Annotated in this window: 59 protein-coding genes, 2 tRNA genes, 1 pseudogene and 1 riboswitch (2 of these 63 only partly in view); of the genes and pseudogenes, 21 read left to right on the forward strand and 41 right to left on the reverse strand. The window is 56.2% G+C overall.

The features are described from left to right. Window positions 1-96, reverse strand: the 5' end (the start) of a protein-coding gene (locus tag ACR0L4_RS17725) for a sugar O-acetyltransferase (protein WP_480514416.1). 468 nt of this gene lie to the left of the window's left edge; the window shows 96 of its 564 coding nt (coding positions 1-96); it begins with the start codon at window positions 94-96; the stop codon falls past the left edge of the window. 100 nt (window positions 97-196) lie between these two features. Next, window positions 197-808 (reverse strand): class I SAM-dependent methyltransferase, encoded by a 612-nt coding sequence (locus tag ACR0L4_RS17730; protein ID WP_480514417.1) that lies wholly within the window; start codon window positions 806-808, stop codon window positions 197-199. Window positions 809-1044: 236 nt separating this feature from the next. Between ACR0L4_RS17730 and ACR0L4_RS17735 the strand changes: the two genes are divergently transcribed. Both ACR0L4_RS17735 and pth2 read left to right on the forward strand, forming a co-directional pair. Beyond that, window positions 1045-1440, forward strand: a complete 396-nt coding sequence (locus tag ACR0L4_RS17735; protein WP_480514418.1) for a GFA family protein — start codon at window positions 1045-1047, stop codon at window positions 1438-1440. A gap of 271 nt (window positions 1441-1711) precedes the next feature. Continuing rightward, window positions 1712-2137, forward strand: coding sequence for a peptidyl-tRNA hydrolase Pth2 (pth2, locus tag ACR0L4_RS17740; protein WP_480514419.1), 426 nt, complete (start codon window positions 1712-1714; stop codon window positions 2135-2137). A gap of 102 nt (window positions 2138-2239) precedes the next feature. Here the strand turns inward: pth2 and ACR0L4_RS17745 are convergent, their stop codons facing one another. The 10 genes from ACR0L4_RS17745 to ACR0L4_RS17790 form a co-directional block, all read right to left on the reverse strand. Further along, the gene (locus tag ACR0L4_RS17745) at window positions 2240-2878 is read right to left on the reverse strand and encodes a class I SAM-dependent methyltransferase (protein ID WP_480514420.1); all 639 of its coding nucleotides are present in this window, start codon (window positions 2876-2878) and stop codon (window positions 2240-2242) included. A 100-nt stretch (window positions 2879-2978) separates the two neighbouring features. Next, window positions 2979-3446, reverse strand: a complete 468-nt coding sequence (locus ACR0L4_RS17750) for a YybH family protein (RefSeq protein ID WP_480514421.1) — start codon at window positions 3444-3446, stop codon at window positions 2979-2981. Beyond that, window positions 3418-3915, reverse strand: coding sequence for a GFA family protein (locus ACR0L4_RS17755; protein ID WP_480514422.1), 498 nt, complete (start codon window positions 3913-3915; stop codon window positions 3418-3420). Before ACR0L4_RS17755 ends, ACR0L4_RS17750 begins: the two co-directional genes overlap by 29 nt. Further along, entirely contained in the window at window positions 3812-4282 is a 471-nt protein-coding gene (locus tag ACR0L4_RS17760) for an SRPBCC family protein (RefSeq protein ID WP_480514423.1), read from the reverse strand. The genes ACR0L4_RS17755 and ACR0L4_RS17760 overlap by 104 nt, the downstream gene beginning before the upstream one ends. Further along, window positions 4272-4595: an ArsR/SmtB family transcription factor gene (locus ACR0L4_RS17765; RefSeq protein ID WP_480514424.1), complete on the reverse strand. Its 324-nt coding sequence runs from the start codon at window positions 4593-4595 to the stop codon at window positions 4272-4274. The genes ACR0L4_RS17760 and ACR0L4_RS17765 overlap by 11 nt, the downstream gene beginning before the upstream one ends. A gap of 191 nt (window positions 4596-4786) precedes the next feature. Then, window positions 4787-5386 carry a cob(I)yrinic acid a,c-diamide adenosyltransferase gene (gene cobO / locus ACR0L4_RS17770; protein ID WP_480514425.1) on the reverse strand — a complete coding sequence of 200 codons (600 nt, stop codon included), beginning with the start codon at window positions 5384-5386 and terminating at the stop codon, window positions 4787-4789. Between the two features lie 55 nt (window positions 5387-5441). Then, a complete protein-coding gene (locus ACR0L4_RS17775; RefSeq protein ID WP_480514426.1) occupies window positions 5442-6377 on the reverse strand; it encodes a DMT family transporter in 936 nt (311 codons plus the stop codon). A 54-nt stretch (window positions 6378-6431) separates the two neighbouring features. Beyond that, complete coding sequence (locus ACR0L4_RS17780) at window positions 6432-7094, reverse strand: HD domain-containing protein (protein WP_480514427.1); 663 nt, start codon at window positions 7092-7094, stop codon at window positions 6432-6434. Further along, entirely contained in the window at window positions 7078-8178 is a 1101-nt protein-coding gene (gene aroC / locus ACR0L4_RS17785) for a chorismate synthase (RefSeq protein ID WP_480514428.1), read from the reverse strand. Before aroC ends, ACR0L4_RS17780 begins: the two co-directional genes overlap by 17 nt. A 96-nt stretch (window positions 8179-8274) precedes the next feature. Next, the gene (locus ACR0L4_RS17790; protein WP_480514429.1) at window positions 8275-8715 is read right to left on the reverse strand and encodes a 6,7-dimethyl-8-ribityllumazine synthase; all 441 of its coding nucleotides are present in this window, start codon (window positions 8713-8715) and stop codon (window positions 8275-8277) included. Window positions 8716-8787: 72 nt separating this feature from the next. After that, window positions 8788-8986, reverse strand: a riboswitch (FMN riboswitch). Between the two features lie 110 nt (window positions 8987-9096). On the opposite strand from ACR0L4_RS17790, the gene ACR0L4_RS17795 reads away from it, so the two are divergent. After that, window positions 9097-9705, forward strand: a complete 609-nt coding sequence (locus ACR0L4_RS17795; protein WP_480514430.1) for a glutathione S-transferase — start codon at window positions 9097-9099, stop codon at window positions 9703-9705. 56 nt (window positions 9706-9761) lie between these two features. Here ACR0L4_RS17795 and ACR0L4_RS17800 read toward each other — a convergent pair whose 3' ends face one another. Next, the gene (locus ACR0L4_RS17800) at window positions 9762-10205 is read right to left on the reverse strand and encodes a cytochrome c family protein (protein WP_170753853.1); all 444 of its coding nucleotides are present in this window, start codon (window positions 10203-10205) and stop codon (window positions 9762-9764) included. Window positions 10206-10652: 447 nt separating this feature from the next. Here ACR0L4_RS17800 and petA point away from each other — a divergent pair, with 447 nt between their 5' ends. The 3 genes from petA to ACR0L4_RS17815 are packed head-to-tail and all read left to right on the forward strand — an operon-like array spanning window position 10653 to window position 13399. Continuing rightward, the gene (gene petA / locus ACR0L4_RS17805) at window positions 10653-11237 is read left to right on the forward strand and encodes a ubiquinol-cytochrome c reductase iron-sulfur subunit (protein ID WP_170753852.1); all 585 of its coding nucleotides are present in this window, start codon (window positions 10653-10655) and stop codon (window positions 11235-11237) included. 14 nt (window positions 11238-11251) lie between these two features. Continuing rightward, the gene (gene petB, locus ACR0L4_RS17810; protein WP_480514431.1) at window positions 11252-12595 is read left to right on the forward strand and encodes a cytochrome b; all 1344 of its coding nucleotides are present in this window, start codon (window positions 11252-11254) and stop codon (window positions 12593-12595) included. Between the two features lie 18 nt (window positions 12596-12613). Next, window positions 12614-13399 carry a cytochrome c1 gene (locus ACR0L4_RS17815; protein WP_170753848.1) on the forward strand — a complete coding sequence of 262 codons (786 nt, stop codon included), beginning with the start codon at window positions 12614-12616 and terminating at the stop codon, window positions 13397-13399. 144 nt (window positions 13400-13543) lie between these two features. Here the strand turns inward: ACR0L4_RS17815 and mtaB are convergent, their stop codons facing one another. Next, complete coding sequence (gene mtaB, locus ACR0L4_RS17820) at window positions 13544-14800, reverse strand: tRNA (N(6)-L-threonylcarbamoyladenosine(37)-C(2))-methylthiotransferase MtaB (protein ID WP_480514432.1); 1257 nt, start codon at window positions 14798-14800, stop codon at window positions 13544-13546. Then, complete coding sequence (gene dapF, locus ACR0L4_RS17825) at window positions 14797-15639, reverse strand: diaminopimelate epimerase (protein ID WP_480514433.1); 843 nt, start codon at window positions 15637-15639, stop codon at window positions 14797-14799. Before dapF ends, mtaB begins: the two co-directional genes overlap by 4 nt. 211 nt (window positions 15640-15850) lie before the next feature. Between dapF and ACR0L4_RS17830 the strand changes: the two genes are divergently transcribed. Together ACR0L4_RS17830 and ACR0L4_RS17835 are read left to right on the forward strand one after the other, a co-directional pair. Beyond that, a tRNA-Lys gene (locus tag ACR0L4_RS17830) sits at window positions 15851-15926 on the forward strand. 344 nt (window positions 15927-16270) lie between these two features. After that, window positions 16271-16639 (forward strand): DUF3768 domain-containing protein, encoded by a 369-nt coding sequence (locus ACR0L4_RS17835; protein WP_480514434.1) that lies wholly within the window; start codon window positions 16271-16273, stop codon window positions 16637-16639. Window positions 16640-16709: 70 nt separating this feature from the next. Here the strand turns inward: ACR0L4_RS17835 and ACR0L4_RS17840 are convergent, their stop codons facing one another. The 4 genes from ACR0L4_RS17840 to ACR0L4_RS17855 form a co-directional block, all read right to left on the reverse strand. Next, window positions 16710-17225 carry a hypothetical protein gene (locus tag ACR0L4_RS17840; protein WP_170753839.1) on the reverse strand — a complete coding sequence of 172 codons (516 nt, stop codon included), beginning with the start codon at window positions 17223-17225 and terminating at the stop codon, window positions 16710-16712. Between the two features lie 791 nt (window positions 17226-18016). Next, window positions 18017-18937, reverse strand: coding sequence for a hypothetical protein (locus ACR0L4_RS17845; protein ID WP_170753825.1), 921 nt, complete (start codon window positions 18935-18937; stop codon window positions 18017-18019). A 234-nt stretch (window positions 18938-19171) separates the two neighbouring features. Continuing rightward, on the reverse strand, window positions 19172-20824 hold the full coding sequence (locus ACR0L4_RS17850) for a DUF262 domain-containing protein (protein ID WP_170753823.1): 1653 nt from the start codon (window positions 20822-20824) through the stop codon (window positions 19172-19174). A gap of 210 nt (window positions 20825-21034) precedes the next feature. Further along, on the reverse strand, window positions 21035-21274 hold the full coding sequence (locus ACR0L4_RS17855) for a helix-turn-helix domain-containing protein (RefSeq protein WP_170753820.1): 240 nt from the start codon (window positions 21272-21274) through the stop codon (window positions 21035-21037). Between the two features lie 149 nt (window positions 21275-21423). Here ACR0L4_RS17855 and ACR0L4_RS17860 point away from each other — a divergent pair, with 149 nt between their 5' ends. Beyond that, a complete protein-coding gene (locus ACR0L4_RS17860) occupies window positions 21424-22008 on the forward strand; it encodes a hypothetical protein (protein WP_480514435.1) in 585 nt (194 codons plus the stop codon). Window positions 22009-22851: 843 nt separating this feature from the next. On the opposite strand, the gene ACR0L4_RS17865 is transcribed toward ACR0L4_RS17860, so the two are convergent. Next, the gene (locus ACR0L4_RS17865) at window positions 22852-23073 is read right to left on the reverse strand and encodes a hypothetical protein (RefSeq protein ID WP_170753818.1); all 222 of its coding nucleotides are present in this window, start codon (window positions 23071-23073) and stop codon (window positions 22852-22854) included. A gap of 104 nt (window positions 23074-23177) precedes the next feature. Here ACR0L4_RS17865 and ACR0L4_RS17870 point away from each other — a divergent pair, with 104 nt between their 5' ends. Then, window positions 23178-23969, forward strand: a complete 792-nt coding sequence (locus ACR0L4_RS17870) for a family 16 glycosylhydrolase (RefSeq protein ID WP_480514436.1) — start codon at window positions 23178-23180, stop codon at window positions 23967-23969. Window positions 23970-24281: 312 nt separating this feature from the next. On the opposite strand, the gene ACR0L4_RS17875 is transcribed toward ACR0L4_RS17870, so the two are convergent. Both ACR0L4_RS17875 and ACR0L4_RS17880 read right to left on the reverse strand, forming a co-directional pair. Next, the gene (locus tag ACR0L4_RS17875) at window positions 24282-24596 is read right to left on the reverse strand and encodes a hypothetical protein (protein ID WP_170753815.1); all 315 of its coding nucleotides are present in this window, start codon (window positions 24594-24596) and stop codon (window positions 24282-24284) included. A 98-nt stretch (window positions 24597-24694) separates the two neighbouring features. Continuing rightward, a tRNA-Arg gene (locus ACR0L4_RS17880) sits at window positions 24695-24771 on the reverse strand. 115 nt (window positions 24772-24886) lie between these two features. On the opposite strand from ACR0L4_RS17880, the gene ACR0L4_RS17885 reads away from it, so the two are divergent. Both ACR0L4_RS17885 and ACR0L4_RS17890 read left to right on the forward strand, forming a co-directional pair. Beyond that, on the forward strand, window positions 24887-25912 hold the full coding sequence (locus ACR0L4_RS17885) for a LacI family DNA-binding transcriptional regulator (RefSeq protein ID WP_480514437.1): 1026 nt from the start codon (window positions 24887-24889) through the stop codon (window positions 25910-25912). Between the two features lie 4 nt (window positions 25913-25916). Beyond that, window positions 25917-27131, forward strand: coding sequence for a winged helix-turn-helix domain-containing protein (locus ACR0L4_RS17890; protein ID WP_480514438.1), 1215 nt, complete (start codon window positions 25917-25919; stop codon window positions 27129-27131). Window positions 27132-27134: 3 nt separating this feature from the next. Here ACR0L4_RS17890 and ACR0L4_RS17895 read toward each other — a convergent pair. Together ACR0L4_RS17895 and hpaR are read right to left on the reverse strand one after the other, a co-directional pair. Then, window positions 27135-27832 (reverse strand): annotated as a pseudogene (locus tag ACR0L4_RS17895) (fumarylacetoacetate hydrolase family protein). A gap of 633 nt (window positions 27833-28465) precedes the next feature. Then, window positions 28466-28900, reverse strand: coding sequence for a homoprotocatechuate degradation operon regulator HpaR (gene hpaR, locus ACR0L4_RS17900; RefSeq protein ID WP_170753810.1), 435 nt, complete (start codon window positions 28898-28900; stop codon window positions 28466-28468). Between the two features lie 169 nt (window positions 28901-29069). Between hpaR and ACR0L4_RS17905 the strand changes: the two genes are divergently transcribed. Then, window positions 29070-29840: an HpcH/HpaI aldolase family protein gene (locus ACR0L4_RS17905; RefSeq protein ID WP_480514439.1), complete on the forward strand. Its 771-nt coding sequence runs from the start codon at window positions 29070-29072 to the stop codon at window positions 29838-29840. A 4-nt stretch (window positions 29841-29844) separates the two neighbouring features. Here ACR0L4_RS17905 and ACR0L4_RS17910 read toward each other — a convergent pair whose 3' ends face one another. Further along, complete coding sequence (locus tag ACR0L4_RS17910; RefSeq protein WP_480514440.1) at window positions 29845-30987, reverse strand: DUF3095 domain-containing protein; 1143 nt, start codon at window positions 30985-30987, stop codon at window positions 29845-29847. Between the two features lie 139 nt (window positions 30988-31126). Between ACR0L4_RS17910 and ACR0L4_RS17915 the strand changes: the two genes are divergently transcribed. The 4 genes from ACR0L4_RS17915 (at window position 31127) to ACR0L4_RS17930 (ending at window position 36470) form a co-directional block, all read left to right on the forward strand. Next, complete coding sequence (locus tag ACR0L4_RS17915; protein WP_480514441.1) at window positions 31127-32299, forward strand: MFS transporter; 1173 nt, start codon at window positions 31127-31129, stop codon at window positions 32297-32299. 21 nt (window positions 32300-32320) lie between these two features. Then, a complete protein-coding gene (locus ACR0L4_RS17920; protein WP_480514442.1) occupies window positions 32321-33352 on the forward strand; it encodes a glycosyltransferase family 4 protein in 1032 nt (343 codons plus the stop codon). 103 nt (window positions 33353-33455) lie between these two features. Further along, window positions 33456-34478 (forward strand): aspartate-semialdehyde dehydrogenase, encoded by a 1023-nt coding sequence (locus ACR0L4_RS17925; RefSeq protein ID WP_480514443.1) that lies wholly within the window; start codon window positions 33456-33458, stop codon window positions 34476-34478. Between the two features lie 159 nt (window positions 34479-34637). Next, window positions 34638-36470, forward strand: coding sequence for an amidohydrolase (locus ACR0L4_RS17930; RefSeq protein ID WP_480514444.1), 1833 nt, complete (start codon window positions 34638-34640; stop codon window positions 36468-36470). Window positions 36471-36491: 21 nt separating this feature from the next. On the opposite strand, the gene ACR0L4_RS17935 is transcribed toward ACR0L4_RS17930, so the two are convergent. Both ACR0L4_RS17935 and ACR0L4_RS17940 read right to left on the reverse strand, forming a co-directional pair. Next, the gene (locus tag ACR0L4_RS17935; protein WP_480514445.1) at window positions 36492-37028 is read right to left on the reverse strand and encodes an SRPBCC family protein; all 537 of its coding nucleotides are present in this window, start codon (window positions 37026-37028) and stop codon (window positions 36492-36494) included. 103 nt (window positions 37029-37131) lie between these two features. Beyond that, a complete protein-coding gene (locus tag ACR0L4_RS17940) occupies window positions 37132-37782 on the reverse strand; it encodes a carbonic anhydrase (protein ID WP_170753794.1) in 651 nt (216 codons plus the stop codon). A 143-nt stretch (window positions 37783-37925) separates the two neighbouring features. Between ACR0L4_RS17940 and ACR0L4_RS17945 the strand changes: the two genes are divergently transcribed. The 3 genes from ACR0L4_RS17945 (at window position 37926) to ACR0L4_RS17955 (ending at window position 40495) form a co-directional block, all read left to right on the forward strand. Continuing rightward, on the forward strand, window positions 37926-38315 hold the full coding sequence (locus ACR0L4_RS17945; RefSeq protein WP_170753952.1) for a hypothetical protein: 390 nt from the start codon (window positions 37926-37928) through the stop codon (window positions 38313-38315). A 63-nt stretch (window positions 38316-38378) separates the two neighbouring features. Continuing rightward, window positions 38379-39761, forward strand: coding sequence for a leucyl aminopeptidase family protein (locus ACR0L4_RS17950; protein WP_480514446.1), 1383 nt, complete (start codon window positions 38379-38381; stop codon window positions 39759-39761). Further along, window positions 39758-40495, forward strand: a complete 738-nt coding sequence (locus tag ACR0L4_RS17955; protein WP_480514447.1) for a C40 family peptidase — start codon at window positions 39758-39760, stop codon at window positions 40493-40495. Before ACR0L4_RS17950 ends, ACR0L4_RS17955 begins: the two co-directional genes overlap by 4 nt. Here the strand turns inward: ACR0L4_RS17955 and ACR0L4_RS17960 are convergent. The 11 genes from ACR0L4_RS17960 to ACR0L4_RS18010 form a co-directional block, all read right to left on the reverse strand. Continuing rightward, window positions 40492-40842, reverse strand: a complete 351-nt coding sequence (locus ACR0L4_RS17960; RefSeq protein WP_170753788.1) for a DUF2794 domain-containing protein — start codon at window positions 40840-40842, stop codon at window positions 40492-40494. The two genes, ACR0L4_RS17955 and ACR0L4_RS17960, sit on opposite strands and share 4 nt — an antisense overlap. Before the next feature lie 73 nt (window positions 40843-40915). Continuing rightward, window positions 40916-42580: an ABC transporter permease gene (locus ACR0L4_RS17965; RefSeq protein ID WP_480514448.1), complete on the reverse strand. Its 1665-nt coding sequence runs from the start codon at window positions 42578-42580 to the stop codon at window positions 40916-40918. Window positions 42581-42684: 104 nt separating this feature from the next. Continuing rightward, window positions 42685-43902, reverse strand: a complete 1218-nt coding sequence (locus ACR0L4_RS17970; RefSeq protein ID WP_480514449.1) for a phenylacetate--CoA ligase family protein — start codon at window positions 43900-43902, stop codon at window positions 42685-42687. A gap of 19 nt (window positions 43903-43921) precedes the next feature. Then, on the reverse strand, window positions 43922-44755 hold the full coding sequence (locus tag ACR0L4_RS17975) for an ABC transporter ATP-binding protein (protein WP_170753782.1): 834 nt from the start codon (window positions 44753-44755) through the stop codon (window positions 43922-43924). Between the two features lie 66 nt (window positions 44756-44821). Next, a complete protein-coding gene (locus ACR0L4_RS17980; RefSeq protein WP_480514450.1) occupies window positions 44822-46105 on the reverse strand; it encodes an ABC transporter substrate-binding protein in 1284 nt (427 codons plus the stop codon). Between the two features lie 73 nt (window positions 46106-46178). Continuing rightward, complete coding sequence (locus ACR0L4_RS17985) at window positions 46179-47255, reverse strand: branched-chain amino acid ABC transporter permease (RefSeq protein WP_170753778.1); 1077 nt, start codon at window positions 47253-47255, stop codon at window positions 46179-46181. Window positions 47256-47258: 3 nt separating this feature from the next. Beyond that, on the reverse strand, window positions 47259-47516 hold the full coding sequence (locus ACR0L4_RS17990) for a hypothetical protein (protein WP_480514451.1): 258 nt from the start codon (window positions 47514-47516) through the stop codon (window positions 47259-47261). Beyond that, window positions 47513-47767, reverse strand: a complete 255-nt coding sequence (locus ACR0L4_RS17995) for a hypothetical protein (RefSeq protein WP_480514452.1) — start codon at window positions 47765-47767, stop codon at window positions 47513-47515. Before ACR0L4_RS17995 ends, ACR0L4_RS17990 begins: the two co-directional genes overlap by 4 nt. Next, on the reverse strand, window positions 47768-48754 hold the full coding sequence (locus ACR0L4_RS18000) for a branched-chain amino acid ABC transporter permease (protein ID WP_480514453.1): 987 nt from the start codon (window positions 48752-48754) through the stop codon (window positions 47768-47770). A 29-nt stretch (window positions 48755-48783) separates the two neighbouring features. Further along, window positions 48784-49602 carry an ABC transporter ATP-binding protein gene (locus ACR0L4_RS18005; protein ID WP_170753771.1) on the reverse strand — a complete coding sequence of 273 codons (819 nt, stop codon included), beginning with the start codon at window positions 49600-49602 and terminating at the stop codon, window positions 48784-48786. A 79-nt stretch (window positions 49603-49681) separates the two neighbouring features. Beyond that, window positions 49682-51646, reverse strand: a complete 1965-nt coding sequence (locus ACR0L4_RS18010; RefSeq protein WP_480514473.1) for an AMP-binding protein — start codon at window positions 51644-51646, stop codon at window positions 49682-49684. 905 nt (window positions 51647-52551) lie between these two features. On the opposite strand from ACR0L4_RS18010, the gene ACR0L4_RS18015 reads away from it, so the two are divergent. Continuing rightward, window positions 52552-53496, forward strand: a complete 945-nt coding sequence (locus ACR0L4_RS18015) for an FkbM family methyltransferase (protein ID WP_480514454.1) — start codon at window positions 52552-52554, stop codon at window positions 53494-53496. A 212-nt stretch (window positions 53497-53708) separates the two neighbouring features. On the opposite strand, the gene ACR0L4_RS18020 is transcribed toward ACR0L4_RS18015, so the two are convergent. The 3 genes in view from ACR0L4_RS18020 to ACR0L4_RS18030 are tightly spaced (at most 5 nt apart) and all read right to left on the reverse strand, a layout consistent with a single transcriptional unit that may run on beyond the window. Beyond that, entirely contained in the window at window positions 53709-54107 is a 399-nt protein-coding gene (locus ACR0L4_RS18020; protein ID WP_480514455.1) for a (deoxy)nucleoside triphosphate pyrophosphohydrolase, read from the reverse strand. Next, window positions 54104-55330 carry a bifunctional glutamate N-acetyltransferase/amino-acid acetyltransferase ArgJ gene (gene argJ / locus ACR0L4_RS18025; protein ID WP_480514456.1) on the reverse strand — a complete coding sequence of 409 codons (1227 nt, stop codon included), beginning with the start codon at window positions 55328-55330 and terminating at the stop codon, window positions 54104-54106. Before argJ ends, ACR0L4_RS18020 begins: the two co-directional genes overlap by 4 nt. Before the next feature lie 5 nt (window positions 55331-55335). Continuing rightward, window positions 55336-56143 carry the 3' portion of a peptidylprolyl isomerase gene (locus ACR0L4_RS18030; RefSeq protein WP_480514457.1) on the reverse strand. It continues 41 nt past the right edge of the window, so only the last 808 of its 849 coding nucleotides appear in the window; the start codon falls outside the window, past its right edge — the gene reads right to left on this strand; its stop codon occupies window positions 55336-55338.

Consider the following 56143-nt stretch of genomic DNA (forward strand, 5'->3'; position numbering starts at 1 on the left):
CGCCGAACGCGCAGTGACACGAAGCGCTTCAAGCTCATCGTCAAGGCACGTGTACCACTCGCCTGCTATCATCTTTTGCCGTTCTGTCTTTTGCATCGACTTTCCTAAGGTGTCGTCAGTAGCGACCAGTTTTCTGCACTCGGCCTGGGACGCCCGGCCAAAGGCTAGGTTAGCGAACAGCCGGAAGAAGGGATGCTCAATCTACGTCGCGGAGTTGGGCGAGCCAAACGGTTTGTTCGTTACAATTCTGATCCTCTATGACGTGATCCATCAACTCAAAACCATGCTGATCTAACAGCTCTTGGTATTCGCTCGGGTCCAGACTTGAATGGTAGAGAACCTCACCTTCAAATTCACCCATTGCTTCACCGCAGGCCGGTCCGCTCGTAAACATCAAAGCCGTACCGGGAGCTGCGTGCTGTCTGAAAATAGGAAACATCCGGCGCTGATCATCCGGAGTTAGATGAAAGGTGCTGTTCCAGGCCAGAAGGCCATGAAATTGAGTGCGCAGATCAAGACCACGCATGTCTGCGCTTATCCAAGTCGCTGATGGCAGACTATCGCGTGCGATTTCTAGCAGTTCGGGAGAAGCGTCCACTCCGGTTAAGGAGCACCGACACTCCAGCAGATATCGACCGATTGGTTCTCCGGACCCGCATCCGATGTCCAGAACGGATGGTGTGTCCGGCTGCAGCTCGATAAACTTGTCGAGCCATTCGCGCTCCACCAAGTGCTTCCCTCGCTGCCGGGTCCATGCAGGTGCATGACGGCGATACAAATCGATGGTTTTGTCGGCGTCTGAGGGCATGTTCAATTCTAACCGGTGGTTTGGCGGTGGCAAATAATTGGGAGCAGTTTCCGCCGATTGGACCTGACCTGCAACAGGTGTTCGTGCCTTGTCTTTCCGTCGGCGTGGCTTCGGGTTCAGAATACAACGTGCCTCTTGGATATTAGCAGTCTGGCTTGCCAATTATGAAAATTCTATCATCTTTCAAACGCCGACGCGGCTTGATCGCCGACTGTGCTAAGAGTGGAGGTTAACAAATGCTGGAAGGAACTTGCCATTGTGGCGAAGCTGGCTGGACCCTTGATACGATGCCAAAGTCAGTCACGGCCTGCAATTGCACAATTTGCCGGAGATACGGCGTCTTATGGGCTTACGGATACTTTGGCGATGACATTCAGACGACCGGAGAAACCAGTACCTATCGACGCCGCGATAGCGGGGATATCAATTTTCATTTCTGCGCAACTTGTGGGTGCGTGACGCATTTTGTCGTGTGTTCCGAGGAAGAAAGCGGGCGTAAGCGGACGGCCGTCAATCTTCGGATGTCTGACCCCTCTCCAATTGGCCAGATTCCAATCCGCCACTTTGAGGGGCTCGACAGCTTCAAAGAACTTCCAGGTGATAGCCGGACCGTGACGGACATGTGGTTTTGAAGCATTTCCCGAAGGCTAGCATTGACGCATTGAAGATCAAAAGCCGCAAGGTCCTGCACAGCAGACGGTAACCTACTGCGATCCCAATCCTGTTTCGCGGCCACGATAGGCAAGTACTCAATCTTACCGCCGGCGGTTCCGACCATTTCTGCCGATCAATCATATCTGAAGCGGTCATTGGCGCAGCTGTAGCGAAATTGTGCTTTTGTCCAGCGCAGCTGTCATCCTACACGCCTTGCGGCTTAGGTCTGGCGCGGGCCCAAAGCCAAGGATGCTGCGCGTCGCACGAGTGGACGCTCAAACTCGAACAGCGATCAATCAAGTTGCCGCCCCTCTGGAATGCGGGCACTGTGTTTCAATGAAACAGGTTATTGTCGTGAACGATGCGCTGAGATTGCCTAAAGGCAAGCTTTCGGCACAGGTTGCGCATGCATCAGTATCGGCATTTCTTGCAGCAGCAGAAAGTATGCGGGACGAGTGGCTTGAACGCGGAATGCCAAAAATTGTGCTTAAATGTACTTCGGAGCTGGAGTTGGAGGAATTGCACTCCGCAGCGCAAACCAAGTCATTGCCCGCCTACCTCGTTCGAGATGCTGGTAAGACGCTTCTCGCACAAGGAACAATCACTTGCTTGGGTATTGGCCCGGCTACGGGTGCTGAAATTGACAAGTTAACTGGTGACCTGGCCCTTCTTTGATCCTGTAAGGCCTTCACCAGAACGACAGGTTGTCCGGCACCTGCATTTGTCCGCCTTAGAGTTTACTTTCATCACGACCCTGAATCGTGGCAAGCGACATGATCAGTCCTTTTTTGCCACGACGAAGTAGCTAGATGCTCCCCTATAGATCTCTTCGGTGCGAACCATACGTAATCCCTCAACCGCCAACAAATTATCCAAATCAGCTGTTCTTAGTCGCCTGATCGGAACGGGTATTATCCCGATCACTAGCAACAATCGCACAAGCAAGATTTGGAGGCGGACAAAGAAGGCCATCTTGCCTCCCAGGCACGGCGTAGCCGACAAAAATGTCCCGCCCGGTTTTAGCAGCTCAAGCGTTCTTTGAACGACCTTCTGTGGATCAGGTACTGTGTGCAGCATGTTGAAGGCCAGAATGACATCGAAGGACCCTTCCTCGAACTGATCGTCAAAGATGTCGCCTTGGGCAAAGTCAACATTTGTGATTTTCGATTTGGCCGCTTTGCCTGTGGCGATTTCAATCATTCTCGCGGATATATCAATCCCCTGAATTTCCTTCACGTGACCTGCAATTTCGCAGGCGTTCGTGCCGGTGCCGCACCCATAGTCTAGAACGACATCGCCATCCTTAAGGTGTTCCTTGGCGAGGTCTCTGCTCCGGCTGTGGATGTACTCAAATCGCTCTTCAGTCTTATCGTAGTTATCGGCCGATTGGTCCCAGAACTTTTCAGACTTGCTCATCTTATGGTCTCTCTAAAGCACGAAGTCCGGCAATTTGTTCTTTTCAACGTAGTCAGCCTAGAACACCGCATGCTGCAACGCCGAAGAATGCGTTCCGCTGCTACGACTTTGGCCCCAACTGCTCTCCAGCCAGCAGCCAACGGTCATCATCGCGAACCAATACCGCAGTGCCACGTCCCGAACCTGAAGCTTCCCGTCCTTCAATTACGCCGGTCCAATGAAACTCGAAACTGTAAGCGGCGGCGTCCGCCGTCTCCGCCAGCCAGTGAACGTTCTCGATCCGGTACTCTTCACCCTTTATCGTATTGAAGTTGTGTTGGTATGCCGTCCTGATCGCCTCTTTCCCCGCATGCAAAGAGCCATTCGAAAAGATAACTGTCGCGTCGTCGCTGATGAGGGGTGCAACGGAGCTCCAATCTTGAGTGCCGAGAGCGTGTTCGTATTCTTTCACGAAAGATTTGGCGGACACTGTCGCTTCCAATGCTAGTTTTTCTAAGCTGTTGTCGATTGCCGTATTCTTCTGCTTCAAATTGCTCGGGTTACCGCGAGGCATTCGCCAGTTGATCACTTGGTAGGTCCCAAGGTTGCGCCGCATCGCCAAAAACTACGAAGGCTGGCGTAAAGTTGGAAGGTTCGTCCATTGTGGCGGCATGTATGTAAATGCGCTCGGGAAACCTCTCGGTGCGGCTGGTCATTGGCGAACCGCATTCTGGACAGAAACCAGCGTGGGTGATGGCACCGTTGTCACTTGAGGAAGCAAATTCCCTAATCGTCCCAGAGCACTTGAACTCAGCCTTCGGGACCGCGAATGCCGACGAATGACCAGTGCCAGTCGCTCTCTGGCATTTCCGACAATGACAATTGAACGAGAACTCGATTTCAGCGCGAACTTCATACCTCACGGCACCGCAGGCACAGCTTCCATGAATGATCTCAGTCATCCCGCGTCCCTTCCAAAAGTCGCCGCAGTTTCGGTATGCCACTCGACCATCCAAATTCGAGAGCTTGTTTTGCCTGGAGTGTGGGAAGGCGCTCATGGATCAATGTCACACGAGAGCCGCCCGCCTCGGCGCTAAATTGAACGCTTACACGCGTTTCGCGCCCTTCTGTCAGGTCACTCTCTTCTTCGCTTTCCCAAGTAAACGACAGCAATTTGTCGGCTTCGATTGCTAGGTACCGACCTCGATGATGGGAGACATCTCCCGACTGCGAAATCATTTTGAAGCGCCAGCGACCGCCGATCCTGAAATCCATTTCGAGGACTTCGGCGCGAAAGCCTTTGGGGCCAAACCATTTCTCTATTTTGCCTGGGTCAGCCCAAGCTGAGAATGCTTGGCGAACACCTACAGCATACCAGGCTGTTACTTTGACCTCATCGACTTCAGATGCAGCATCACTGTTCATCGGACTTCTCGCGCATTAGGAACTCTCCCAACGACTCCAGATTGGCGCCCCAGAATGCCCCATACTTTTCCGCCCAGGTTAGAACCGGTTGGAAGCCTCTTTCGTCCAGTTCGATGTGGTGTTGCCGACCATTCAACGTCCTGCGGATCATGGTAGCCTGTTCAAGCACCCGGAGGTGCTGGGAGATCGCTCCCGGTGTCATGTCGTGATCTGCACCGAGTTGGCTTACCGTCGTGGGTCCATCCAGAAGTCTATCCAGCATCTGACGCCTGACAGGGTGTGCGAGTGCTGAAAAAGTCGCGTCGGTGCTCACAATACTTCATTTTCCTCTAAACAGTTTAGTAAATACTAAAGTAATTTGAATGGAAGTCAAGACGCGTCTGAGAAGGAACTCAAACCAGACATTGGGACCGACACATCCAACGGCAGCAGAGTCCGCTCATCAGACCTTGCGCTAGCATTCCCTCAACCCGGACTACCCGCTCTGCGAAACAGACTCTAATCCTAGAAATCGACGCCGCGCTGGGCTTTGATCCCAGCCTGAAACGGGTGCTTTTCCTCGGTCATTTCGGTCACCAGATCGGCATAGTCGCGCAGTGCCTGTGGTGCGTCGCGCCCCGTAAGAAACACGCTGGTCTTGTCGGACCGCGCCTTCAGCCCGTCAATCACCTGATCAACACTCAGATATTCATAGCGCAGGGCAATATTGATCTCGTCCAAAACGACCAGATCGTATTCACCGCTCTCCATCAGCGCACGCGCCTTGTCGAAGGCCGCATTGGCGGCGGCGATGTCACGCTCGCGGTCCTGGGTGTCCCAGGTAAAGCCCTCGCCCATCGTGTGCCAGGTGACCAGATCACGCTCTTCAAAGAACCGGCGCTCGCCCGTCTTCCATTTGCCCTTGATGAACTGAACTACGGCAACCTTTTGCCCCCAGCCCAGCGCACGGATCACAACGCCAAAGGCTGCCGAGGACTTCCCCTTACCCTTGCCAGTATTGATCAAAACCAAGCCGCGCCCCGGATCGACCGCCTCGGAAACTTTCTTGCGGTGCTTGGCCTGCACCTGCTGCATCTTTTCCTTGTGATCCTGCGCGTCGCTCATGGGAAACCTCTTACGTTGCGGGGCACACCCTAGGGGAAGTTTGCCAAAGGTAAAGTCACGGTTTGTGATCGGACAACGACCGGGCTTTGCCACGCTCAAGGCCCAGCTGATGCTCGCGCCAAACGACCACGATGTTGCCGGCGATCACCAATACCGCGCCGATAAGGATCGCTGCTGTCGGCAATTCGTCGAACCACACGTAGCCGATGATGATGGCGAACAACATCGTGGCGTAGTCATAAGGGGCCAGCATCGATGCCTGCCCGAACCGATAGGAAGACGTGACCAGAATCTGCGCTACACCCCCGATCAGGCCCATTGCGACCAGTATCAGAGCCTGATTCAGAGTCGGCATCGTCCATCCCCAGAACACAGTCAGGGCAGACAACACGGTGGCGGTCATTGAAAAGTAAAACACGATGGCCGCCGGGTGATCGACTTTCACCAATTGCCGGATGTGGATCTGCACGAACGCACGGGCCATGGTCGCGCCCAGCACGCATAGCGCGCCTATGGTTGCCGTTACTTCCATCTGAGTGCTGCCCAGCCTTGGCCAGATCATGATCAAAACCCCGAGCAGCCCCAGCGCCACGGCGCCGATCCGGATCATGCGAATACGCTCTCCCAGCATCACCGCAGCCAGGATCAGGGTGAAAATGGGGGTTGCGTAACCGATGGCCGTAACCTCGGGCAGCGGCAGAAGGCTGAGGCCGGTAAAGGTCAGGCCCATGGCACTGGTGCCCAGAACACCACGCCAGAAATGGCCCATGGGCTTCTTGACGACAAAGCCTTGCGCCAGCTCTCCGCGCCAGATCAGCCAGACGATGATGACGGGAATGGCAAAGAGCGAACGGAAGAAGACAAGCTCACCCGGCGGAAAATCCTCGGACAGAGCCTTGACCAATGCCGACATCGAGGTGAACAGCATCAGCGCGGCCAATTTCAGACCCACGGCAAGCATGGGTCGATGCGAAGTTAACGATTTTGCCATTGGCCGCGACCCTGCGCCTTTGATATCAAAAGATCAACGACGGGATTGTACCAATCAGTTGAATTTCCAGGTGTCGGGGACGCGGTGTCCGATCTCATCCGCAAACGTGTCCAGAAACCGAAGCATGTGAGACACCCGTTTGCGTGCCAATTCACGCCCGCCTTCGGTCAACATGTCTGCCGGCAGGCCCAGCAGTTTAACCTTCCAATGATCGATTGAAAATCTCAGGTCATCCAGATCGCGGGCTTCGGCGAAGGGGTCATCCGGGTCATACAACGCTCGCCCCAAAGCTCCGGCAACGACGAAAGTACGCGCGATGCCGATGGCACCCAGCGCGTCCAGCCGATCCGCATCGCGCAGGATTCGGGCTTCCGGCGAACGCGGCGGGATATTGGCCGAGAAACTATGCGCCTCGATGGCATGTTTGACCGAGCGGATCGCGGCCTCATCAAAGCCCAAACCTTTCAGAATAGGCTCTGATATTGCGGCAGACTTGCGGGATGCAAGATGGCGATCCGGATCGTTTTTCGGCAGGTTGACCAGATCGTGCAGGTAGCAAGCGGCCACAAGAACCTTGCCGTCAGCCTGTTCGACGGCAATGGTACGCGCATTGTTCCAAACCCGGTCCAGATGCGCCATATCATGCGCCGGATCGGTCTCCATGCGCTGCGCAACAGCGGCGCGTAGGCGGGCGCGCAGATCAGCCGATATGGCCACGGTTCTCGCCGATCTGACCCCGGTGCAACAGCAGGTGGTCAAGGATCACGCAAGCCATCATCGCCTCACCCACCGGTACCGCACGGATACCGACGCAGGGGTCGTGGCGGCCCTTGGTGATGATCTCGGTCTCTTCGCCGGATTTGGTGATGGTCTTGCGGGTGGTCAGGATCGATGACGTGGGCTTGACCGCAAAGCGCACCACGACGTCCTGTCCAGTCGAGATGCCGCCCAGAATCCCTCCTGCATGGTTGCTGCTGTATTGCGGCCCGTTCTGACCCATGAAAATCTCATCCGCGTTGGCCTCACCCGTCAGTTCGGCGGCAGCCATACCTTCGCCGATCTCAACGCCTTTTACCGCGTTGATCGACATCATCGCAGCGGCCAGATCAGTGTCTAACTTGGCGTAAACGGGCGCTCCGATCCCGGCAGGGACACCGCGCGCGACGACTTCAACCACCGCACCGACCGAATTGCCGGACTTGCGCAGCCCATCCAGATATGCGGCCCAATCCTCGGCGGCTGTCGCGTCAGGCGTCCAGAACGGGTTCTGTTCGATCTGGGACCAGTCGAAATTGGCGCGGTCGATCTTATACGGACCGATCTGGGTCATGTAGCCGGTGATCTGCACATTCGGCGCGATCTGTTTGATGGCTTCGCGGGCCAGGCCCCCGGCGGCTACGCGCGAGGCGGTTTCCCGGGCCGAACTGCGCCCACCGCCACGATAATCGCGGATACCGTATTTCTGCCAATAGGTGATATCGGCATGACCGGGGCGGAACTTTTCCATGATGTCGCCGTAGTCTTTCGAGCGTTGATCGGTGTTCTCGATCATCAGCTGCACGGGCGTACCGGTGGTCTGCCCTTCGAACACGCCGGACAGGATTTTCACCTGATCGGGCTCGCGCCGCTGGGTGGTGAACTTGTTCTGTCCCGGTTTGCGCTTGTTCAACCAGTGCTGGATCATCGCCGCATCAATCGCCACACCCGGAGGGCAGCCATCCACAGTGGCACCCAAAGCGGGCCCGTGGCTTTCGCCCCAGGTGGTGACGCGAAAAAGATGTCCAAAGCTGTTCATCGACATAAGGCGTGCTCCTTCTGAGCGTCGTGATTAGCGGGCAAGGCCCGCAGCCTCAAGCGGATTTGCGGTTGGGGCGCCCTTTCCCCAACCGCGCTACATTCATGCGGCGGCTGTCAACCCGGCCCGCGTTGCGGCGATTTTCAGCGCTGCCTGTGCCGCCTCGCGCCCCTTATCCACGAAATGGGCGCGGTATATGGCGTTGTGATGATCGGTTTCCTGATACTGGTGCGGTGTCAGCGACACAGACAGAACCGGAATCCCGGTATCCATCCCGGCGCGCATCAGCCCGTCGACCACGGCTTGCGCGACGAAATCATGCCGGTAGATGCCGCCATCGACCACAAAGGCGGCGCAGGCCACAGCTGTATAGCGCCCGGTCTGGGCCAGATCGCGGGCCAGCAGGGGCATCTCGAACGCGCCGGGGACGTCGAAGACATCGACTTGATCAGCCGGGATCAGCTCAAGAAAGCCATCCAGCGCGCGGTCGACGATATCGGAATGCCAGTTGGCCTTCACAAAAGCATAGCGGGTGTGTGTCATCTGGACCTCCTGAGTTAACTGACACGTCACCCAAGGCGATCACGAACAGCCGCGCCGCATCACTGGCGCACTGCACGTTCTCTTTCATCCGGACTTTAACCGTCGGCTCTGGCTTCTCACCAGATCTGCTGACACCCTTTTGTGGTTCCACAATTTGTCCGAAAACCGGTTCCCACTTTTCGGATCGTGGACACGTTGGGCCGCTCGCGGGCTTACGGGTCAGCGCCCGCATACCGCCGGTGGGGAATTCCGCCCCGCCCTGAGAACAGCGTGACTTTGCCAAGGGACGGGCGGATCCGCAAGAGCATCATGCGCCCAGGAATTATCGGGTTTCGTTTCCGCCACCGTATTGTAAGCTCTGCCCAACCAAGGAGAGCGCGAATGAAACTCTACCACAGCCTGACCTCACCCTATGTGCGCAAGGTTATGGTTTTGCTGCACGAAACGGACCAGTTGCAGGACGTTGAGCTTGAAACGGTGGCCGGTACGCCAATATCCCCTGCGGCATCGTTGCTCAGCAAGGCCCCTTTGACAAAGGTTCCGGCGCTTGAGCGCCCAGATGGACCCACCTTGTTCGACAGCCGTGTGATCTGCGGGTTTCTGGATGCACGCGCCGGAGGGCGGCTTTACCCGGACGGGACGCGTCGCTGGGATGTATTGACTTTGGAAGCGCTGGCCGACGGCATTCTGGATGCGGCCCTTCTGATGACCTACGAAGACCGCTTGCGTCCGGCTGAAAAGAAATGGGACGACTGGGTTGAGGCGCAATGGGTCAAGATAGATCGGGCCTGCGCGGCACTGAACCAGCGCTGGATGGCGCATTTGTCCGGTTCCTTGGATATGGGTCAAGTGGCGGTGGCATGTGCGCTAGGGTATCTGGACCTGCGTCACGATGCGCGCGGCTGGCGCCGGGGCAATGACGCGCTGGCGACCTGGTACGCAGAGTTCAGCAAGCGGCCCAGCATGGAAGCGACCCGCCCGCCAAACTGATCTGCGCAACGGGCCGCGGGCAGAAGTCCCGCGCTCGGCCCGGTCTAGCGCCCGGCCTAATCGCTGAAGGTAGCCAGATAGGCGGCGATATCGTCTGCGCCTTTCTTCAGCTTGACGCTCATGTTCGGGCGCGCGGTTTCATCCTGCAAATAGTCGCGAATGAATCCGATCGGGTCCTGTGAGTAAGCGGCGATATTGTCTTCGTTCCAAACAAGGCCCTCCTCTCCTGCCCGGATCATGTCGTCGGTGAACATGCCGATGGGAAGACGTTCGCTGCCATAGCGATAGTCGTTCTCGGACCCGGCAACGCGGCCGATAACACCGTAGAGATTCGGTCCGGTAATGCCGCCTTTCACCAGTACCTCGCCATCCTTGATGATCGCGTGGCACGATGAGCAGCGGTTGTACATTTGCTCGCCTTTGGCAGGATCGCCAGCAGCGGTGACTTGGGTGGACAATGCAATCGTTAACAGAACGACGGCCAAGGGGGTCTTTGACATCTGAGGCTCCTGATCGACGTTCGCGCGAACCGGGATTTCCGGCATTCACGCAAAAAGTGCAACAGGAAATGCCAAGGGTGCCGGTCAAAAAAATGGTCTATTTCAGGGGTATAATTTAACCCGGAACAAACCGGCTTCTGAGTGTTGGATCTTGCAGAATTTCGCATCAATCCAGTGCTGGCGGACCCGCCTGAACAGTCAACCGGAACGCATGTGCCGCGACCGAATCAATCCGCATCGATTCGGAGAAACATGAAAAGATGTGTGTCCGAGACACCAAAAACACCCGTGCCAACAGACAAATTACACAGATGCGGCGTATTGCGCGTTTATGACCGCTGGACGAATTCTATTTGCGTCGATAGACAGCGCGGTTAAGACACCGCATTCGTGCGGTGCGCGAGCTATTTGCCCGTCCGCGGGCGCCAGACAATCGGAGAAAACCTCGTGTCCCACGCAGAAGACCACGAAGGCACCCGCAGAGACTTCCTGTACTACGTCGCTGGCGGCGCAGGTGTCGTTGCAACCGGTGCAGCCGTATGGCCCCTGATCAACCAGATGAACCCTTCGGCAGACGTTCAGGCCCTGTCCTCGATCCGCACTGACGTAGGTGGGGTAGAGCCGGGTACACAGCTGACAGTTAAATGGCTGGGCAAACCCGTGTTTATCCGTCACCGTACCGGTGCCGAGATTGCCGAAGCGCAGCAACAGGACGAGGAAGCGGTCGGCAACCTGCCCGATCCGCTGGCCCGCAACTTCAACATCAACGCGGACGCCCCCGCAACCGATGCCAACCGTGTGATGCCGTCGCCCGAGGGCGAAGCCGCAGGCGCCTGGATCGTTCAGATGGGTGTTTGCACCCACCTGGGCTGTGTGCCTCTGGGGGACGCTGGTGATTTCGGTGGCTGGTTCTGCCCCTGCCACGGCTCGCACTATGATCTGGCGGGCCGGATCCGCAAGGGTCCCGCGCCGGAAAACCTTCCGATCCCACCGGTTGAGTGGGTCGACGCAACAACCATCAAACTCGGCTAAGGGAGACCCAACTTATGTCCGGAATTCCCCACGATCACTACGAGCCGAAGTCCAGCGGCGAAAAGTGGCTGCACAGCCGCTTGCCCATTGTCGGCCTGCTGTATGACACCCTGATGATCCCAACTCCCAAGAACCTGAACTGGTGGTGGATCTGGGGCATCGTTCTGGCGTTCTGCCTGGCGCTGCAAATCGTCACCGGCATCATTCTGGTGATGCATTACACCCCGCATGTCGATCTGGCCTTTGCCAGTGTCGAGCACATCATGCGCAACGTGAATGGCGGCTATTTCATCCGCTACCTGCACATGAACGGCGCGTCGCTGTTCTTCGTCGCGGTCTATATCCACATGTTCCGTGGTCTGTACTACGGCTCATACAAAGCCCCGCGTGAGATCACGTGGATCATCGGTATGCTGATCTACCTGATGATGATGGGCACGGCGTTCATGGGCTATGTTCTGCCCTGGGGTCAGATGTCCTTCTGGGGCGCGACCGTGATCACCGGCCTGTTTGGCGCGATCCCGTTTGTGGGTGATGCGCTGCAGACTTGGCTGCTGGGCGGACCCGCAGTGGACAACGCCACGCTGAACCGCTTCTTCTCGTTGCACTATCTGCTGCCTTTCATCATCGCGGCACTGGTCGTGGTGCATATCTGGGCGTTCCACACCACCGGCAACAACAACCCCACGGGTGTCGAAGTGCGTCGCGCTTCCAAAGCCGAAGCGGACAAGGATACCCTGCCCTTCTGGCCGTATTTCGTGATCAAGGACCTGTTCGCGCTGGCCGTGATCCTGGTCGTGTTCTGGGCGATTGTTGGCTTCATGCCGAACTATCTGGGCCACCCGGACAACTACATCGAAGCCAACCCGCTGGTCACGCCAGCGCATATCGTGCCCGAATGGTACTTCCTGCCCTTCTACGCGATCCTGCGGGCCTTCACCGGCGAGGTCTGGGTTGTGCAGTTTGCCAGCTTCATCACCGGTGGCATCATCGACGCGAAGTTCTTTGGGGTTCTGGCGATGTTCGGTGCGATCCTGGCGATGGCTCTGGCCCCCTGGCTGGACACCTCGACCGTGCGATCGGGCAAGTATCGCCCGATGTTCAAATGGTGGTTCTATCTGCTGATCATCGACTTCTTTGCCCTGATGTGGCTGGGTGCGATGCCTGCGGAAGAACCCTATGCAACCTTCTCGCTGATCGCATCTGCATACTGGTTCGCCTATTTCTTCGTGATCCTGCCGATCCTTGGGGTGATTGAGAAACCTCTGACACCGCCTGAGACGATCGAAGAAGACTTCAACGCGCATTATGGCAAGGCTGACGCCGACGCCTCACCCGCAGCGGCTCCGGCCGAGTAAGAAGAGGGACCGGAAACCATGTTCAAGAAACTTGCAATCGGCGCTGCGTTTGCCCTGGCCCTTGCCCCTGCCGCATCTTACGCGGCCGGTGGAGCGGGACATGTCGAGGATTTCGACTTTTCGTTTGAAGGTCCGTTTGGCACCTGGGATCAGAACCAGCTGCAACGCGGTCTTCAGGTCTATACCGAGGTTTGCGCCGCATGCCACGGCCTGCAATACGTCCCTCTGCGCGACTTGAAAGCGCTGGGGTATTCGGAAGAGCAGGTCATCACCTACGCGGCTGACAACTTCGAGGTTTTTGATCCCGAACAGGACGATTTCCGCCCGGCGATCCCGACCGACCATTTCCCGGCCAATACCGCAGCCGGCGCACCTGACCTGAGCCTGATGGCCAAGGCCCGTGCGGGTTTCCACGGCCCCTATGGCCTGGGTATCAACCAGTTGGTCAAAGGCATGGGGGGTGCAGAATACATCGCCTCTCTGTTGGATGGCTACACCGGCAAAGAGAAGGAAGAGGCAGGCACGATCCTGTACGAAAACAAAGCCTTCCCCGGTGGCTGGATCTCGATGGCACCGCCGATTTCAGAAGATCAGGTTGAATTCGCGGATGGCCACCCGGCCACGGTCGAAGCCATGTCAGAAGACGTCGCGGCCTTCCTGATGTGGGCTGCTGAACCCAAAATGATGGATCGTAAAAACGCGGGCTTCGTCGGCGTGATCTTCCTGACAGTCCTGTCGGTGCTTCTGTATTTGGTGAACAAGCGCTTGTGGGCACCGCACAAAGGCAAGATACGCAAAGACTAACGGTCTTTGTATGTCCGAAAATGAAGACCCCCGCGCCGAAAGGCTGCGGGGGTTTTTCTTTGTAACCTAAAAAAAAGGGGCCAGCCCCTTCTTGGCCTGCGGCCAATTCATCCCCGGGATATTTTTGGCCAGATGAAGATCGGATCAGGCTGTGAGTTGGGTCTTGGTCTGTCCGGTGATCGAAGTGGTCACGATCTGGCCTTCAGGTTGCGGCGCGCTGAACGAGACCTCGGTGAACTGTTCGGTGCGGCCCATATGCCGGTTTTCCATCAGGATGCGATGGGTTCTGCCGATCTGGGCAGAGAGGTGTTTGGCAATTTGAGCCTCTCCCGCTGCGCGTAGGCGAGCCGCGCGGGATTTTATGACATTGCCATTGACTTGCTGCGGTATGCGAGCGGCTGGGGTGCCTTCGCGTTTCGAGTATGGGAAGACATGCAGCCAGGTCAGGCCGCAGTCGGCGACCAGTTTCAGCGAGTTTTCGAAATGGGCGTCGGATTCGGTTGGGAAGCCGGCAATGATATCTGCACCGAATGTCATGTCCGGGCGCAGCTTGCGGGCCTCTTCGGTGAAGCGGATGGCGTCATCGCGCAGGTGGCGGCGTTTCATCCGCTTCAGGATCAGGTCGTCGCCGTGTTGCAGTGACAGGTGCAGATGCGGCATCAGGCGCGGCTGGGTTGCGATGGCCTGCATCAGGTTCTCGTCCACTTCGATTGAGTCGATCGAGCTGATCCGCAGGCGCGGCAGATCGGGAACCAGTTTGAGAATGCGCATGACCAGATCGCCGAGTTTCGGCTGGGCGGGAAGGTCGGCACCCCACGAGGTCAGATCGACACCGGTCAGTACAACTTCGTTATAGCCTTTGTCCACCAGCCGCTTGATCTGATCCACAACAACGCCCGCAGGGACGCTGCGCGAATTGCCGCGGCCATAGGGGATGATGCAAAATGTACAGCGGTGATCACAGCCGTTCTGAACCTGCACGTAAGCGCGAGAGCGGGTACCAAACCCGTCAATCAGGTGACCCGCGGTTTCCGTCACGGACATGATGTCATCGACCTGAACCGCCTCGGTCTCACCGATGAAATCGGCAGCCATGCCTTTCCAGGTTTCAGGCCGCATCTTTTCGGTATTGCCGATGACGGCATCAACCTCTGTCATCGCCGAGAATGTTTGTGGTTCGGTCTGCGCCGCGCATCCGGTGACGATCAGACGAGCGTTTGGGTTTTCGCGGCGCAGCTTGCGAATCTCTTGCCGAGCCTTACGCACAGCCTCGGCGGTGACGGCGCAGGTATTCACGATCACCGCGTCGGTCAGACCGGCCTGCTGCGACAATTCCTTCATCGCTTCGGTCTCATAGGCGTTCAGGCGACAGCCCAAAGTGGTGAATTTTGGGGCACTCATAGCAGCGACCTCAGAAACTCGGGCGTCAGAGAGCCCGAGAAGACATGGGCCGTTGGCCCCGTCATCCAAACGCCATCGTCTCGCCAGTCAATCCAGATCGTGCCGCCATCCAGCTCGATCTGGACCTTTCGCCCGGTCAGGTCCCTGCGCGCGGCGGCAACTGCCGTGGCGCAAGAGGATGACCCTGAGGCCAGTGTGATCCCCACGCCGCGCTCCCAGACGCGCATGCGGATATGGTCAGGGCCAATCACCTGCGCGACCTGCACATTGGTGCGTTCAGGGTAGAGAGGATGGTATTCGTAGCGCGACCCGAATTCGGTTAGCGGAATTGCTTCGGCATCTTCGACAAAGAAGGTGCAATGCGGATTGCCCATTCCGGTGGCTGTGGGCGCGCCTTCGATGGGGAGCGCGAGCGTGTCCATCTCTTCGGCCAACGGCACGTCACGCCAATCCAGCTGAGGCGGGCCCATATTCACCGAAGTCAACCCATCCCCGACATCTTCCGCGCGCAAAGTGCCCCGCTCTGTGGATAGAGAGAGCTTGGTTTTACCACTCTCCTCCATCAGAAACCGGGCAATGCAGCGGGTGGCGTTCCCGCAGGCACCTGCGGTTGAGCCATCTGCATTGTAGAAAACCAGATGTGCGTCGTCCTGGCCGTTCTCGATGACGGCCAACTGGTCAAACCCCACGCCGAATTGACGGTGACCTATTGCCTTTGCCACAGCCGGGCTGATCTTTATCGCGTGCGCGCGTGCGTCAACAATGACAAAGTCATTGCCCAGCCCGTGCATCTTCATGAAGGGCAATTCGGTGTCGAGTATCTGTTGCATGGCGGGCATATAACCTTGCTCAGAACATGAATCCACCCTATCGCGAAGATTCCTGAAAAAAGGGGTTGACCCCCCCGCGCCACCTGCCTAATTAAGCCGCCTATCGGGTCGCTGGAAACACTGATTATGCTGGCGAAACGAGGTGCGAAATAGGGTCTTGAAGCCGATTGGCAAAATACCTTACAGAGCGCCACGGATCATCAAGATCCAACAAAAGAGTGGGCCGTTAGCTCAGTTGGTAGAGCAACTGACTTTTAATCAGTGGGTCGCAGGTTCGAATCCTGCACGGCTCACCACTTTTTTCAAAGGGTTAGCAAGAATAGGCGAGAATTTCTCCCGCCTACAGCAACCACCTAGCAACCACGCGGCATAGATTGACGTAGAAACGTGTAGAAAACCGTTTCGTCGAACGCGTGGATTTTCTCTTTTGGTGAGTCCGTAAGGCATTATTATTATGATGCTTTTTGACAAGTCGAAGAGTTTTTGGTACACTGACAAAGTACAGAGCGGCAAGTGACTGTCGCGTGTAGCTTCCAAAATAGCACAAATAATTTGTACTGCGACGCTTAGAAAAGCGAAGCTGTGACCGCCTGTACGACATCACAACAATCAAAATCCTCAAAAAGCACTGGAGCTTTCCATGACGGACAGCAAAATCTCTTCGCATGTCAAATTGACAGCAGACATGTCCCCCGCTCAGAAGAACCAAGTATTGAACGACCATTTTCGAAAGACAGGTGAAGGTGGGGTTGTCATGATCTCAATGGGAGTACATCTGCTTGGCAGAGCCACCGTTGACATGATCATGAAACAACTCGCCGGAGACGCGGGTGACAAAAGTGTGGAACCCGGCGGAGAGCATGACGTTGGTTCAATCAAGGTCAGCAATCGAACCATTGATTGGGAAATCAACTACTACAACAAAGACCTTGATGACGAGTCACCTGACCCGACTGATCCACAGCGGACAACAAGGTATTTGGCGATTTTGCTTTCTACAGAGTACTGACTCATATGGCTCGTTTCCAATAAAGGAGGCGAGCCTAACTCCTTTTGCGTAAACCAAAGTGCCGTCCGCGCTAGCTACTTACGAACGTAATCACTTCATCACCACCATATTGGTAAGTGAATCCAATGAGGTACTCTTGTGGTACTTCATAGTCATGAGCGTATGACAACTGTTTTGCGAGGCGGCTTGCTTCTCCGGACTTTACCCATTTTTGATTGGGGTCTAGGCCCCGTAAACACATATAGAAAACAGTTCTCAAGTCATCTTCTTCGGAATCCTTCCGAAAGCGACCACCGTTAGCTACGACCCGACGTTCCATTTCTTCTTTTAGGGCTGAAACCCAACCAGCGTTGTGACACTCGTCAACCAACTGATAAACTAGCCGCTTCAACACACTTTTGGCGTGATAGATGGGCGGTAAACCCATCTCTTCTTTCAGACCTTTGTAGAACTCTACAATCTGAGTAATTTCGACCAAGATGTCATCTATCACAATAGTGAACTCTTCGGTGCTTTCGGGAAAATCTACAAGATCTGCGTTCACGTCGAAATATGACCAATTGGGTTTCTTGTTGCGCGTACTCATGGAAATCTCAATCATCCTACATTTGAGTTGGCACCACTTTACTGCGACTTTTAAAAGTCTCAAGCAAATTTCTCCGATTCGAGAGAACCGGCTAACTCATTGTTTATGAATGATAAATTGTGACCACTTTCTGTGGAGTTCGTAGGATGCGTATGTCACCCTTACTGGGAGGGCTGAGTGTCACTTTCTGTTTCGGCAACTCAGCCTCTAACCACTGAAGGATACTCAAAATGACCCAACTTATGGGATTAGGAGAGGTTTGCCAGGTCAAACCTAAGGGAGCTCTCGCTCCGGCTTTTTTGTCAGAGAAGCAAGCTGCATCTTATCTGAACATGTCGGTGCAATGGCTTAGGAAGCCGCGGAAGTTCTCGCGGATCGCGCGTTCGGGCGCTTTCACGAACGAATTCGGGCCCGGCTCAAGCGGTTTGTCGATTCGGAACGCATCTTTCGGCAGAGTCCACTGGATGGAGCCGTCGTCGCAGTAGCCGAAACGGCTAGACTCGCCTTGGTGAATAATGGTGCAAACCACCGTTTCTTGGCACGTTTCCAATAGCTGTCATTGGAGCGGTCGCAGTTAAGGCTCACTTTGTTGCGCGGCCCGGACGTACAAGCACGGAATGGTTCAGCACTGCTTCAGTCGCGCTATGACTGCAACTACCCCAGGCAAAGTAATGCGTAGAATTGTTGCGAATGTGAAGATGACCTCGATTGTTTAGTCATACCTAAAGATAGTCCCCGTATTTCCTAGCAAAGCTTGGGTTACTGGGTGCTTCGGATTGAAAATCAATAATTTATTTCCAGCCCTCATTGATAAGGATGCCAATTCCGTCGCCATTCCAAATGCTCCTAGGCTCTTTCACTTGCCTAGCTGACCAATGAGTGAGTGAATCAAGTTCGTTAGAGAAGTCTCGACCATCCCTTATTGCTTCGACGAATTTTCGCGCAGCTGGGTTGAAAGTAATGTTGAACCCAAAATCCTCTTTGAAAACCCTGTGGTTCTTGGCTTGTTGTAAATACAGTTCGTAAATTGGTGAGTAATACTCAGACCAAGTTTCTCGTTCGGTCTCAAGTTCAATGGGATCTTCCTGATCTGATGAAGGGTCTTCCCAAGCGAATGCGAGTTGTCTGCCACTAGCTCGATACAGCAGCGAACCTACGTGTAAGCTGCAAAGCGCCCCATCCACTTTGATGACCCTGTCGGCTTGGTTTTTGGCTTTCGCCAAAACAGCAGCGCTATACCCTGCGTTGCGACCCTTTGCTTCAAAAACCGCCCATCGAGCGGTTGTAGGATCATAGCCCAAGAGATCCGGTGATGACTTTCCACTCAGAAGCGTCAAGCCATGATTGGCTTTCATCCAATGCAAATGGATCAGCCAAGGAATATTAAGTAATTTGTGGGCACAAAGTTTGAGGAAAACCATTCCAAGATAGAAATTTACTCCACCTTTTTCAGTCGGATCCAAAGCATCAAAAAGGTCGGAGTTCGTTGCTTTATTTGGTGCAGTCACGAAATCCAAAGCACTCAGTACCATGTTCCAACGGAAACGAGCTTCATAGCGCGAATATTGACCATATGCAGTTACCGCTGCCTTGTGCTGTTTTCCTATCGTCAATGCCGCCCAGCACAGCTCAGCTTTTGAAAAACGCAATATCTTGTCCCCAGCTGGACCACCTGCTGGAAAGTTTGAACTATAAACTGGCAACTCAATCACTTGCAAACCTCACACTAACATCTGCTTTAGCGGGCTTTTCTATAACGGGTTCATCTCGTCCAGTTGGCATCCAAATACTGTAAATTTCGCGCCAACCCTTTGGAGTGCATCCGCAATTATGCTCAGATCCACAGGGCGCAGAAGAAGCACCTTCCAAGCTGTTAGTGTAGATGCGGGTATAAAGCCGCTCAGGCAGATATTGGTTGAGGATGAACCTGGGGATAAGCCTAATTCTTACACACTTTCTTTTGAGGGTGAGAAATTGGGGTGGATTAGCCCATCAATTTTCGCCCAGATCTTTTCTGCGCGTGCCTTCAAGAATAGATCGTAATTGTCTTCGTCAATTCCCATACCCTGTCTATCGATCAAGTGTGTTGCAAGCGTGGATTGCATCGAATGGTTTGCAGCCTGGAACCTAGGAATATACTCTTGAGGCGGCTTAGCATTTATTTGACGCTTGTTCAGATCGGCTCCAATCAATGTGATATTCACAACAGAATTTTCATTTCCAACCCCATTCGCGCGCAAGTGAGCTTTGGGGAAGAAGTGATGGAAGTTTTTTGAAGAGGCAATCTTGAGATAGCTGTTGTCCAGCAGAACTGTCCCGTCGTTGTGGAAATTACGGGGTTGCTCAAATGCAAGTAGGCAAAGGATTGCCTTACATAGCGAGTTGCCTGTCGCAAAGTTTGTGCTAATTAAATCGTCTGCGCTGCCGATGCCAATTGGGATGACCCAGTTTCGCTTTCCGCCTGCGATTACCTCATCAATTGCACGCTTATCAGCCGAGAGTTTCGATTCCACAGCAGACGAAAAGCGATAGCTAAGTACCGCACGCCAAAAGTACTCCCTCATACGCATATGATCGTCGCCTGTGGGTTCGTGGCGGTTGATGAAAAACCAGTATGCGAATGGGACGATCAACGAGTCGTATGGGAGTAGAGCTGACACTGGAATTCGATATGCAGTCCGGAAATGATCTACTGCACTTTTGATGGCGTTCGCCGCCTTTGGCCATGTTTCGATTAGCTTGGACTTATCTAAGTTAAGGATCGTCGCACGCTTGGCTTCGCCGGCTAAAACCAGAGCCAAGAGTTGCAGCATCGTGGAAGGTGAGACACCGTCGTAACCGACCTCTTCCAAATCACGTTCGATCTTTGTCCATTCGACCTGCATGTCGAATTTCTTCTCTTCGTCGTATGTTTTCGCAACCATGATTTCGAAAAGAGTGAGGACTGAACCACCTGTGTTGATCCGTGTAAAAACTTCAATCGCGCTATCTATGTCCTCGCGCGTCAGAGTTACGATGCTGAAGTCGTATGTAGCGAAAGCATGTTTGAATTTATCCGCGGTATCAAGATCGTCATCGGTCAATCCGAGTTCGCCGACCAACCGTTTCTCAATCCCACGATTCAACGACAGAACGTCTTTCAACGACACGCATTTGTGTGGTTGATGAGGGAGTTCGTGCGTAACAATTTGAGCGTCGTCGGATAGCAAGGGATCAAGATTGACATAGATTTCAGCAAAGTCAGTGACTCGTTTGGACCCAGCGCGTTCTATCTTTGCACCTTGGTATGCCGCGAATAGCGAAGTCATCCTTTGCTGACCGTCCAGAACATATTCAACCTGCCGATCATCAGGTGTGGGGGGCAAAGGAATGTTTCCTACATCCTTCACGTCTGCCATCCGCTGGTTGGTTTTCCAGAGGATAAAGGTGCCGATTGGATAGCCCTTTACGATACTGTCTAGAAGCGCTGCAGTCTTTTCAATTGGCCAAACAAAATCTCGTTGAAATTTCGGAATTTTGATGACGCCCTTCTCAATATCGTTAATGAGATCTAGATACTTCCGACTGTCAGGTTTCGGCTGTGGGCTAGGATTCGTCATCAATATGGTCCTGAAGTCTACAATTTAAACGCGAACCTAAATGGATACTTCGCGCCCGTCTAGATCAGGTAATGCACCTCCTGAAGAAAGATCGCACGAAGCTATCAGTGGCCATTTCTGCTATATAGCAGCCTCAACGTCCTAGATTGTAAGCCGACACAAAGCTTACGGTGCGCGTGTCTCTTATTTTTGATTTTTCCGCTAGCCTCTTCATGTCTCTGTCATTTTTGCAAGTATTTTGCAGAAAGCCTCCGCGCCAGTTGTTGCATCGGCCCAACGTGCGAATTCAACCACATCCATGCGTCTTTCACCAGTTTCGGACTTAGCGACGAACGACTGAACCGTGCCTAAACGTTCTGCAAGCGCTGCTTGCGTTAAGCCCGCTTGGAGTCTGGCTTCTTTGAGACCAGCAATCAAAATTTGATGCTTTCTGGTTCTGAGGGATTTCAATGTCAGGTGCCGTATTGATCAGTCGTTGGTGACCTGATAATCCCAAGTTAGAATAATCCCATTTTGGAATAAGGGTAACTAACTTGCTGAGAATACTTCTAACATTCCTCCTGATTTCTATAAGCAGCGCCAGTTCGGCACAGACAGAAATGGAGCGACGCAACCTTGAAACTGTATTCCGTGAGCTCGACCATACTTCACGCGAGCAGGCACAAGCTGAACTCCAGCAGCAGAACTTGTACCTGCAGCAGATTGACGGTCTCTGGGGTGCTGGTACCGAGCGAGCACTGCTCGCCGCGCTCTTTATGTTGAATGAAGTTGGAACCGATGTTTCGATAGGTACTGAAGCCGACGCGCAGTATTTCCTCGACTTCATCATTGCTGGTTCCGCACAGGGTCTCATTTTTGGTGAAGCCGATGAGCCTGAGGAGAGTATTGGCTTGCCAAGTTGGCTGGTGAACTACCTAACATTTGACGCTCAGATCGCCGATTGGCAACAAGCGACCCACCAGATCAAAGTAGCGTCTGCAGCAAACTATTACACGGCCCTGATTCCTTCTGACGCACATGTTCAGTACCTGATCCAAAGCGGACAGTTGCAGCTGATCGCAGAGCGCATCACACCATGCATGGATGAGATGATAGAGTTTGGTATACAAACCGGGCAAAAACGCGCGTCCGATCCTATTTACCCTGATTTTTCGCAGGTGTGCGCAGCGCTGGTCCTTCAATAGACCTCAAAACTTGCCGGTCTTTTTTGGGCCCAACCCGCCCTTCAACGTGGACGAGATCGACGCCGAGAAGATGAAGGACGACAACCGGCCGGCAGCCCGCTGTGCGCGGCCGGGCAAAAGCCCTTCGTCTGAAGCTCAGGTTGCAGTGGTGACCTTCGCTTGAGCGCCAGATAAGTGAACTACAGGATAGACGTTACACCGCTGGAACGCAGCATCACTGGGCAGCAATAAGGGAATGGTTGTCCAAGAACGACGTCATTGCGCCGGAGTCTTGCCAGCGTGGCCAGAGCAAGGGTCGAAAATTGTGAAGGAGACTGGCAGAGGGGGTACAAGCCAGTCTCTTCATAAAGGGTAAGTGACAGTATGTGTTCGTGAGTTTAGACTGCCACATAACCCAAAGTGCAGATATTCGGGAAACCCCGTACTGCCCAATTTCATGACGAAACGGTTTGTTTCCACTTTGCAAACAGTAAGTTTCAAAATGAATCGTGGACACAATTTCGACATAATGCGATCCTGCGTTTGTGGGCGACATACTTGTATTTTAGAACGTTCTGGTTTTTCGACTGGATTTGAGGGGGTTAATTGGTTCGGTGTGTCGCCCAACGATCCCCAGCACAAACCGACAATCTCGACCAATGCCTTCCGTTTCGCCAAGGCGTTTGCCGCTGTTCTTTAATGAAACTATTACAATTCAAACAATCCGCCTGAATAGCGAGTAAATGCGGCGCGCCTTGAGTGGGTTTACGATTTTAATGAGGGCGAACGAGTTCCGTGCGTCGCACCAAGTCTCACCAGTTTCAGATGTCCTTTGCCGCTGCTGAGCATAGCCCAATTCTTGGATCACCCTCTCAGGTGTTGTTCGGAATCTGTACCACGCTGGTCTTCTGATTGCTTTTGCCTGATCGCTTCACACGCTTCTTCCATTGCCAGTACGGCCCTCTCCACCGCAATGGCAATTTCGGGATTGGCCTGTATCCAAGGGTTGTCTCCCACATTGGACTTGTACACTTCCGTCAGGATGTTTGCCGAATACAGGGCATCTTTTGCTACTTTGTGATCCATGCAAATACTCCTAGACAAGATATACTCAAGCAATGTGGAGAATTTTAGGTGAGTAAATGGATTGTGAGTTAAGCATGTGTTAATTTCCGTCAGGAGTTGGTGGTATGTTTTTTTATAGGTTTTTCATAAAGTTGCCTATAGCGGCGTTGGTACCGACCGTCTTGGCGCTTGAAGCAGCGGAAATGCAGGCTTCAGGCTTTGTTTCACGCTCGGATGATTTAGGGTCGGAGAAATGGTACATCTCCAAATACGAAAACCAGGCCGATTGGATTGATACAGCCTGGAGCCGGGACGCCGTGTACTACGATATCGAAGATGAAGCGATAGTATTGAATCTTTATCCCGCAGAAGACGGAACGGTTAAACGATTCGAGGGCGGTGAAGTGCAGCGCACTGGGCACACGTCTTTTGGTCGTTATGAGGTTGTTATGACCGCAGCACGCGGTGAAGGAGTAATTTCATCATTCTTTACATATACCGGACCGCATTTTGATGCGCCCCATGATGAAATCGATTTTGAGTTCTTAGGCGGCGACACAACCCAAGTTTTGCTTGGAATGTTCACAAATGGAGAAAGGTTGTCCGTCCGGTCCGTGAGTCTTGGATTTGATGCAGCAGATGAACCACATCTATATGCTTTTGAATGGCTACCCGACAGTTTAACCTGGTACGCGGACGGGCGAGAGCTTTTACGCGTGACGTCTCAAGAGGCACCAATCCCATCCAACCCCCAGAAGATATTTGCCAATATCTGGGTCAGTGGTGAGGAGCATAACGATTGGTCGGGTAGCGCGCCAAAAAGCACGCGAACCGAGGCTAGATACTACTGTGTTTCCTATCGCCCTAGTGAGGCAGAAACCGTTCAATGTTCGAACGAGTGGCCCAGCGACGGTTGAAGCGTATTGGTGGACAAATTTGCAATGGGGACCAACAGATGTTCGTTATACTCCAAGCCAATACAGGTCTGTGGAGTCAAAGCATCGATTGAATACCTTTGTCCGAAAGCAGCTCGTCCCGATAATACTTTTGCGCCAACTACGGGCTGCTTGAAGCCAAGATGTACTGAAGGTCTTCATCGCTCAGCTTTTTCGCTCGGTAATTTCCCAGCCCTTGCGCATCCACACAAGCATCGCAAGCACGCTGGTAGAACTCACCCAGGCATTCGCAATCTGCCTTACGCAATTCGCCAAAATGACTAGGTACTATCGTTAATTCAGCCTCTTCGCACCCGAAAGCGACAAATCTTGTGGGAAAGCAAAGTTTTTGGCGCGGCGTTGGTTTCCAATTTCTTCAAACGGTTTTTCATCGTCATTGTTTTCGCTTCTTACTTCTCGATCCGCAATCGCATATGCAGCCACTAGTTCTTCTGCGTTCATTTCATCCGTGAGCTTTCCAGCCGCTTTAATGGCATGGAGGCGTCGCTTGAACTCAAGTTCGACCTCGCCGTAACCCCGCAAGTCATCTGGAATTCTGCGACGGTAGTTGACCCTAACACCACGCCATTGATCGTATTTAATCGTCATTCTTTTAGGTCCGCACTTGAACCAGTTCCTGCTCATGTGTGACCATTCGGAGCGCAATAGTTACCTAAGGTATTGAAAAAATACTTTTTCTGGTAGTTTGGCGACCCCGGCAGGATTCGAACCTGCAACCTGCCCCTTAGGAGGGGGCTGCTCTATCCAGTTGAGCCACGGGGCCGTGCATCGCCTTCTCTACCTTGGATTTTTTCGGTTGTCATCGGCTTTGCACAATTGTTGTACACGCCGACCTGTTCACGCTACCATCGGACAAAACAACAACGCAGGTGCCCTTCGTGAACACTGAAACAAAACGCCCGCTTACCCTTCGTGATGTCTCGGAAGCGTCCGGAGTGTCCGAGATGACCGTCAGCCGGGTCCTGCGAAACCGGGGCGATGTATCCGATGCCACCCGCACCCGTGTTCTGGCCGCCGCGAAAGAGCTGGGATATGTGCCCAACAAGATCGCAGGTGCGTTGGCGTCCAGTCGGGTCAACCTTGTGGCCGTGATCATTCCATCCCTGTCGAACATGGTTTTTCCCGAGGTGCTGACCGGCATCAATCAGGTGCTGGAGGACACCGATCTGCAACCCGTGGTCGGCGTGACTGACTACCTCCCCGAGAAGGAAGAGAAAGTACTGTACGAGATGCTCTCGTGGCGACCTTCGGGCGTGATCATCGCAGGGCTGGAACATACGGAAGCAGCCCGCGCCATGCTGGATTCGGCCGGAATTCCGGTGGTTGAGATCATGGACACAGACGGCAAGCCTGTGGATGCAATGGTTGGAATTTCGCATCGTCGTGCCGGGCGCGAAATGGCGCAGGCAATCCTGAAGGCGGGCTACGAGCATATCGGCTTTATGGGCACCAAGATGCCGCTGGACCACCGCGCGCGGAAACGGTTCGAAGGCTTCACCGAGGTTTTGGGCAAACATGGGGTCGAGATCGAGGATCGCGAGTTCTACTCGGGCGGATCGGCGCTGGCCAAGGGTCGTGAGATGACGCAAGCCATGCTGGAACGTTCGCCAGAGCTGGATTTTCTGTATTATTCCAACGATATGATTGGTGCCGGCGGGCTGCTATACCTATTGGAACAAGGCATTGATATTCCTGGACAGATCGGGCTGGCCGGGTTCAACAATGTCGAACTTTTGCAAGGTCTGCCCCGTAAGCTGGCGACGATGGATGCCTGCCGTCTGGAGATCGGACAACAAGCGGCCAAAATCATTGCCGAACAACTCAATGATCCGAACTCTGAGATCGAGACCCGCGTTACCCTGACTCCCAAGATCAGCTTTGGTGATACGCTGAAACGGCGCTGATCCCGTGGTGCTGAAACGGCTGGACAACCGCACGGCGCGGGTCATCTTCATGGATCGGCATGCGCTGGCCGAGCCTCCTTCTGGCGCCGCCAAAGGGTCCGAGTTGCTGGACATGATCCAGAGGCTTGGATTTGTTCAGCTTGACAGCATCAACACTGTCGCACGCGCGCATGACATGATCCTGTTCTCACGCAGACCCAGCTATCGCAGCGGCAACCTCAAACGCCTTTATGAGCGGGACCGGGCTCTGTTCGAACATTGGACCCATGATGCCGCGGTTATTCCGATGGGCTACTATCCCCATTGGCATCTGCGGTTCCAGCGGGACGCCGCGCTGCTGAAATCGCGGTGGAAAAACTGGCGTCGGGATGGGTTCGAACAGCAGTTCGAGAACGTGTTGAATCACATCCGAGATCATGGCGCAGTATCCTCTTCGGATGTTGGCAAGGACGAAAAGAAAGGATCCGGCGGCTGGTGGGACTGGCACCCGTCGAAGACCGCGCTTGAGTTTCTGTGGCGGTCGGGTGCCTTGACAGTGGTGGGGCGCGACGGGTTTCAGAAACGCTATGATCTGACCGAACGGGTGATCGAGACACATCTGTGCCCCGGGCAGCGCCCTTGCGATACCGAAGCAACGGTCGATTGGCTGTGCAACGCAGCACTTGACCGGCTTGGCTTTGCAACTTCGGGCGAGTTGGCGGCATTCTGGGATACGGTCAGCCCGGCTGAGGCGAAAGACTGGTGTTCCAGAGGTCTGCAATCAGGGGTTCTGGAAGAGATCGAGATTGCCTGTGTTGATGGGCGTGTTCGAAAGCTTTACGCCCGCCCGGACCTGAGCGACGGTGTGCCCGATCTGCCGTCGCCTTCGGGTCGCATTCGGGTGCTTAGCCCGTTTGATCCGATGTTGCGGGACCGGAACCGGGCCGAAAGGCTGTTTGGCTTCTACTACCGGATCGAAGTTTTTGTGCCCGAACCAAAGCGGACCTACGGCTACTATGTATTCCCGCTGCTGGAAGGTGACAAGCTGATCGGGCGCATCGACATGAAGGCCCACAGGGACGCGGGCATATTGCGCGTCAAAGCCATGTGGCCCGAGCGCACGGTTCGATGGTCGGACGCGCGCACCCGTCGGCTGGACGCTGAATTGGATCGGGTTCGCCGGTTTGCCGGTCTCGAAAAGGTTGAATTCGCCAAGGACTGGCTGAAAGAGCCAAAATAGGGTCTATTTCGCGTCGATCAGAGTCAGTTGAATAGGCTCAAGCCCGTCTATTCGCCCTTCGATCTTGTCCCCTGCAACCACAGGCCCAACGCCTGCAGGCGTACCTGTCAGAATCAGATCACCAGGGCGCAGGTGGTAGTAGCCGGACAGATGACAGATGACCTCATCAATCTTCCAGATCAGTTCCTGCAGGGTGGCATCTTGCCGAGGCTCGGAATTAACGCTCAGGAAAATGCGTTTTCCATCGTCGGGCGACCACTGGGTTGCACGGGTAAGCGGCGCAAAGACCGCACCGTTTTCGACGTCTTTTCCCAGATCCCAGGGCCGCTGTTTGTTGCGTTCGCGGATTTGTAGATCGCGACGGGTCATATCCAGTGCGCAGCCATAAGCATAGACAGCATCCCAGGCCTGCGCGCCGGTGGCCCTGAACACCGGTTTGCCGATGGCTACAGCCAGTTCCATTTCGTGGTGATAGTTCTCGGTGCCCGGCGGATAAGGGACTGTCGCGCCAGTCAGTATCGCATTGGCCGCAGATTTCGTGAAATAGAACGGGGCTTCGCGGTCCACCTCGTGCCCCATCTCAGCCGCATGCGCCGCGTAGTTTCGACCGACACAAAAATGCGACCGATCGGAAAGGATGCCTGTTCAGCAACCACGGGGATCGAAACCGGGTCAGGTAGAGAAAAGAGGTGCCCTTGCATGTCGATCCCTTTGTACCGTGTCGGGGCGCATCTTAGGGATTGCAGCGCCATCAGCAACCCGTTGTCACACGCCGGTTCTTGCCAACACCCCTGGATTGTTTCGGCACAATCCCGCTCAATTCTTGCAGGAACATTCTCAAGCATTTCAAGCTCAATCCGCTTGAGGCCTAATAGGCGCGACGTTCAAGTGGCCCGGAATGGGTTCCACAACAATTGCAGAGTAAAACTCTGCCTTGGAATATAGAGATTTTGCACTAGCTCACAGGTAAGACCTGAAAGAATTCGACCCCCCTCCTGCACGGCACAGGGATTTGCCGGTAAGTTCAGCACGACCGAATTGACCCAAAGATACCTCTTGCGGACACCTCAACAAGTCTGCATTTGGACATGATCGTTTCGGAGAAGCGTTGGCAATCAGACCCATCCCCCTGGGTTCATTGTCAAAGATAGGCCCTTATTTTTAGGGTCCGATCGCTCTTCGATACGTGGGCCGGACCGTCGGATAAGACGAGACGCAAACGGCCTTGGGCCAGGCACAAAATCCAGTCCGGGTCTGGCCGCCCCGTCAGAGAATTCCCCCTACCTTCTCTGACGGGGCCCCTACCGATGCGCGACCCGTCACAGACAGGGCGTTCAGGTGTCGAAATCCCTGAGATCGTTCAATAGATCAAGCAATTTCTTATGGTTATCCTCCCCCAGATGCGCGCGGACATGGTCGGCCTGCTCAATGATCCCGGCGAGATTGTCACGAATGATCCTCTTGCCGCTGGCACTGATTTCGACAATCTGACGTCGCCGGTCTTGCGGGTGCGCTCTGCGGGACACCAACCCCTTTTTCTCCAGCTTCTGCAAGATACGTGTCAAACTGGGCAACAACAGACAGGCGCGTTCGGCAATATGGGTCGGCTCTTGCGGACCCTCCTCGTCGAGAAGGCGCAACACCCGCCACTGCTGTTCTGTCACACCGGCATCCATCAACAGCGTGCGAATGGGGCCCATCACTTTTTCCCGTGCGCGCAAAAGCGCAAGGGGCAAGGATTTTGACATCAAAGGCAATGAATGACCCATCCGTAAGTATTGCTGAAAAACCCATGATTCTCAAGATGTTAAGAATCCCACCCAGGAACTGCCCCTATCGGCGCTGTCTGTTTCACCGCTTGCGGTGCCCGCAAAACTAAGGAAGATGAGCAGCAAGACACCTCTGCGTTCAGGGGGATCAGCCTCAGGAGGACAGGGGATGGCGACACCTACAAATCCGTTCAAGAAGGCTCTGAAACAGGGAGAACGGCAAATCGGTTGCTGGATGAGCTTTGCCGAACCGGTCACCGCCGAGATCATGGGCACGGCGGGCTTCGACTGGCTGGTGATCGATGGAGAGCATGCGCCAAATGATATCCGCTCAATTCGGGATCAACTGATGGCGCTGGCCAACAGCCCGTCGCATCCGGTGGTCCGGGTGCCGGTGGGCGAGACCTGGCTGATCAAGATGGTTTTGGATGCAGGTGCGCAGACCATTTTGGTGCCGATTGTCGAAAGCGCCGAACAGGCACGCGAACTGGTGCGCGCATGTCGCTACCCTCCCGAGGGTGCACGCGGGGTTGGGGCCGCGGCATCCCGAGCGACACAGTATGGATCGGTCGCAGATTACATTGAAACGGCGGACCAGGAAATCTGCCTTCTGGTGCAGGTCGAAAACCGCGCCGGCATACAGGCTCTGGACGATATCCTCACCGTTGACGGTGTGGATGGCGTGTTCATCGGCCCGGCGGATTTGTCCACGGATATGGGATATCAGGGCGACAGCGCCGCGCCCGAAGTGCGCGCCGTGATTGCCGACGCGTTGGCCAGGATCAAGGCGGCGGGCAAGGCACCGGGCATTCTGGGCACCAATGACACTGCCCGGCAGACCTATATGGAGATGGGCGCACAGTTTCTGGCCGTTGGAATTGACGTCATGCTGCTGGCGCAAACGGCGCGCGATCTGGCATCCGAGTGGACAGGTAAATAACCCGTCATGTGCGCATGGCCGCTGCGGCCTGTGCATAGCCACCCGACGCCCCGTCGACGAAATGCACATGGTCATCACGCGTGGCCGAGGGCACAAAGCAGGTCATCATCGCTTCATCCTGTGCATACAAGCCGTAACGGATCTTTCCCCGACCCTGTGCCTCGCCCAGCATCTGTTCGATCTGCTTCAACGTATCAGCATCGCAATCCAGGGTCATTTTCAGACCGTCATCGAACTTGCGGAAATCCGCATTTCGGCTGACCATGCGTCGATAGTGTTCAGGCTCAAACTGACCAAGGCGTTTGCCTGTCAGAAACAGCGTCGCAATCATCAGGTTCTGGATCATCAGTTTGACCCTTTGCCAGAACAGGTTGCGCCCGGCACGTGACACATGCGCATCCAGAGAGACATCCGGGGGCGGCCAACTTATGGGCGGACCGCGTTCCGGCACCGGATGGCCCGCACGATCCAGGCGTTCGGACATCGACAGAACCGACTGGGCCAGATCGGCAAAGTCGCTGTCGGTTGCTTTGGCGGTCGGCTGCACCACGATCGACACGATCTGGCCATGCTGCGCTACGCTGTTGGACCAGCGGCAGGACAGGCCGGTCAGGTCGGGTTGGGCTCCGGGGTCCGCGGGCGCAATGGCCCAGTCCCCGCCCTTCATTCGAGCCTCGGCCCAGGCCAACCCTCCACCCGAGAACATCGCATAGTCCACACCTGGCGACGGAGCATACCGCGCCACGCGCAAGTCCTTGCCTGCTGCGCGCAGTTCGGCCACGGGAACAAGCGCCGCCCGCAGAGGCATCGAGAATTCTTCATCGGCCCACCGCCGCAAAGCCGCCAAAGCAGACCGCGCGGCGTCAGCGGCGCTTGGTGGAACGGCAAACCCCGCCCCGTCGCCGCCAAACACATAGGGGAACGGGGCACCCTCCAGCGCGTTGATCATGGCTGAGATCACCGCAGCACCAACCATATTCACGGTCTTGTAGCGTCCCCGCGCGATCTCACCCGTAGAATCGACAATGTCGGCAACGCCGACCACCCAGTCATCCGGCACCTGCACGAATTGGGCAGGATCAGCCAGCCGCGTAAAATCATGCAGCAGCGGTAGGGTGTCGTAAAATGCAGAATGGAGGTCTTTCATTGTCCCCCCTTGGACTCAATACGTGTGAACTAGCTCGAAAGTGATCCGTGTCTGCCTCTTGCAACATAGTACACGTGCTTGTGCGTTTTTCCATGGCGTGCCAAGCAGGGTGTTGGAATTGCGCGGGAAAGGGCCGTTTATGCAGGCAGGTTTGGTGGTGCTGTGTCTGGCTTATGTGCTAAGCCAGTTTTTCCGCGCGTTTTTGGCGGTTCTGAGCCTCGATCTGGAACGCGATTTGGGCGCCACACCCGAAGATCTGGCCTTTGCATCGGGCCTTTGGTTTCTGGTGTTTGCCGCGATGCAACTGCCGGTCGGCTGGGCGTTGGACCGGGTGGGTCCACGTTTGACCGCCGCCGTTTTGCTGCTGTTTGGCGGCGCTGGTGGTGCGGCGATTTTTGCAGCCGCAACCTCACCGTTTCATGTCAGCCTTGCCATGGCCCTGATCGGGGTGGGCTGTTCCCCTGTCCTTATGGCGTCTTATTTCATTTTCGCTCGCGAATACGCACCGGCGCGGTTTGCCACGCTTGCTGCGGTGATGCTGGGCGTCGGCTCCGTCGGCAATCTGGTCGCGTCCTATCCCACAGCGCTGGCGGTCGAGCAGATGGGCTGGCGCGCGACGATGGTCGGACTAGCAGCTATTTCCGCAGCAACCTCTCTGGGTATTTGGCTAAGCGTGTGTGACCCCTCAAAGGTCGAGACCGAACACAAGGGCTCGGTCCTGGATTTGCTGAAGGAACCCGCATTGTGGCTGATCCTGCCACTGATGCTGGTGGCCTATGCGCCGTCAGCGGCCTTGCGGGGATTGTGGGCCGGTCCCTATCTGAATGACGTGTTCAACCTGACGACCACACAGATTGGAACCGCGACACTGGTGATGGGGGCAGCGATGATCGCAGGCACGTTTGTCTATGGCCCATTGGATCGCCTGTTCGGCACCCGCAAATGGGTCATCCTGGGGGGTAACACGCTGGGGGCCGCTGCGCTGCTGCTGCTGTGCGTATGGATCGACAATGCAATCTGGGTTTCGGTCCTGCTGCTGTCCGTGATCGGTTTTCTGGGCGCAAGTTTTCCCGTCATCATGGCCCATGGCCGCGCCTTTGTCCCGCCGCATCTGGTCGGGCGCGGGGTCACGTTGCTGAACCTGTTCGGCATCGGAGGCGTCGGCATCGCACAATTCGCAACCGGGCGTATTCATGCCGCATATGCAGGCGTTGGACCCACCGCCTCCTACATCGCGATATTCGGCTTTTTTGCAGCCGCCCTTGCCATCGGCTGCGTGATCTATCTATTCAGCAGGGATAGCGTCGACTGACGCAACGATCAGGAGAGCCCGGTGAAAGACCCCGTCGTCATTGCCCCCAATCTCAAACGCAGGCTTTCGGGCGTGACCGCAACGATTGCGCGGCTGGTCCCGCTGCAGGCGCAACAGATCGACATCGCCGCCACCGGGCCGGGGCTGCCCGCCGACATTCCGCATATCCCGCTGGGCCGTCTTCCTTTTCTGTCCCGTCGAACGCTGCGGGTTTGGCACGCACGCCGCAATACCGAGATGCTGCTGGGCCTGATCCTGCGCAATGTCTTCCGGTTGAAGCTGAAACTGCTGTTTACCAGCGCATCGCAACGGGCGCATACGGGCTATACGAAATGGCTGATCGACAAGATGGACGCGATTGTCGCGACCTCGCGCAAGACCGCAGGCTATCTGGAACTAGACGCGCAGGTGATCATGCATGGCATCAACCTGGACGATTTTACCCCGCCTGAGGACAAAGCCGCACTTCGCGCGCGACTGGGGCTACCGAACGGCCTGCTGCTAGGCTGCTACGGCCGCATCCGCCATCAGAAAGGCACCGACGCTTTTGTCGACGCCATGATTGATCTCTGCGCGCGGTCCAAGGATGTCTCGGGCATTGTCATGGGCCGCGCCACGGAAAAACACACGGCTTTTCTGTCCGAGCAGAAAGACAAGGTCGCCAAGGCGGGCCTGTCTGATCGTATCCTCTTCATGCCCGAGGTCACCGTCGACCAGATCGCGGAATGGTATCAGGTGCTGGACCTGTTCATCGCCCCCCAACGCTGGGAGGGCTTCGGCCTCACGCCTCTTGAGGCGATGGCCTGTGGTGTGCCTGTTGTCGCTACTGATGTCGGCGCGTTTTCCGAGATCGTCACCGACCCGTCACTGGGTCGCGTGGTCGTCCCGGACGACATTTCGGCATTGGCCAATGCGGCCGCCGAGATGCTCGAAAACCGTGATTCCCTGTCTCAGGCCGGGCAGTCCGCCCGCACCCATGTCGAGAAAAACTTCGACATCCAGGGTGAGGCGAAGACGCTGGTTGCCCTTTACAAGCGTCTTCTGGGCGACTGAAGCGCCTCAATTCGACGTCATTCGTCGAAATACGTTCCGAAAGCTCTTTTTTCTTTGCTGCAACGCGGCTATGAACGCGCGTCCTTAACTTTGGAGACATGAAATGGGCTATCGCGTCGTCGTCGTCGGCGCCACAGGTAATGTGGGCCGCGAAATGCTGAACATCCTGGCGGAACGCCAGTTCCCCGTGGACGAACTTGCCGTGCTGGCAAGCCGCCGTTCGCTGGGTACTGAGGTGACATTTGGCGACAAGACACTCACGACCAAAGACCTGGACACCTTTGATTTCACCGGCTGGGATATGGCCCTGTTCGCCGTGGGCTCTGCGGCGACCAAGGATTATGCGCCCAAGGCCGCTGCGGCGGGCTGCGTGGTGATCGACAACTCGTCGCTCTATCGCTACGACCCCGAGATCCCGCTGATCGTGCCCGAGTGCAACCCGCAGGCGATCCACGACTACAAGAACAAGAACATCATCGCCAACCCCAACTGCTCGACCGCGCAGATGGTTGTCGCGCTGAAGCCGCTGCATGACCGCGCCAAGATCAAACGCGTTGTTGTCTCGACCTACCAGTCGGTGTCCGGTGCAGGCAAAGAGGGCATGGACGAGCTGTGGGAACAGACCAAGGCCGTCTACAATCCGATCAACGAGGTTGAGCCGAAGAAGTTCCAGAAGCAGATCGCTTTTAACGTCATCCCGCAGATCGACGTCTTCATGGAAGACGGCACGACCAAGGAAGAGTGGAAGATGGTTGTCGAGACCAAGAAAATCGTCGATCCGTCGATCAAGGTCACGGCCACCTGCGTCCGCGTGCCTGTGTTCGTCGGCCACTCCGAGGCTGTGAACATCGAGTTCGAGGAGTTCCTGGACGAAGATGAAGCCCGCGACATTCTGCGCGAAGCCCCGGGTATCATGGTGATCGACAAGCGTGAGGCCGGCGGCTACGTCTCGCCCGCTGAATGTGTCGGCGATTTCGCCACCTTCATCAGCCGCATCCGTCAGGACTCGACCGTCGAGAACGGCCTGAACCTGTGGTGTGTCTCGGACAACCTGCGCAAGGGCGCCGCCCTGAACGCCGTGCAGATTGCCGAACTGCTGGGCCGTGAAGTTCTGAAGAAGGGCTAATCCCTAACCTGACTTTTTTGCAAAGGGCCGTTTCGTCAGAAGCGGCCCTTTTTCTTTGCGTGTGCACCGACATGGTCTCGTTCAAGATAAAGGACAGGTGCTGCAATCCGTGGTATTTTGCGTTCATAGCCTTAAGAAAACCATCCAAAGGGTTTTACGATGCGCATTTTCTCTGTTCCTTTCATATTACTCGCCACTCTTTCTCCGCTGTCCGCGACATCGCAAGAGATCGCCGATACGATCTATTCCGGCGGCCCCATTCTTACGATCAATGATGACCAGCCCTCGGTCGAGGCTGTTGCGGTCCGGGATGGCCGCATTCTGGCGGTCGGATCGCTTGCAGATATGGCCGCCTACCAAGGCGACGAAACCACTGCGTTCGATCTGGCAGGGCGCGCGATGCTGCCTGGATTTGTCGACAGCCACGGGCACGTTGTGATGGGCGGGTTGCAAGCCTTGTCGGCCAACATGCTGGCACCTCCGGACGGAGAGGTGACAGACATCACCAGTTTGCAGGCCACTCTGACAGCTTGGGCCGAGGCAAATGCCGAAGCCGTAGAAAACGCGAATATGATCATTGGCTTTGGGTATGACAATGCGCAACTGGCCGAGCTGCGGCATCCCACACGCCAGGATCTGGACGCCGTTTCCACCACCATACCCGTCGTGATCATCCACCAATCCGGACATTTGGGTGTTGGCAACTCAAAGGCGCTGGAACTCGCCGGCATCACTGCTGTATCCGAGGCACCGCCGGGCGGCGTTATTCAACGGGACGAGAACGGCGAACCTAACGGAGTGCTAGAGGAGTATGCGTTTTTCGCCTTGTTGGTGCCTCTTCTTGGCGATCTGGGCGAAGAGGGTTTGGCTGAGTTTGCCCGCGCCGGCAGCACGCTTTGGGCCCGGTTCGGATACACCACCGGTCAAGAGGGCCGGTCATCCGGTGAGATCGTCGAGGTGCTGAAAAAGGTTGGAGCCAATGGCGAACTGCCCATTGACGTGGTTGCCTTTCCCGACGTTCTGGAGGCGCAGGACTACATTGGCAGTAATGTCTCAGAGGACTACACGAATAGGGTCCGCGTCGGCGGCTGCAAGCTGACTATTGATGGCTCGCCCCAGGGTTTCACGGCGCTGCGCGACCGTCCCTACTACGATCCGGTTGGTTCATATCCCGCAGGCTATACAGGTTATTCAGCGATCACGATGGAGCAGCTTCAAGGTGCAGTGAACTGGTGCTATGAGAACGGCATTCAGATCCTGGTGCATTCGAATGGCGAAGGCGCATCGGACATGCTGATCGCCGCTCTGGAAGAAGCCCAAATGAAATATGGCGACCCCGGAAACCGCCCGGTTCTGATCCATGGCCAATTTTTGCGCGAGGATCAGGTCGCCAGCTTCAAGCGCTTGGGCGTGTTCCCATCGGTCTTTCCCATGCACACGTTCTATTGGGGCGATTGGCATCGCGACCATACCGTCGGCCCGATCAACGGTGAGAATATCTCGCCGACCGGATGGATACGAGAGCGTGACATGATGTTCGGCACGCATCACGATGCGCCGGTCGCTTTGCCCGACAGCATGCGTGTTCTGGCCGCGACAGTGACGCGACGCACCCGGTCAGGTGACATTCTGGGCCCGCATCAACGTGTCGATGTCATGACCGCCCTTAAAGCCATGACGATTTGGCCGGCATGGCAGCATTTCGAAGAGGATCAGAAGGGCTCGATCGAAGATGGAAAGGTTGCCGACTTCGTCATCCTTTCGGACGATCCGACGGCGGTGGACCCGGAAACTCTGGCCGAGCTACAGGTTCTGGTGACCGTGAAGAACGATACAGTTGTCTACGAAGCTGAAGACGGCATCCGAGAAGGCAAGCTGGACTTTTCTCCCTTTTCTAGCGATCCGGTAACTGCGCATACCTTCCTGCACGCGATTTATCAGGGGATGAAAGTGGAACAGCCTTGGCTGGCGACGGAGCCAAAACGCAATTGAAGGGCTTTTCCGAGGGCAGAGCTACCCCTGCCCTTCGACCAAAACCTTGAGGTTCATCAGACCGCGCTCATAGTCTCCGCCAACCCAGCGGTCCATCATCACCCCCATCCACCGTGTCATGGGGTTCATGCCCAGTTCGGACTCGAACCCCCATGTCACCTGCGTCTGATCACCGTTGGGCTGCAGGACAAACGCTGCCGCAGCCGTACCCATCGGGCCGAAATCAAGGGCAGTTTGCACGCTTTGGTTCGTAACACTTTCGACGATCTCCTGCGATCCGGTTCCAACTTGCGGGTCGTCAGAACTCCAGTTCAAAGTGTTCCCGACCCCCGACTCTGGCCCGGAATAGGTCAACTTTGTCTCTGGGTCCTGGTGCAGCCAGGGCGACCAATGCTCGGTCTGCTGCATTGAGTTCACATAAGGAAAGATCGCCTCGGGCGAGGCGTCAATGGTGATGCTGCGTGACACTTCGGTTTTAGAGGGCAGCAGATATGCAATGCCGACCAACGCCAGTACAACAAGGAACAGACCAAGAAAAACACGTTTTATCAATTTCATAAAATGCTCCAAGGGATAAATCCTTTGCCCAGAGCATATCAGAAAAACCTGGATCGCCCGAACCTGAATCTGCGAACCGACATGCTATTTCAGAGTGGTCAGGTCAGACTGGCACAAACTTTTTCTGGTAGGAATCGAAACACTCCAGCCCGCCGGCACCGATATCCGTCCATAGCCCGTGCAGGCTGAGCGTATCATTCTCGACTGCCGAGGACACGAAAGGAAAGGTCATCAGGTTTTCCAACGAAGCAACAACCGCTTGTCGTTCGAACTGGCGGGCTTGATCGGTGCCATCCGCGATATCCGCAACCAACTCGAACTTTGGTTTGAGGATGTCCATCCAGCGGCCAACAAAGCTCTCTTTTGCTTCCAGTTGAGGGGCCTCGCCTTTGCACATATCGATGCAGCCCTGCACGCCGCCGCATTGGGAATGTCCCAGAACGATAAGATGCGCGACCTTCAATGCTGTGACCGCATATTCGATGGCTGCACTTGTGCCATGATGGTCCCCGTCGGGTGCATAAGGCGGGACAAGGTTGGCGATGTTGCGGTGAATGAAGAACTCACCCTGATCCGCCCCGAAGATCGAGGTTACATGCACCCGGCTGTCACAACAGGAAATCACCATTGCCCGCGGGCGCTGCCCTTCATCTGCCAGACGTCGATACCAGACCTGATTTTCCGAATAGGTCGTCGCTTTCCAGCCGTGATACCGTTTCACCAGATAGGTTGGCAAAGGTTTGGCTATGTCCATTTCGGTGTCCCTGTCTTTCGTTCCGTAGGCTGCTGTAAACTGAATTCAAGGAAAATTCGAGCCATTATCCAAATTCGGCGCAAGGTTTTGCAAAGGAATTTGCCACCAGTATCAGACGACGCCGTGGGGGCGACAAAACTAGGGTGAATGTGGTGGATAAAGTACTCACACTTGAACACAAGGAATCTGTGCGGCTGGACCGGGACCGCTTGAATGGTTTGCACCGGCAGTTGGGCAGTGAGAACGCGTTGGACGTGCTGTGCCGGACGGTTGAAGAACTGGCTGTGCGCCTGTCGAATTGCGAACGCCACTGGCGGCAGCGGGACTGGGACGCATTGCGCAAGTGCTCGAAGTCGCTGGTGGCGATTGCTGATCAGATCGGGATGACCGCATTGGCCCGGGTTGCGGGTGATGTGGCGGGCGCGGTGGATGCAGGCGACGCTGTGGCAGCGGGCGCAACGTTGGGTCGTTTGATCCGCGTGGGCGAACGCTCGTTGACTGCGATTTGGGATCAGCAGGATCTTTCCGTATGACGGGGGTTGCGGGCGGTCGACAGGTGGCTAGTCTGAGCGCAAATCTTTTCAGCCGAGACGCCCATGACCCTGAGCTTTGCCCCGCCATCCGACCCTTCTGTTGCCCTCCATGTGATCGCGCAATCCGATTTGGACGGCTGGCTTGAGGGTCAGCCGGTTCAAGTACGTGATTGGGTCGAAACCAACGGGTTCACCGGCGCGGCGGGTCAAACCCTCTTGGTTCCGGGCAGCGATGGCCGGGCCGAATTTGCGCTGGCAGGGTATGGGACCAAAGCCAAACGCGCCCGTCAGCGATTTCCGCTGGCCGCTGCGGTTGGCACGTTGCCCGAAGGTGCCTATCACATCGCGACTGGCATCCCGTCGGAACAGCTAGAGACAGAATGTCTGGGATGGTTGCTTACGGGATACGTTTTTGATCGCTACGCCACGCAATCCCGCGCAAATGCCCGTCTGGTCGCGCCGGACGGGGTGGATGCTGCACGGGTTGAGGCAATGGCAAATGCCGAGGCTCTGACCCGTGACCTGATCAATACTCCTGCATCGGATATGGGACCAGAACAGCTGCAATCAGCAGCGCAGTCCCTTGCCAATGACTATGGGGCGTCCTGCAACACGATCATCGGAGACGCTCTTCTGGAGCAGAATTTCCCGATGATCCACACAGTGGGTCGGGCGGCGGCTCAGGCCCCGCGCCTGATCGAAATCAATTGGGGTTTGACCGGCCCGAAGCTGACCCTGGTTGGGAAAGGCGTGTGTTTCGATACGGGTGGCCTGAACCTGAAACCCGGCGCGTCCATGGGTTTGATGAAAAAGGATATGGGCGGTGCGGCAAATGTACTGGGGCTTGCCCGGATGATCATGGCGCTGAACCTGCCGCTGCAATTGCAGGTCCTGATCCCGGCGGTCGAAAATGCCGTCTCCGGCAACGCGTTTCGGCCCGGTGACATCCTGACCTCACGCAAGGGGCTGACCGTCGAAATCAACAACACCGATGCCGAAGGGCGGCTGGTTCTGGCCGATGCGCTGGCACTGGCAGATGAAGGGAAACCGGATCTGGTGATCTCGATGGCGACCCTGACAGGTGCAGCGCGCGTGGCTGTAGGCCCTGATCTGGCCCCGTTCTATACCGATGATGATCACATCGCCGGGGCGCTCAGAAAGGCTGCTGCCCAAGCCGCCGACCCGGTCTGGCGGATGCCGTTTCACACCCCCTACGAGGCGATGATCGAACCCGGCATTGCGGATCTTGATAACGCACCTTCAGGCGGGTTCGCGGGGTCCATCACCGCCGCCCTGTTCCTGCGCCGCTTTGTCGAAGATAGCGCCTATATGCATTTCGACATCTACGCGTGGCAGCCCAGCAAACAACCCGGTCGCAGCAAAGGTGGGTTGGGGCAAGGGCCGCGCGCCGTCCTTGGCGCTCTGCCCGAGATATTGGGCCTATGACCCACCTGCGCGTCGTTCAACCCGTCATTGATCTGTTGCGCCGGCCCGACGGTCCACGCGACCGGCAACTGCTGTTCGGCGACACCGTAAGGGTTGCCGAGGACCAAGACGGGTGGAGCCGGATCACGGCGGACAAGGACGGTTACGCGGGATGGGTTCGCTCGGCTCAGTTGGCATCGGTTGTTTCGCAAACCCATAAGGTCATTGCGCCGGCGACCCATGCGTATGAACAGGCGGACATGAAAACCCGCGACCTAGTTTCATTGAGTTTTGGCAGCACTGTGCAGGCTCTGTCGCAGACCGACACGTTCGTGGAAACCGAATTGGGGTTCATTCCCACGATACACACAGCGCAAATCTCAGACATGCAAAGCGATCCCGTCGCAGTGGCCGAGTTGTTTATGGGTACGCCCTACCTCTGGGGTGGGAACAGCCGGTTTGGGATAGACTGTTCCGGTCTGGTTCAAGCTGGATTGCTGGCCTGTGGCATCCCCTGCCCCGGTGACAGCGGCGATCAGGAAAAGATTGTGGGCACAGCTCTGCCAGAAACCGCGATGCCCCAGCGCGGCGATCTGCTGTTCTGGAAGGGCCATGTGGCCTGGGTCTCTGGACGGAACATGTTGTTGCATGCCAACGCGCATCACATGGCGGTAGTCAATGAGCCCATGGATCAGGCCATTGCACGCATTCTGGCACAAGGTGATGGGCCCGTAACGGCCCGTAAAAGGCTTTAGTCCGGGCTGACCGAGCGGATCAGTTTGCGCTCAAGTACCCGCAAGACCGTACGCAGATCATGACCGCGTTTCAGGATACGCCCGTCCATTCCGACGACCGAATACATTCCCTGCTTTTGCCGCAGGCGTGGGTGCTTTTCGATGCGATAGATCGGGTGTTCTGCCGTGCGCCGGAAAATCGAGAAAATCGCTGTGTCGCACAGGTTGGATATTCCATAGTCGCGCCATTCTCCGGCGGCAACCATCCGGCCATAGACGGACAGGATATGGGACATCTCGCGCCGGTCGAACGCGACGGGCATCTGGGCCGAGTTGGCAGAGAACCGGCTGGGAGGCTGCATGTTCATACCTCAAGCCTTGCCGGAAATCGCAAATGAATCAAGCCCGATGCGCGTAACAGCCAGAATTCGGCGTGGGGTGTTACCGCCGACCAACCTGTCGACAGATCAGGATCACCGGCAACAAACCCACAGCCAGTATGACCAATGAGGGCACCGCTGCGCCCTCCAACCGTTCGTCGGATGCCAGCCGATATGCCTGTACGGCCAGGGTATCGAAATTGAACGGTCGCATGATCAATGTGGCAGGCAGCTCTTTCATCACATCGACAAACACGATCAACAGGGCTGTCAGCAAAGACGGCGTCAGAATCGGTAGATGTACCCGCCGCAACGTGCCCAATGGCGTTTGCCCCAGCGATCGGGCAGCGGCATCCATATTGGCGTGCACTGTGCTCTGTCCGCCCTCATAGGCGCTGAGCGCGGCAGCCAGAAACCTCACCATATAGGCCAGAACAAGCAACCAGATCGAACCAGTGACCAAAAGACCGGTCGAAACATCAAAGGTCTGGCGCATCCATGCGTCCAACGCGTTGTCGAAACTGGCAAAGGGAACGATCAGCCCCACAGCGATCACGCCGCCCGGCACAGCATAGCCCAACCGGGCAACATAGGCTGTGGTTGACGACGCCCGCCCGGGTCGCAAGCGCTGGAAAAAGCCGACGCTGACCGCGGCGCAGACCGTGAACACAGCAGCCGTGCCTGCAAGTATCAACGAGTTCTGAACGAACCCAACATACCGCGGCGACAGCAGGTTCTGTTCCGAATCCAAACCCATGTCGACAAGAACGAATACCGGCAGCAGGAAACCAAACAGCACCGGAATACCGCAAAGGGTAAAGGCCCCTATCGCGCGCCACCCTGTCAGACGGGCCGCTGGCAAGGCCGCGTGTTGCTTGCCCGCCTGATAGTATTTCGCCTTGCCACGCCGCGTGCGCTCGGCCACGGCCAACAGCAGGGCAAATGTCAGCAGACACAGGGCCAACTGAGCGGCACCGGCGCGGTCGCCCAGCGAAAACCAACTGGTATAGATGCCGGTCGCAAATGTCTGGACACCGAAATAGGATACGGTTCCGAAATCGGCAATCGTCTCCATGATGGCAAGCAGCACCCCGCCCGCAATAGCCGGACGCGCCATCGGCAATGAGACTCGCCGAAACGCCAGCCACGGGTTGTTGCCCAACGCACGCGCGGCCAGAAACGCTGTTGCGCTTTGCTGCAGAAACGCCGCCCGCGCCAACAGGTAGACATAAGGGTACAGCACCAGGGTCAGCATAACCGCTGCACCCCCGGTCGAGCGTATCTCGGGGAACCAGTAGTCGCGTGGGCCCCAGCCTGTCACATCACGCAACAGGGATTGCACGATGCCGGGGTGATCCAGAATGAACGTATAGGCATAGGCGAGCACATAGGCCGGGAAAGCCAGCGGCAGGACCAGCGCAATCTCCAACAAACGAACGCCGGGAAACCGGGTCATGGTCACCAGCCAGGCGGCCCCTGTGCCAATCGAGAACGTGCCCACAGCCACCAGGCTCACCAGGATCAGCGTTGTTGCAGTGTAGCGGGGCAAAACCGTGTCCAGAAGATGCGAGATCGTCTCGGTGCCGCCGGTCAGCGCGGCCAGAAACACCGCTGCCATCGGCAACAGGCACGCAGCCGCCACTACATAAGCAAACCCGGCCAACAGCCGGGTGCCGCGCACGCCGCGGTTTCGTGATCCGTTTTCAGAATAGTCGATCTGGGCCATTGTCCCGGCTGGTGGTTGGCAAAAGCTATGTCTTTAATCGACCAAAACGCTCGGAAACACCAGTGCGGGAGAAAACAAATCTACGGCACATACTGCCGCAGACACTATTCATAGACGCGCTGATCCTCGATCACCAACCCATCTTTGGGCAAGGAACCCGGGGCCACGATTTCAATCGCGCCTTTCAGTTTCAAAACCTCAGCGACAGATTTCGCATAGGCCATATCGTTGCCGTCCGGGCTTTCGATCTGGACGGTCATCGTGTCCATCTCACCCTGACGGGCCGCTATGACGCGGGCTTTGACGATCTCGTCATGCTTGTCGACTAGTGCCGCCACCTGTTCCGGTCGCACGAACATACCCTTGATCTTGGTGGTTTGATCCGCACGCCCCATCCACCCCATGATCCGGGCGTTGGTCCGGCCGCAGGGCGACTGCCCCGGCATGATCGCCGAAAGGTCTCCGGTGGCGAACCGGATGAGCGGATAGTCGGGGTTGAGCGAGGTTACCACGACCTCACCAACCTCACCTGGCGCAACCGGAGTGCCGGTTCCGGGGGTTACAATCTCGACAATGACGTGTTCGTCCAGGATCATCCCTTCCATCGCCGCGCTTTCATAGGCGATGTTGCCCAGATCGGCGGTGGCATAGCATTGCAGACAGGAAATGCCCCGATCTGCGTATTCCTGGCGCAATGACGGGAACAACGCACCGCCACCCACAGCTGCTTTCGAAAAACTCAGTGCAACGCCCATCTCGTCGGCTTTGTCCAGGATCACCTTCAGGTAATCCGGCGTGCCCGCATAGGCGGTGCATCCGACATCACGGGCGGCAGTCACCTGCAGTTCAGTCTGGCCGGTTCCTGCGGGCAAAACGGCGGCCCCCACAGCGCGGGCACCATTTTCGAAGATCATTCCGGCAGGCGTCAGGTGATAGCCGAAACAGTTCTGCACGATGTCCCCTGCACCAACGCCTGCAGCATTCAGGAACCGCCCCATGCGCCACCAGTCGTGATCGGTGCAGCCGGGCTCATAGATCGGGCCCGGCGATTGGAACACGTGATGGAAGTGCCGCGCCGGTTTCACCGTAAAGCCGCCAAAAGGCGGACGATCCGCCTGAGCTCGGGTCAGATCTGTCTTGCGCAGCACCGGCAACAACGGCAAATCATCAGCTGACTGCACCTTGCGAGTATCTATTTCGGAAAAATGCGCCGCAAATCCCGGTGCTGATTTGGCGCGCTCCAGCTGCGTGCGCAACGCCAAAGCCTGATCAGAGGCACGTTGGTCCGCTGAGCGCGTTTCGAGTACGTCGAAATAGGTCATCGCCATATCCTCCATCAAATCACAACCACCGTTTCCGGCGACGATAGGAGCGCACGTCGCGAAAGCTTTTGCGGCCTTCGTCCGACATGCCGAGGTAAAATTCCTTAACGTCCGGGTTCTCGCGCAGCTCGGCCGCGGGGCCATCCATCACAACCCGACCGGATTCCAGAATGTAGCCGTAATGCGCAAACCGCAGCGCAACATTGGTGTTCTGTTCCGCAAGCAGGAAAGACACGCCTTCCTGCTCGTTCAGGTCCTTGACGATGCCAAAGATCTCTTCGACCAGCTGCGGCGCCAAACCCATCGAAGGTTCGTCCAGCAGGATCGTTTCCGGTCGTGACATCAGGGCCCGGCCCATCGCGACCATTTGCTGTTCGCCGCCCGAGGTATAACCCGCCTGACTTCGGCGGCGCTCCTTCAGACGCGGGAAATAGTTGTAGACAAGCTCAAGGTCCTGTTGGATCGCTGCGTTGCCATCTTTTCTGGTATAGGCACCCGTCAGCAGATTTTCCTCGACCGTCAGATGTTCAAAACAGTGGCGGCCTTCCATGACCTGGATGACGCCTTTTTCGACCAGATCCGCCGGATCGCTTTCATGCACGCTTTGGCCGCGATACTTGATCGATCCTTTGGTGACTTCGCCCCGCTCGGAATGCAGCAGGTTCGACACCGCCTTGAGCGTCGTCGTCTTGCCCGCGCCATTGCCGCCCAGAAGCGCTGTGATACCGCCCTTGGGCACGGTCAGGCTGACACCTTTCAGCACGAGGATCACGTGGTTGTAGATCACCTCGATATTGTTGACCTCAAGCAGGGTTTCCGCCTGCACTTCGGTGGTTTGGGCCGCATCCAGCATCAGCTTTGGTCCTCATGCCATGTGTTTGGGTCGGGACGGCAGGTGAGCTGCCGTCCCGAAGTTTCATCAGTTGCAGCGCGCTTCGATGTTGTTCTCGGCCGCATAAGCCGCCGAGTCCTCGGCGATCAGTGCACCGATCACTTCGGCGTCGGTCGGCATGAAGTCCTGCACGGTGTTCCACGTCTTGGCGGACGCATCCCACTGCACAACACCGACCAGACCCGGTCCACCATGGTTTTCACAGGAAACCTTGAACTCGGGCCCAAAGCCAGCCATGCCCAGCGCGTCCATCTTGGCGTTGGTGATTTCCAGCGCCTCCATACCGTCACGCATCATGGCTGGCGTAATGTCGGCCGTCCCGTGGATGTCCTGCGCGGTTTTGATCGCCTCAGCCGCCAACATCGCGGCATAGAGGCCACGGTTGTACTGCACCGCACCCAGTTGATCGCCCGCACCTGCAGCTTTCCCTGCATCAACCACGTATTTCTGCAGATCAGCATAAACGGGATAGTCATCACCCAGACCCGTGAAGGTCAGCGCCTTGTACCCGTTTGCCTTTTCACCCGCCGGTGCCACATCGAACTCGGCCCCGGACCACCAGACACCAATGAAATTTTCCATCGGATAACGGATGTTTGCCGCCTCTTGGATTGCGACCTGGTTCATCACGCCCCAGCCCCACATGATCACATAGTCGGGTTTGTCACGGCGGATTTGCAGCCACTGGGATTTCTGTTCCTGACCGGGATGGTCGACCGGCAGCAGAGACAACTCGAAACCGTGCTTTTCAGCCAGATTTTCCAGGGTGCGGATCGGTTCCTTGCCATAGGCCGAGTTGTGGTAGACCAGTGCAATCTTCTTGCCGCTGACGTCTCCATCATTCTGGCCCAGCAGATAGTTGATCGCCGCCGAGGCACCGTTCCAATAGTTGGCCGGATAGTTGAACACGTGGCTGAACACAGTACCGTTAGCCGCCGATGTACGACCATAGCCCATCGTGTGCAGCGGGATTCCGTCTGCGGTCACTTTGGGGATCAGCTGATAGGTGATTCCGGTCGACAAAGGCTGATAGACCAGCGCGCCTTCACCCTTTGTGGATTCATAGCACTCGACACCTTTCTCGGTGTTGTACCCGGTTTCGCATTGTACGACCCGGACCGGCTCGCCCCCGATGCCGCCATCGCGTTCATTCAGCAGGGTGAAATAGTCGTTATACCCGTCCGAAAACGGGATACCACCCGCTGCGTAAGGCCCGGTGCGATAGCTGAGATCCGGGATTACCAAATCCGCCATTGCTGGCCCTGCAGCCATCAGAGCGCCAAGCGCCATGGTTGCCAGTGTCTTGTTCATCGGGTGTTACCTCCCTTGATTGATCCGATGGAGTGGTCGGACGTTTGCGCCCGTCTTATCGTTGGGCCGGCCCTTAGTGCGGGAACGGCCATAGTCTGAGTTTTTCTTTTGCAACACGCCACAGCTGCGCCAGCCCGTGCGGTTCGAGGATCAGGAACATGATGATCAGCGCGCCCACGATCACTAGGTTCAGGTGCGCCACGATATCCGTGGGCCAGCCCAGCACATCGACGCCGACAACTTTCAGCACGACTGGCAGCAGCACAAGGAACGCCGCCCCGGCGAAGGACCCGAAAATCGACCCTAATCCGCCGATAATTACCATGAACAGCACCAGGAATGATTTCTGGATGCCAAAGACCTCACCGACTTCGACCGCGCCCAGATAAACCGCAAAGAACAGCGCCCCCGCAATGCCCACGAAGAATGAGCTGACGGCAAAGGCGGTCAGTTTGGCCTTGAGGGGGTTCACGCCGATGATCTCGGCAGCGATGTCCATGTCGCGGATCGCCATCCAGGTTCTGCCTGTGGTGCCGCGGGTAAGATTGCGCGCGATGATGGCGCTGGCTGTCAGGAAGATCAGGCAGAACAGATAGGCAGCCCAGGCCGGCGCGTTCGGGCCTGTGATGATGATGCCGAACACGTCCCGTTCCGGTGCGTTGATCTGACCGGAAGCCGAGTAGTTATAGAACCACGACACCCGGTTGAAGAGCCACACAAGGAAGAATTGCGCCGCCAACGTGGCCACCGCCAGATAGAACCCCTTGATCCGCAGGCTTGGCAGGCCAAAAACCACTCCCACCAGCGCTGTGATCCCTCCGGCCAGCAGGACGTGAATGAACATGCTGACATCCGGGAAGGCCGTCATAAGCTTGTAGCAGGCATAGGCCCCAACTGCCATGAAACCACCGGTACCAAGGCTGACCTGCCCGCAATACCCGACCAGAATGTTCAGCCCAATCGCCGCAATGGCATAGATCAGGAACGGCAGCAGCAGCGCATTTGCCCAGTAATCATTGATGATGAACGGAATGATCCCAAACGCCACCGCCAGCACAACATAGTACCGATACCGGTCGAACTTGATCGGGAAGGTCTGGCTGTCAGCTATGTACGAGGTTTTGAAATCCCCGGCCTCACGATAGAACATGTCTTACTTTCCCCATTCTTCCTGCGCCCGGTTCCGGGCCGCGGCGTCCAATTGGTTTGAGCCCTTGGCATATCCGCTCGCCTCTGAAGCGCGCACCAGTTTCAGGTAGGCCAGAACACCCATGATCAGACCCGCAAAGGCCAGAATTGCCGCGATGGTCAGTTGGCTATCGGTCAGATCGTCCGAGGTCAGGGCGATGTACCCAAAAGCCCAAAACCCAGCCCATGCGATGACGTTGATGATAGCGAGGAGTTTGGTCATGCCGTGGCACCTCTGTTTCTAACGTTAAGCCAGTGAACAACCGCAGCGAGGGCAGAGTAGAAGAACAGAGAATCCAACGCCCGCAGATATCCGGCATACAAAATCATTCTCATCTGCCACTCCGTTTCGCCTGCCATCAGCATACTCGAACCGGCCAAGTTGATTTCAAAACACTCTCCCAATGAGCGGGCCAATCCGTAGCCCAACAATGCTATTGGCAGTGCTTTGAAGAGGGGTTCTAGTTTGTCCATCTATACTCTCTCGATAATTTTCTCACCGAAGAGACCTTGAGGCCGGAACACCAGAAAGATCAACGCCAGCACATAGGCAAACCAATTCTCGGTCGCGCCGCCCAACGCGGGGCCAAGGGCGAACTCGAACAGCTTTTCCCCAACTCCGATGATCAAGCCACCGACAATGGCACCGGGGATCGAGGTAAAGCCACCCAACATCAGAACCGGCAGCGCCTTGAGGGCAATCAGAGACAGCGAGAACTGCACGCCCGATTTAGTGCCCCACATGATGCCCGCGACCAGCGCGACAAATCCGGCGACAGACCAGACCATGATCCAGATGAAGTTCAGCGAGATCCCAACAGACAGAGCCGCCTGATGATCATCCGCCACCGCTCGCATCGCGCGGCCCTGTTTGGTGTATTGGCTGAACGCAACCAGAGCCGCCACCAGCAGCGCCGCGATCACCGTCGCCACGATGTCCAGATTGTCGATAAAGAACCCGTAGCCGAAAATGTTGTAGGTGCTTTCATCAATCCAAAGGTTGATCCCTTGCGGCAAACCCACATCCAGCGTCTTGATCTCGGATCCCCACATCAGGTCAGCAACGCCCTCAAGGAAATAGGCCAGCCCGATGGTCGCCATGAACAGAATGATCGGTTCCTGCCCAACCAGATGGCGCATCACGAACCGTTGCACGGCCCAGGCCAGCACCACCATGACCGCCATTGTCAAAAGGATCGCCAAAACAGCAGGCACGTTCCAACCGAAATAGTGAATTTTGGTCCCGAATATCGCGTTGATCATATGCGCGAAGGGAACCTGCCCTTTCATGATCCCGACCAGAGTCATCGCCGCGAAAAGGGCCATAACCCCTTGCGCATAGTTGAAAATCCCCGAGGCCTTGTAGATCAGCACAAAGCCCAGTGCGACCAAAGCATACAGCACCCCGGCCATCAGACCGTTGAGAATGACCTCCATCGCAAAAACGAGTTGTTCAGGCATCTGCGCCTCCCCAAATATCTGCCCGGATATCAGTCATGGCTGACCCCCAGATAGGCATCGATGACCTCTTGGTTGTTGCGCACCTCGTCGGGTGTGCCGTCACCAATTTTCTTTCCGTAATCCATCACAACCACACGATCACTCAGGTCCATCACAACTCCCATATCGTGCTCGATAAGCGCAATCGTCGTGCCGAACTCATCATTCACGTCCAGAATAAAGCGGCTCATGTCCTCTTTCTCTTCCACGTTCATGCCCGCCATCGGCTCGTCCAACAGCAACAGCTTGGGCTCGGCGGCTAGGGCACGGGCAAGTTCAACCCGCTTTTTCAACCCGTAAGGCAGGCGCGACACTGGCGTCTTGCGGATGTGCTGGATTTCCAGAAAATCGATCATCTTCTCAACAGCTTCGCGGTTTTCGGTCTCTTCCGCCTCGGCCTTCCCCTTCCACCACGCTTGCTGGAACATGTTTGTCTTCATGAAATTCAGCCGCCCGGTCATCACGTTGTCCAGAACGCTCATGCCTTCGAACAGGGCTATGTTCTGGAACGTCCGAGCGATCCCCTGCTGTGCCACCTCAAAGGGTCGCATCGGCGGGCGCTTGGCCCCATGGAACCAGACTTCGCCCTCTTGCGGGACATAAAACCCGGAAATCACGTTCAACATCGAGGACTTGCCCGCCCCGTTCGGCCCGATAATGGCGCGGATCTCACCTTCGCGAATGTCGAACGAGATATCCTTGATCGCCACCACACCGCCAAAACGCAGGGTGATGTTCTTCATCTCCATCACCACACCGCCGATCTGACGGCCGTCTTCGGTGACATATCCTTCGGAACTATCCAGCATCAGCCTCTCCCAGACTTACGCAAAAACGGGATGGCGGGCGGGGCGATGACCGCAGGTCGAGCGGCGCACGTCAGACCCTTCATTCCGCTGCCACCTTGTGCTGCGCGACCGCAACAACCGGCGCATCCACGATTTCAAGCGTGGCGCTGATCGATCCTTTGCGACCATCTTCATAGGTCACCTCGGTCGTGGTTGAAACGCTTGACGACCCGTCATACAGCGCGGCGATGATATCGTGGAACTTCTCCTCAACGAACCCACGACGCACCTTACGGGTCCGGGTCATCTCGCCATCATCCGCGTCCAACTCCTTGTGCAAAACCACAAAGCGATGCACCTGACAGCCCGATAGCATTTCATCGGCGGCGACAGATTTGTTGACCGCTTCCACATGGGCCTTGATCGTCTCTAACACACGCGGATGACCCGCCAGTTCCTGATAAGACGCATAGGCCACATTGTTGCGCTCGGCCCAGTTGCCGACCGCCGTCAGGTCGATATTGATGAAAGCCACGCAGCGATCCTTGCCATTGCCGAACAGCACGACCTCAAGAATGTCGGGATAGAACTTCAGCTTGTTCTCGACATATTTCGGCGCAAACATCGAGCCATCGGCCATTTTGCCCACGTCCTTGGCACGGTCGATGATGCGCAGATGGCCGCTGCTTTCCTCGATGAAACCGGCATCGCCGGTGGCCACCCAGCCCTCGGCGTCCTTGGTTGAGGCGGTGGAGTCCGGGTTGTTGTAGTATTCGACAAACACCCCGGGTGAGCGATAGTGAATCTCGCCAGTGTCGTCGATCTTCAGCTCAACCGCAGGGGCCGGAACACCGACCGTATCCGCACGCACCTCGCCATCGGGCTGTTGTGTGATGAAAACAGTCGCCTCGGTCTGACCGTAAAGCTGCTTCAGGTTTATGCCCAACGAGCGGTAGAAATCAAAGATTTCAGGCCCAATCGCCTCCCCCGCCGTATACCCCACACGGAACCGGCCATAGCCCAGCGTATCCTTGAGCGGGCCGTAGACCAGCAGATTGCCCAGCGCATATTTCAACTTGTCGCCGAAACCCACCGGTTTGCCGTCCAGCAACTGACCGCCGACCTTCTTGGCATGCGCCATGAAGTGATGGAACATGCGTTGCTTGAGCTTGCCCGCATCCTCCATCCGGATCATCACATTGGTCAGCTGCGTCTCGAACACGCGCGGCGGGGCGAAGAAATAGGTCGGTCCGATTTCGCGCAGGTCGGTCATCATCGTGTCAGCGCTTTCGGGGCAGTTCACGCAGAACCCGCACCAATAGGCCTGACCGATGGAAAAGATGAAATCGCCCACCCAGGCCATCGGCAGATAGGACAGGATGTCCTCATTCCGGGTCAGATGGTCAAACTCTGCAGAATTCTTGGCGCTTTCAATGACATTCCGGTTCGACAGCACCACACCCTTGGGCTTGCCCGTGGTGCCTGAGGTATAGAGCATCACGCAGGTATCGTCGTAAGTGATCGCAGCGATACGCTTGTCCAGTTCCGCATCAAACCTGGCATGACCGGCGCTGCCTTCGGCCTTGATGTCGTCCAGCGCGTTCATCTGGGAATGGTCGTATTTCCGCATTCCCCGCTTGTCTGTATACAGGATGTGCTTGATCTGATGCACTTTTTCCTGAATCTCGATGACCTTGTCGACCTGTTCCTGATCACCGCAGACGACATATTTCGCCCCGCAATGTTCCATCACATAGGTCATCTCTTCGGCGACCGCGTCCTGGTACAGCGGCACCGGAATCGCCCCCACCATCTGCGCCGCGACCATCGACCAGTAATGCGCAGGACGGTTGCGGCCTATGACGGCGATATGGTCGCCCTTCTCGACGCCAAGTTCCAGAAACCCCAGCGCGATGGCACGGATTTCTTCGGCAGCTTGCGCCCAGGTCCAGCATTGCCAGATCCCGAACTCCTTTTCGCGATACGCGGGGGCATCGCCGAATTGAGCTATATTGCGGTGTAATAGAGCCGGAAGGGAGTGCAACCCTTCAGCGCCCGACTGCATCTGAGCCAATCTTTCTCTCCTCCCCACCGACCCCTCCCCGGGCCGGAAATGGCGGGTCCGGGGTGGTGCCCGATCGCCAATGCCCCGATCAGGGACGATGGCACGATCAGCTTTAAGTTTTGCCTGATGTTTTCTCAATCCTTACGAATTGTAACAGGGGTGGAGAGAGATTTACCTATCAAACATTGGCACCTCAAAAACCCACCCAAATGTTGCAAACAAATAGCTCCAGGCAGTCACAGAAACGGCTCGTTCACGGTTAGACAGAAAGGAGAAAATAGGGAAGCCAGAGGGCAAGATGTCAAACAAAACAAGGCCTTTAAATGTTTGGGCACTATTCACCGCAAGCCTCGTAGCCATTTTGACCTCATTCACTGCGATAATTCTGGCCTGTGTCTGGCGGAAAGGTGACCCCGGTTACAAAGTTGTCTAGGACAAGCAAATCCGCAGGTTCTGGACCGCGGGTCTTGGCTGGGCATTGGGCCATTCGTTGTTCTCAGTTACTGCATTCACGGACACGCGCCCCGCTGGTTCGGGTGTACCTTTGCTGGGCAATATCGGTCTGATTGTTATTGTAGTATCGCAGCTCTGGTTCGTGCTATCCGCGCTCATTTCAATGTTCAATATACCTGCGCCAACAGAAATCGGAGTCTCACTTCGGAGTTTCGCGTGACTATAGCTTAGCGTCGCACGGACCCAATATGCGCAGGTGCACTAAGCCGTTTCTGTCGATTCCGGTGCCAACTTATCAACTGCTGAACATAGCCGTGGACTTGAGGTCACCACCCTCTACGGCTACGAATGTGTATTTTAACGACGCTGCTTCTCTGCAAACCCTACGCACTTGCTCAAAAAAACAGCCTAGCGGTAAGACAAGCTGGTCCAAACATAGGTTGAGACGCGCTATGCAAGATTCCCCAAAACACGTGACGGCGGCGCTGCCTCACACGAACAAACCGCCTTCTGATACACCGCCTGCAGGGGCAGAGCGCCCTGAGCGGCTGGCTTGGCTCGTCAATTTGCTAAAGGACTTCTCGGCGATAAGAGTTGTTGACGTTGGCGCAAATCCGATCGAAGGCGATCCATCCTATTCAAGTCTTCTGGGTTATGGCCTGGCCAAGGTGGTAGGTTTTGAACCAAATTCCGAAGCCCATAGTAAGCTAGTAAAACAGGCGTCTCCCAATGAAACCTACTATTGCAAGGCGATCGGCGGCGGCGGTGCTCAAAACCTTTATCTGACACGGCATTCCGGTTTCACGTCCCTTTTCAAACCCGATCAGTCGAGCGCGGAATACCTTGGATTTGTAAGGCCCATGAAAGTGGCGCGAACCGAAGAAATCATGACTGAACGTTTGGATGATCTGGATGAAGTGCAACCAGTAGATTTTCTGAAAATAGACATTCAAGGAGGGGAACTGGACGTTATCAGCAACGCACGCAACAAACTCTCAAATGCGCTGGTCGTTCAAACAGAGGTCCGTTTTTTTCCATTGTACGAGGACGAGCCGACATTCGGAGATCTTGAAAATGAGCTACGCGGTCAGGGATTTACTTTTCACAGTTTCGACTTCTTGAAGAAAGTGCTGGGCAAACGCTCGCTTCGGAAAATGTTGCGTCGCCGTGCGTTCTCCCAAGTTGTTGATGGAGACGCGTTCTTTATCCGAGATCCGAGAAGAATGCGGGATTTCTCAAACGAGCAGCTGTCCAAACTCTGCATCTTGGCCGATAGCGTCATTGGCGCTTTCGATCTCGCTGGTTTGTGCCTGTCAGAGTTGGCGACACGTGGAGAGATTTTGACCGAGGATGTGGATAGGTACGTTTCTCAGTTACCCGACAGGGTATTGCGCTGAATTAAGTTCGCTATTGGTGGTGCCCTTTGCCGCAGGGAGCAAAGACAAAATGCCGGCGCCGGATCCAATTCCAAGCCCAGCTACCTGCGCTGTCGGCCTTTGCTGGTAGCGGTTGCTGGCATGATGTGCCGGTCCGATGGGGCTCCAACTCCGGATGATGAGTTTGTTTTTGTCAATCTTGAGCCTTGAGCGTGCAACCTGCGTCAGGGCACTCATAACCAATCCCTCAAAATCGGAATCAGCGGCACATCCGCCGCTGGCATCGGGTAGTTGCGCAGATCGTTCGCGCGCACCCATTTCAGCGCCTGACCTTCTTTCGACTGCGGAATGCCCTCCCATTTGCGGCAGGCAAACAGCGGCATCAGCAAATGGAAATCGTCATAGCTGTGGCTGGCGAAGGTCAGCGGCGCGAGGCAGGAGGTCCAGGTGTCTATCCCCAGTTCCTCGTGCAATTCGCGGATCAGGGCTGCTTCGGGGCTTTCGCCGGGTTCGATTTTGCCGCCGGGGAATTCCCAAAGACCGGCCATGGATTTGCCTTCGGGGCGTTGGGCCAGCAGGACGCGGCCCTCAATGTCGATCAGGGCGACAGCAGACACTAACAGGGTCTTCACGAGCGATAATCCGCGTTGATCTCGATATAGCCGTGGGTCAGGTCACAGGTCCAGATGGTGGATTTGCCTTGCCCCTGCCCCAGATCGACCGCGATCACAAGGTCTTGGCCCTTCATATAGGCGGCCGCGTCTTCTTCGCGGTAATCGGGGCTGACCCAGCCTTTCTCGGCCACGAGAATATCGCCGAAAGAGATACTCAGCAGATCGCGATCCGCAGCCGCACCGGATTTGCCGATAGCCATGACCACGCGGCCCCAGTTCGGGTCCTCTCCGGCAATCGCAGTTTTCACCAGTGGGGAATTGGCGATGGCCAGCCCGTGGGTTTTGGCATCCGCATCCGAGGCGGCTCCGGTCACACGAATTTCCACGAACTTGGTCGCGCCTTCGCCGTCTCGCACAACCTGTTGCGCCAGATTCAGCATCACGGATTCCAGCGCCTCGGCAAAGGCCGCGTTGCCGGTGGCATCCACGCCGGAGGCACCCGTGGCGCAGAGCATCAGGCTGTCCGAGGTCGAGGTGTCGCTGTCCACGGTGATGCAGTTGAACGTGCGATCCGTCTGAGCGCCCAGCAGCGCCTGCAGCGCCGATTGCTCGACCAAGGCATCGGTGAAGACGTAAACCAGCATTGTCGCCATATCCGGCGCGATCATGCCGGACCCCTTGGCAATCCCTGCAATAGAGACTGTTTTGCCCTCAATCTCGACCTGAGCCGAGGCGCCTTTCGGGAAGGTATCAGTGGTCATGATCGCCCGCGCCGCGCCCTCGATCGCGTGGCGGCTGAGGCCCGATTTCAACGCTTCGAGCTGCGAGACAATGCGATCATGCGGCAGCGGTTCGCCGATCACGCCGGTGGACGAGGTGAACACCCGCTCGACCGGAACACCGGTGGATTTGGAAACCGCCTGCGTCACCTCAGCGACCGAGTTTTGGCCGTAGTGGCCGGTGAACGCGTTGGCATTGCCCGAGTTCACCAGAATCGCCGCAGGCCCATCATTGGGCTTGCCAATCTTGTCCTGACAATCCAGCACCGGCGCGGCGCGAGTGGCGGATCGTGTGAATACGCCTGCCACTGATGTGCCGGGGTCCAGTACGGCCAACATCACATCGGTGCGGCCTTGGTATCGCACGCCGGCCGCGACGGTGGCAAAACGCACACCATCAATCGCGGGCAGGTCAGGGAAACCGGCCGGGGCCAGTGGTGAAATATTGGTGATCGTGGCCACAGGCGTTACTCCTGAATCAGGTCCAGCTGGCGGATAACCTCGGGACCTACACCCTCTAACGCTGAGCGTTCAATCTGGGCCTGTTGTGTAAGCTCGTCGATATGCGCCTGGATCGCCTCTTGCTGAAGAGTCTGAGCCAGATCGTCCCGCACTGCTTCCAGGGCCGGGGCCTCGGATTTGCGCTTGTCGTTCAGGATCACCAGATGCCATCCGAACTGGGTCTGCACCGGATCCGATATCTGACCCTTTTCAAGCGCCAGAACCGCATTTTCGAATTCCGGCACCATCTGACCCTTGCCGAACCAGCCCAGGGCGCCCCCATTTGGCCCGGATGGCCCGGTCGAGTTTTCGCGCGCCAGTTCGGCGAAATTGGCCCCGTCATCCAGTTGTACCTTGATCGCTTTCGCTTCGTCCTCGGTCTCGACCAGAATGTGGCTGGCTTCAAACTCGTCTTCGCCTTCGAACTCGGCAAATTGCGCGTCATAGGCGGCTTGAACTGCCTGGTCGGTCACGACATCGTCGGTCAGTGCGCTGACGGTCTGAACCGCCAGAAGAGACCGCGTTTCGTTGTCCAGCGTCAGCGCGTTCTGGCGCGTCAGGTCTTCTTGTTGCTGACTGAGCAATTGCTGCTGGACCAATTGCTCAACCACGAAGTCGAACAGTACGTCATCCTCGATCTGCTGATACTGCGGCGGCAAGGCCGCAACGGTGGCGATGACATGCCCCAGGGTGATCTCATCCCCGTTCACATTCGCGATGACCGTGCCCGCATCAGGCTTGGTTTCGGCGGCCAATGGCAGCGCCATCACGGCA

It is taken from the genome of Ruegeria sp. AB5 (genome assembly GCF_056542645.1).

Coding starts and splice junctions, on each gene's coding strand:
- ACR0L4_RS17730 (WP_480514417.1), bottom strand. CDS start 808: ATGCCCTCAGACGCCGACAAAACCATCGATTTGTATCGCCGTCATGCA.
- ACR0L4_RS17735 (WP_480514418.1), top strand. CDS start 1,045: ATGCTGGAAGGAACTTGCCATTGTGGCGAAGCTGGCTGGACCCTTGAT.
- pth2 (WP_480514419.1), top strand. CDS start 1,712: ATGCTGCGCGTCGCACGAGTGGACGCTCAAACTCGAACAGCGATCAAT.
- ACR0L4_RS17745 (WP_480514420.1), bottom strand. CDS start 2,878: ATGAGCAAGTCTGAAAAGTTCTGGGACCAATCGGCCGATAACTACGAT.
- ACR0L4_RS17755 (WP_480514422.1), bottom strand. CDS start 3,915: ATGAGCGCCTTCCCACACTCCAGGCAAAACAAGCTCTCGAATTTGGAT.
- ACR0L4_RS17760 (WP_480514423.1), bottom strand. CDS start 4,282: ATGAACAGTGATGCTGCATCTGAAGTCGATGAGGTCAAAGTAACAGCC.
- cobO (WP_480514425.1), bottom strand. CDS start 5,386: ATGAGCGACGCGCAGGATCACAAGGAAAAGATGCAGCAGGTGCAGGCC.
- ACR0L4_RS17775 (WP_480514426.1), bottom strand. CDS start 6,377: ATGGCAAAATCGTTAACTTCGCATCGACCCATGCTTGCCGTGGGTCTG.
- aroC (WP_480514428.1), bottom strand. CDS start 8,178: ATGTCGATGAACAGCTTTGGACATCTTTTTCGCGTCACCACCTGGGGC.
- ACR0L4_RS17790 (WP_480514429.1), bottom strand. CDS start 8,715: ATGACACACACCCGCTATGCTTTTGTGAAGGCCAACTGGCATTCCGAT.
- ACR0L4_RS17795 (WP_480514430.1), top strand. CDS start 9,097: ATGAAACTCTACCACAGCCTGACCTCACCCTATGTGCGCAAGGTTATG.
- ACR0L4_RS17800 (WP_170753853.1), bottom strand. CDS start 10,205: ATGTCAAAGACCCCCTTGGCCGTCGTTCTGTTAACGATTGCATTGTCC.
- petB (WP_480514431.1), top strand. CDS start 11,252: ATGTCCGGAATTCCCCACGATCACTACGAGCCGAAGTCCAGCGGCGAA.
- ACR0L4_RS17815 (WP_170753848.1), top strand. CDS start 12,614: ATGTTCAAGAAACTTGCAATCGGCGCTGCGTTTGCCCTGGCCCTTGCC.
- mtaB (WP_480514432.1), bottom strand. CDS start 14,800: ATGAGTGCCCCAAAATTCACCACTTTGGGCTGTCGCCTGAACGCCTAT.
- dapF (WP_480514433.1), bottom strand. CDS start 15,639: ATGCCCGCCATGCAACAGATACTCGACACCGAATTGCCCTTCATGAAG.
- ACR0L4_RS17835 (WP_480514434.1), top strand. CDS start 16,271: ATGACGGACAGCAAAATCTCTTCGCATGTCAAATTGACAGCAGACATG.
- ACR0L4_RS17840 (WP_170753839.1), bottom strand. CDS start 17,225: ATGAGTACGCGCAACAAGAAACCCAATTGGTCATATTTCGACGTGAAC.
- ACR0L4_RS17850 (WP_170753823.1), bottom strand. CDS start 20,824: ATGACGAATCCTAGCCCACAGCCGAAACCTGACAGTCGGAAGTATCTA.
- ACR0L4_RS17860 (WP_480514435.1), top strand. CDS start 21,424: ATGGAGCGACGCAACCTTGAAACTGTATTCCGTGAGCTCGACCATACT.
- ACR0L4_RS17865 (WP_170753818.1), bottom strand. CDS start 23,073: ATGGATCACAAAGTAGCAAAAGATGCCCTGTATTCGGCAAACATCCTG.
- ACR0L4_RS17870 (WP_480514436.1), top strand. CDS start 23,178: ATGTTTTTTTATAGGTTTTTCATAAAGTTGCCTATAGCGGCGTTGGTA.
- ACR0L4_RS17875 (WP_170753815.1), bottom strand. CDS start 24,596: ATGACGATTAAATACGATCAATGGCGTGGTGTTAGGGTCAACTACCGT.
- hpaR (WP_170753810.1), bottom strand. CDS start 28,900: ATGGGTCATTCATTGCCTTTGATGTCAAAATCCTTGCCCCTTGCGCTT.
- ACR0L4_RS17905 (WP_480514439.1), top strand. CDS start 29,070: ATGGCGACACCTACAAATCCGTTCAAGAAGGCTCTGAAACAGGGAGAA.
- ACR0L4_RS17910 (WP_480514440.1), bottom strand. CDS start 30,987: ATGAAAGACCTCCATTCTGCATTTTACGACACCCTACCGCTGCTGCAT.
- ACR0L4_RS17915 (WP_480514441.1), top strand. CDS start 31,127: ATGCAGGCAGGTTTGGTGGTGCTGTGTCTGGCTTATGTGCTAAGCCAG.
- ACR0L4_RS17925 (WP_480514443.1), top strand. CDS start 33,456: ATGGGCTATCGCGTCGTCGTCGTCGGCGCCACAGGTAATGTGGGCCGC.
- ACR0L4_RS17930 (WP_480514444.1), top strand. CDS start 34,638: ATGCGCATTTTCTCTGTTCCTTTCATATTACTCGCCACTCTTTCTCCG.
- ACR0L4_RS17935 (WP_480514445.1), bottom strand. CDS start 37,028: ATGAAATTGATAAAACGTGTTTTTCTTGGTCTGTTCCTTGTTGTACTG.
- ACR0L4_RS17940 (WP_170753794.1), bottom strand. CDS start 37,782: ATGGACATAGCCAAACCTTTGCCAACCTATCTGGTGAAACGGTATCAC.
- ACR0L4_RS17950 (WP_480514446.1), top strand. CDS start 38,379: ATGACCCTGAGCTTTGCCCCGCCATCCGACCCTTCTGTTGCCCTCCAT.
- ACR0L4_RS17955 (WP_480514447.1), top strand. CDS start 39,758: ATGACCCACCTGCGCGTCGTTCAACCCGTCATTGATCTGTTGCGCCGG.
- ACR0L4_RS17960 (WP_170753788.1), bottom strand. CDS start 40,842: ATGAACATGCAGCCTCCCAGCCGGTTCTCTGCCAACTCGGCCCAGATG.
- ACR0L4_RS17965 (WP_480514448.1), bottom strand. CDS start 42,580: ATGGCCCAGATCGACTATTCTGAAAACGGATCACGAAACCGCGGCGTG.
- ACR0L4_RS17970 (WP_480514449.1), bottom strand. CDS start 43,902: ATGACCTATTTCGACGTACTCGAAACGCGCTCAGCGGACCAACGTGCC.
- ACR0L4_RS17975 (WP_170753782.1), bottom strand. CDS start 44,755: ATGCTGGATGCGGCCCAAACCACCGAAGTGCAGGCGGAAACCCTGCTT.
- ACR0L4_RS17980 (WP_480514450.1), bottom strand. CDS start 46,105: ATGAACAAGACACTGGCAACCATGGCGCTTGGCGCTCTGATGGCTGCA.
- ACR0L4_RS17985 (WP_170753778.1), bottom strand. CDS start 47,255: ATGTTCTATCGTGAGGCCGGGGATTTCAAAACCTCGTACATAGCTGAC.
- ACR0L4_RS17990 (WP_480514451.1), bottom strand. CDS start 47,516: ATGACCAAACTCCTCGCTATCATCAACGTCATCGCATGGGCTGGGTTT.
- ACR0L4_RS17995 (WP_480514452.1), bottom strand. CDS start 47,767: ATGGACAAACTAGAACCCCTCTTCAAAGCACTGCCAATAGCATTGTTG.
- ACR0L4_RS18000 (WP_480514453.1), bottom strand. CDS start 48,754: ATGCCTGAACAACTCGTTTTTGCGATGGAGGTCATTCTCAACGGTCTG.
- ACR0L4_RS18005 (WP_170753771.1), bottom strand. CDS start 49,602: ATGCTGGATAGTTCCGAAGGATATGTCACCGAAGACGGCCGTCAGATC.
- ACR0L4_RS18010 (WP_480514473.1), bottom strand. CDS start 51,646: ATGCAGTCGGGCGCTGAAGGGTTGCACTCCCTTCCGGCTCTATTACAC.
- ACR0L4_RS18015 (WP_480514454.1), top strand. CDS start 52,552: ATGCAAGATTCCCCAAAACACGTGACGGCGGCGCTGCCTCACACGAAC.